56 protein-coding genes (1 of these 56 only partly in view) are annotated in these 55116 nt (G+C 72.3%); 20 read left to right on the forward strand and 36 right to left on the reverse strand.

The annotated features are described in order from the left end of the window. Positions 1-92 precede the first annotated feature (92 nt). Positions 93-1181 (reverse strand): ROK family transcriptional regulator, encoded by a 1089-nt coding sequence (locus ABT084_RS13045; protein WP_351042207.1) that lies wholly within the window; start codon positions 1179-1181, stop codon positions 93-95. Between the two features lie 124 nt (positions 1182-1305). Between ABT084_RS13045 and ABT084_RS13050 the strand changes: the two genes are divergently transcribed. The 4 genes from ABT084_RS13050 to ABT084_RS13065 all read left to right on the forward strand — a co-directional run bounded on the left by ABT084_RS13050 (position 1306) and on the right by ABT084_RS13065 (position 5541). Beyond that, on the forward strand, positions 1306-2583 hold the full coding sequence (locus ABT084_RS13050) for an MFS transporter (RefSeq protein WP_351041905.1): 1278 nt from the start codon (positions 1306-1308) through the stop codon (positions 2581-2583). A gap of 155 nt (positions 2584-2738) precedes the next feature. Further along, on the forward strand, positions 2739-4169 hold the full coding sequence (locus ABT084_RS13055) for a uracil-xanthine permease family protein (RefSeq protein WP_351041908.1): 1431 nt from the start codon (positions 2739-2741) through the stop codon (positions 4167-4169). Between the two features lie 88 nt (positions 4170-4257). Next, entirely contained in the window at positions 4258-4944 is a 687-nt protein-coding gene (locus tag ABT084_RS13060; protein WP_351041911.1) for a DUF5995 family protein, read from the forward strand. A 9-nt stretch (positions 4945-4953) separates the two neighbouring features. Continuing rightward, the gene (locus tag ABT084_RS13065; protein ID WP_351041913.1) at positions 4954-5541 is read left to right on the forward strand and encodes a hypothetical protein; all 588 of its coding nucleotides are present in this window, start codon (positions 4954-4956) and stop codon (positions 5539-5541) included. A gap of 81 nt (positions 5542-5622) precedes the next feature. Here ABT084_RS13065 and ABT084_RS13070 read toward each other — a convergent pair whose 3' ends face one another. The 4 genes from ABT084_RS13070 to ABT084_RS13085 form a co-directional block, all read right to left on the reverse strand. Further along, positions 5623-7320 carry a flavin monoamine oxidase family protein gene (locus ABT084_RS13070; protein WP_351041916.1) on the reverse strand — a complete coding sequence of 566 codons (1698 nt, stop codon included), beginning with the start codon at positions 7318-7320 and terminating at the stop codon, positions 5623-5625. Between the two features lie 39 nt (positions 7321-7359). Further along, a complete protein-coding gene (locus ABT084_RS13075; protein WP_351041919.1) occupies positions 7360-8160 on the reverse strand; it encodes a carbon-nitrogen hydrolase family protein in 801 nt (266 codons plus the stop codon). A 203-nt stretch (positions 8161-8363) separates the two neighbouring features. After that, a complete protein-coding gene (locus ABT084_RS13080; protein ID WP_030027017.1) occupies positions 8364-8819 on the reverse strand; it encodes an Lrp/AsnC family transcriptional regulator in 456 nt (151 codons plus the stop codon). Between the two features lie 10 nt (positions 8820-8829). Next, positions 8830-10287 carry an amino acid transporter gene (locus ABT084_RS13085; RefSeq protein ID WP_351041922.1) on the reverse strand — a complete coding sequence of 486 codons (1458 nt, stop codon included), beginning with the start codon at positions 10285-10287 and terminating at the stop codon, positions 8830-8832. A 318-nt stretch (positions 10288-10605) separates the two neighbouring features. Here ABT084_RS13085 and ABT084_RS13090 point away from each other — a divergent pair, with 318 nt between their 5' ends. The 7 genes from ABT084_RS13090 to ABT084_RS13120 all read left to right on the forward strand — a co-directional run bounded on the left by ABT084_RS13090 (position 10606) and on the right by ABT084_RS13120 (position 18106). Beyond that, positions 10606-11739 carry an LLM class flavin-dependent oxidoreductase gene (locus ABT084_RS13090; RefSeq protein ID WP_351041925.1) on the forward strand — a complete coding sequence of 378 codons (1134 nt, stop codon included), beginning with the start codon at positions 10606-10608 and terminating at the stop codon, positions 11737-11739. Further along, on the forward strand, positions 11736-12578 hold the full coding sequence (locus tag ABT084_RS13095) for an SDR family NAD(P)-dependent oxidoreductase (RefSeq protein WP_351041928.1): 843 nt from the start codon (positions 11736-11738) through the stop codon (positions 12576-12578). Before ABT084_RS13090 ends, ABT084_RS13095 begins: the two co-directional genes overlap by 4 nt. Further along, positions 12575-13603 (forward strand): GDSL-type esterase/lipase family protein, encoded by a 1029-nt coding sequence (locus ABT084_RS13100; protein ID WP_351041932.1) that lies wholly within the window; start codon positions 12575-12577, stop codon positions 13601-13603. Before ABT084_RS13095 ends, ABT084_RS13100 begins: the two co-directional genes overlap by 4 nt. 48 nt (positions 13604-13651) lie before the next feature. Beyond that, positions 13652-14485 carry a LytR/AlgR family response regulator transcription factor gene (locus ABT084_RS13105; protein WP_351041935.1) on the forward strand — a complete coding sequence of 278 codons (834 nt, stop codon included), beginning with the start codon at positions 13652-13654 and terminating at the stop codon, positions 14483-14485. 155 nt (positions 14486-14640) lie between these two features. Continuing rightward, positions 14641-14940: a hypothetical protein gene (locus ABT084_RS13110; protein WP_351041937.1), complete on the forward strand. Its 300-nt coding sequence runs from the start codon at positions 14641-14643 to the stop codon at positions 14938-14940. 185 nt (positions 14941-15125) lie between these two features. Beyond that, complete coding sequence (locus ABT084_RS13115; protein WP_351041940.1) at positions 15126-16865, forward strand: sodium/solute symporter; 1740 nt, start codon at positions 15126-15128, stop codon at positions 16863-16865. A 38-nt stretch (positions 16866-16903) separates the two neighbouring features. Continuing rightward, the gene (locus ABT084_RS13120) at positions 16904-18106 is read left to right on the forward strand and encodes a histidine kinase (RefSeq protein ID WP_351042210.1); all 1203 of its coding nucleotides are present in this window, start codon (positions 16904-16906) and stop codon (positions 18104-18106) included. Positions 18107-18118: 12 nt separating this feature from the next. On the opposite strand, the gene ABT084_RS13125 is transcribed toward ABT084_RS13120, so the two are convergent. The 26 genes from ABT084_RS13125 to ABT084_RS13250 all read right to left on the reverse strand — a co-directional run bounded on the left by ABT084_RS13125 (position 18119) and on the right by ABT084_RS13250 (position 45094). Continuing rightward, on the reverse strand, positions 18119-19582 hold the full coding sequence (locus ABT084_RS13125; RefSeq protein ID WP_351042213.1) for a GuaB1 family IMP dehydrogenase-related protein: 1464 nt from the start codon (positions 19580-19582) through the stop codon (positions 18119-18121). A 203-nt stretch (positions 19583-19785) separates the two neighbouring features. Continuing rightward, a complete protein-coding gene (locus ABT084_RS13130) occupies positions 19786-21099 on the reverse strand; it encodes an IS701 family transposase (protein WP_351041943.1) in 1314 nt (437 codons plus the stop codon). A gap of 72 nt (positions 21100-21171) precedes the next feature. Beyond that, positions 21172-21816 (reverse strand): TMEM175 family protein, encoded by a 645-nt coding sequence (locus ABT084_RS13135; RefSeq protein ID WP_351041946.1) that lies wholly within the window; start codon positions 21814-21816, stop codon positions 21172-21174. 83 nt (positions 21817-21899) lie between these two features. Then, positions 21900-22241, reverse strand: a complete 342-nt coding sequence (locus tag ABT084_RS13140; RefSeq protein WP_351041949.1) for a nuclear transport factor 2 family protein — start codon at positions 22239-22241, stop codon at positions 21900-21902. 12 nt (positions 22242-22253) lie between these two features. Further along, complete coding sequence (locus ABT084_RS13145) at positions 22254-23750, reverse strand: ATP-binding protein (RefSeq protein ID WP_351041952.1); 1497 nt, start codon at positions 23748-23750, stop codon at positions 22254-22256. Next, entirely contained in the window at positions 23747-25012 is a 1266-nt protein-coding gene (locus tag ABT084_RS13150; protein ID WP_351041956.1) for an MFS transporter, read from the reverse strand. Before ABT084_RS13150 ends, ABT084_RS13145 begins: the two co-directional genes overlap by 4 nt. A gap of 40 nt (positions 25013-25052) precedes the next feature. Continuing rightward, entirely contained in the window at positions 25053-25904 is an 852-nt protein-coding gene (locus ABT084_RS13155; RefSeq protein WP_351041958.1) for an FAD binding domain-containing protein, read from the reverse strand. Next, positions 25901-28312: a xanthine dehydrogenase family protein molybdopterin-binding subunit gene (locus ABT084_RS13160; protein ID WP_351041961.1), complete on the reverse strand. Its 2412-nt coding sequence runs from the start codon at positions 28310-28312 to the stop codon at positions 25901-25903. The genes ABT084_RS13155 and ABT084_RS13160 overlap by 4 nt, the downstream gene beginning before the upstream one ends. Positions 28313-28317: 5 nt before the next feature. Next, positions 28318-28782, reverse strand: a complete 465-nt coding sequence (locus tag ABT084_RS13165) for a (2Fe-2S)-binding protein (RefSeq protein ID WP_351041963.1) — start codon at positions 28780-28782, stop codon at positions 28318-28320. Positions 28783-28908: 126 nt separating this feature from the next. Then, the gene (locus tag ABT084_RS13170; protein WP_351041965.1) at positions 28909-30393 is read right to left on the reverse strand and encodes an aldehyde dehydrogenase family protein; all 1485 of its coding nucleotides are present in this window, start codon (positions 30391-30393) and stop codon (positions 28909-28911) included. Positions 30394-30427: 34 nt separating this feature from the next. Then, on the reverse strand, positions 30428-31168 hold the full coding sequence (locus ABT084_RS13175; RefSeq protein ID WP_351041968.1) for a type 1 glutamine amidotransferase domain-containing protein: 741 nt from the start codon (positions 31166-31168) through the stop codon (positions 30428-30430). 70 nt (positions 31169-31238) lie between these two features. After that, positions 31239-31982, reverse strand: a complete 744-nt coding sequence (locus ABT084_RS13180; RefSeq protein ID WP_351041971.1) for a P-loop NTPase — start codon at positions 31980-31982, stop codon at positions 31239-31241. Beyond that, the gene (locus tag ABT084_RS13185; protein WP_351041973.1) at positions 31982-33256 is read right to left on the reverse strand and encodes a PP2C family protein-serine/threonine phosphatase; all 1275 of its coding nucleotides are present in this window, start codon (positions 33254-33256) and stop codon (positions 31982-31984) included. The genes ABT084_RS13180 and ABT084_RS13185 overlap by 1 nt, the downstream gene beginning before the upstream one ends. Before the next feature lie 28 nt (positions 33257-33284). Beyond that, positions 33285-33779, reverse strand: coding sequence for an ATP-binding protein (locus tag ABT084_RS13190; RefSeq protein ID WP_351041976.1), 495 nt, complete (start codon positions 33777-33779; stop codon positions 33285-33287). Between the two features lie 8 nt (positions 33780-33787). Continuing rightward, positions 33788-34099, reverse strand: a complete 312-nt coding sequence (locus ABT084_RS13195; protein ID WP_351041978.1) for an STAS domain-containing protein — start codon at positions 34097-34099, stop codon at positions 33788-33790. 24 nt (positions 34100-34123) lie between these two features. Next, positions 34124-36262, reverse strand: coding sequence for a glycogen debranching protein GlgX (gene glgX / locus ABT084_RS13200; RefSeq protein ID WP_351041981.1), 2139 nt, complete (start codon positions 36260-36262; stop codon positions 34124-34126). After that, the gene (locus tag ABT084_RS13205; protein ID WP_351041984.1) at positions 36259-36648 is read right to left on the reverse strand and encodes an STAS domain-containing protein; all 390 of its coding nucleotides are present in this window, start codon (positions 36646-36648) and stop codon (positions 36259-36261) included. Before ABT084_RS13205 ends, glgX begins: the two co-directional genes overlap by 4 nt. Positions 36649-36685: 37 nt before the next feature. After that, on the reverse strand, positions 36686-38506 hold the full coding sequence (locus tag ABT084_RS13210; protein WP_351041986.1) for an AGE family epimerase/isomerase: 1821 nt from the start codon (positions 38504-38506) through the stop codon (positions 36686-36688). 1 nt (position 38507) lies between these two features. Beyond that, the gene (locus tag ABT084_RS13215) at positions 38508-38963 is read right to left on the reverse strand and encodes a VOC family protein (protein WP_351041989.1); all 456 of its coding nucleotides are present in this window, start codon (positions 38961-38963) and stop codon (positions 38508-38510) included. Continuing rightward, positions 38963-39601 (reverse strand): DJ-1/PfpI family protein, encoded by a 639-nt coding sequence (locus ABT084_RS13220; RefSeq protein ID WP_351041992.1) that lies wholly within the window; start codon positions 39599-39601, stop codon positions 38963-38965. Before ABT084_RS13220 ends, ABT084_RS13215 begins: the two co-directional genes overlap by 1 nt. Next, on the reverse strand, positions 39594-41210 hold the full coding sequence (locus ABT084_RS13225) for a GMC family oxidoreductase (RefSeq protein WP_351041995.1): 1617 nt from the start codon (positions 41208-41210) through the stop codon (positions 39594-39596). Before ABT084_RS13225 ends, ABT084_RS13220 begins: the two co-directional genes overlap by 8 nt. After that, on the reverse strand, positions 41207-41596 hold the full coding sequence (locus tag ABT084_RS13230) for a nuclear transport factor 2 family protein (protein WP_351041998.1): 390 nt from the start codon (positions 41594-41596) through the stop codon (positions 41207-41209). The genes ABT084_RS13225 and ABT084_RS13230 overlap by 4 nt, the downstream gene beginning before the upstream one ends. Further along, the gene (locus tag ABT084_RS13235) at positions 41593-42063 is read right to left on the reverse strand and encodes a nuclear transport factor 2 family protein (RefSeq protein WP_351042001.1); all 471 of its coding nucleotides are present in this window, start codon (positions 42061-42063) and stop codon (positions 41593-41595) included. The genes ABT084_RS13230 and ABT084_RS13235 overlap by 4 nt, the downstream gene beginning before the upstream one ends. A gap of 33 nt (positions 42064-42096) precedes the next feature. Next, positions 42097-42528: a nuclear transport factor 2 family protein gene (locus ABT084_RS13240; RefSeq protein ID WP_351042004.1), complete on the reverse strand. Its 432-nt coding sequence runs from the start codon at positions 42526-42528 to the stop codon at positions 42097-42099. A 39-nt stretch (positions 42529-42567) separates the two neighbouring features. After that, positions 42568-44226, reverse strand: coding sequence for a thiamine pyrophosphate-binding protein (locus tag ABT084_RS13245; protein ID WP_351042007.1), 1659 nt, complete (start codon positions 44224-44226; stop codon positions 42568-42570). 43 nt (positions 44227-44269) lie between these two features. Further along, positions 44270-45094, reverse strand: a complete 825-nt coding sequence (locus tag ABT084_RS13250; protein WP_351042010.1) for a type 1 glutamine amidotransferase domain-containing protein — start codon at positions 45092-45094, stop codon at positions 44270-44272. 256 nt (positions 45095-45350) lie between these two features. Here ABT084_RS13250 and ABT084_RS13255 point away from each other — a divergent pair, with 256 nt between their 5' ends. The 5 genes from ABT084_RS13255 (at position 45351) to ABT084_RS13275 (ending at position 48840) form a co-directional block, all read left to right on the forward strand. Next, positions 45351-45617 (forward strand): UBP-type zinc finger domain-containing protein, encoded by a 267-nt coding sequence (locus ABT084_RS13255; RefSeq protein ID WP_351042013.1) that lies wholly within the window; start codon positions 45351-45353, stop codon positions 45615-45617. A gap of 71 nt (positions 45618-45688) precedes the next feature. Then, entirely contained in the window at positions 45689-47353 is a 1665-nt protein-coding gene (locus ABT084_RS13260) for an FAD-dependent oxidoreductase (protein WP_351042215.1), read from the forward strand. A 70-nt stretch (positions 47354-47423) separates the two neighbouring features. Further along, positions 47424-47948, forward strand: a complete 525-nt coding sequence (abmR, locus tag ABT084_RS13265) for an ATP-binding transcription factor AbmR (protein WP_351042016.1) — start codon at positions 47424-47426, stop codon at positions 47946-47948. A gap of 77 nt (positions 47949-48025) precedes the next feature. Further along, complete coding sequence (locus ABT084_RS13270) at positions 48026-48346, forward strand: putative quinol monooxygenase (RefSeq protein ID WP_351042019.1); 321 nt, start codon at positions 48026-48028, stop codon at positions 48344-48346. A 5-nt stretch (positions 48347-48351) separates the two neighbouring features. Continuing rightward, the gene (locus tag ABT084_RS13275; RefSeq protein ID WP_351042021.1) at positions 48352-48840 is read left to right on the forward strand and encodes a group II truncated hemoglobin; all 489 of its coding nucleotides are present in this window, start codon (positions 48352-48354) and stop codon (positions 48838-48840) included. A gap of 4 nt (positions 48841-48844) precedes the next feature. Here the strand turns inward: ABT084_RS13275 and ABT084_RS13280 are convergent, their stop codons facing one another. From ABT084_RS13280 to rpe, 4 genes are all read right to left on the reverse strand, one after another. Continuing rightward, complete coding sequence (locus ABT084_RS13280) at positions 48845-49252, reverse strand: barstar family protein (protein ID WP_351042024.1); 408 nt, start codon at positions 49250-49252, stop codon at positions 48845-48847. Continuing rightward, complete coding sequence (locus ABT084_RS13285) at positions 49249-49701, reverse strand: guanyl-specific ribonuclease (protein ID WP_351042027.1); 453 nt, start codon at positions 49699-49701, stop codon at positions 49249-49251. The genes ABT084_RS13280 and ABT084_RS13285 overlap by 4 nt, the downstream gene beginning before the upstream one ends. A gap of 121 nt (positions 49702-49822) precedes the next feature. Then, positions 49823-50845 carry a sugar-binding transcriptional regulator gene (locus ABT084_RS13290; protein ID WP_502968927.1) on the reverse strand — a complete coding sequence of 341 codons (1023 nt, stop codon included), beginning with the start codon at positions 50843-50845 and terminating at the stop codon, positions 49823-49825. Between the two features lie 124 nt (positions 50846-50969). After that, a complete protein-coding gene (gene rpe, locus ABT084_RS13295; RefSeq protein ID WP_351042032.1) occupies positions 50970-51656 on the reverse strand; it encodes a ribulose-phosphate 3-epimerase in 687 nt (228 codons plus the stop codon). Positions 51657-51798: 142 nt separating this feature from the next. Between rpe and ABT084_RS13300 the strand changes: the two genes are divergently transcribed. The 4 genes from ABT084_RS13300 to ABT084_RS13315 all read left to right on the forward strand — a co-directional run bounded on the left by ABT084_RS13300 (position 51799) and on the right by ABT084_RS13315 (position 54676). After that, positions 51799-52740 (forward strand): DMT family transporter, encoded by a 942-nt coding sequence (locus ABT084_RS13300; protein ID WP_351042035.1) that lies wholly within the window; start codon positions 51799-51801, stop codon positions 52738-52740. Between the two features lie 54 nt (positions 52741-52794). Further along, positions 52795-53586 (forward strand): alpha/beta fold hydrolase, encoded by a 792-nt coding sequence (locus ABT084_RS13305; RefSeq protein WP_351042037.1) that lies wholly within the window; start codon positions 52795-52797, stop codon positions 53584-53586. 158 nt (positions 53587-53744) lie between these two features. Continuing rightward, the gene (locus ABT084_RS13310) at positions 53745-54338 is read left to right on the forward strand and encodes a DUF6232 family protein (protein WP_351042040.1); all 594 of its coding nucleotides are present in this window, start codon (positions 53745-53747) and stop codon (positions 54336-54338) included. Further along, positions 54335-54676: a YdbT family protein gene (locus ABT084_RS13315; RefSeq protein WP_351042043.1), complete on the forward strand. Its 342-nt coding sequence runs from the start codon at positions 54335-54337 to the stop codon at positions 54674-54676. The genes ABT084_RS13310 and ABT084_RS13315 overlap by 4 nt, the downstream gene beginning before the upstream one ends. Before the next feature lie 44 nt (positions 54677-54720). Here the strand turns inward: ABT084_RS13315 and ABT084_RS13320 are convergent, their stop codons facing one another. Next, positions 54721-55116, reverse strand: the final stretch of a protein-coding gene (locus ABT084_RS13320) for an RsmB/NOP family class I SAM-dependent RNA methyltransferase (protein WP_351042046.1). It continues 1062 nt past the right edge of the window; the window shows 396 of its 1458 coding nt (coding positions 1063-1458); the start codon falls outside the window, past its right edge; the stop codon is at positions 54721-54723.

Raw genomic sequence — 55116 nt, forward strand, 5'->3', positions numbered from 1 at the left:
GCGGCCGGGCTACGACGGGCACGGTCGGTCGGGCGGCGCGTGCGGCCGGTCGGGCGGCGGGCACGGCCGGTCGGGCGGCGCGTGCGGCCGGGCTACGACGGGCCGAACAGGGCGTCCTGAGCCGCGTCCCGGGCGGCCAGCCGGGCGCCCTGCAGGACCGCCGGGTCACCGAGGGTGGTGGCCCGGACCTCGGTCGGCACCGGGGTGAGCGAGGCCAGCCGGGCCGCGACCCTCGCCGCGAGGGCGGGGCCGCCCGCGCGGCCCAGCTCGCCGCCGAGGACCACGCAGCCGGGGTCCAGTACGGCCGTCACCGCGGCCACCCCCAGGGCGAGGCGCTCCGCGTAGGCGTCGAGGAAGGCCTCCCCGGCGGCCCCCGCCGCGGCGTCCTCCACCGGCCCGGTGAATCCGTGCGCGGCGGCCAGCGCGGCCACCGCCTCCCGCCCGACCAGCCCGTGGAAACCGCCGCCGCAGTCCGTCGCGGAGGGCAGCCCCACCGTGCCCGGCACCGGCAGGAAGCCGATCTCGCCCGCGCCCCCGGACGCGCCGCGGCGCAGCCGCCCGTCCAGCACCACGGCGGCGCCGACCCCGGCGCCCAGCCACAGCAGGACGAAGGAGTCCACGTCCCGGGCCGCGCCCAGGCGCTGCTCGGCCAGGGCAGCGAGATTGGTCTCGTTCTCCACGACGACCGCGGCGGGCAGCCGCCGCTGGAGCGCGGCCACCAGGTCCCGGTGCCAGGAGGGCAGCCCGCTCAGGCCGCGGAGCTCGCCGCTGGCCGGGGCGACCAGGCCGGGGGCGCCGATGACGACGGTGTGCAGCGGCGTCGCGCCCGCTTCCCGGGCGAGTTCCTCCAGCCGGGTCACCGCTTCCTCGACGGCATCGGCCGGGAGCGGCGCGCGGGCCAGCGGGTGGCCGAGCAGGTCGGTGATCACCGCGGTCACGCCGTCGGTCCGTACGTCCAGCGCGGCGAGGTGGGCGAGGCGGGCGACGATCCCGTAGAGCCGGGCGTTCGGTCCGCGCCGCTGCTCGCCGGATTCGCCGACGACCTCGATGAGTCCGGCGCCGGTGAGGCGTTCGACGAGGTCGGCGACCGACGGGCGGGAGAGGCCGGTCAGCTGCTTGAGCTGGGTCGCGGTCAGCGGCCCTTCCTCCTGGAGGAGCCGGAGCGCGAGCCGGTCGTTCATCGCCCGGGCCGTACTCGGCGAGGCGGGCGAGGGAGCGGCGGGTGCGGGGGCGGAAGTCACCCGGCCATCCTAGGAGGGACCGGACACTTATTTATCAGGCAGGGTCCCTGATAGTTTGGCTGCCATGACCGGGGAAACGGATCTCGCACCGCGCCGCCTGCGCCGCGCACGCATCGCCATAGCCGCCGTCTTCTGCGCCCACGGCGCGGTCACGGGCAGCTTCGCCACCCGGATCCCCTGGATCCAGGACCACGCCCAGCTCAGCGCGGGCACCCTGGGGATGGCCCTCGCCTTCCCCGCCGTCGGCGCGGCCCTCGCCATGCCCCTGGCCGGGCGGATCAACCACCGCTTCGGCGCCCGCAACGCGCTGCGCGGGCTGATCGCGATGTGGACCCTCTCCCTCATCCTGCCGAGCCTCGCCCCGAACCTCCTGACCCTGTGCCTGCTGCTCCTCGTCTACGGCGCGAGCGCGGGCATGTCGGACGTGGCGATGAACGCGCTCGGCGTCGAGACCGAGAACCGGCTCGGCCGCTCGATCATGTCCTCCCTGCACGGCATGTGGAGCGTGGGCGCCCTGATCGGCTCGGCCGCCGGTACGGTCGCCGCGCACGCCGGAGCCGATGCCCGGGCGCACCACCTGGTCGCCGCGCTCGCGCTGACCGTCGTCGGGCTGGTCGCCGTGCGCGGCGTGCTCGACCTGCGGGGCGGCCACGAGGAGGAGGCGCCCCCGCACTTCGCGCTGCCGCCGAAATCGGCGCTGGTCATCGGCGCGATCGGCTTCTGCGCGGTCTTCGCGGAGGGCGCGAGCATGGACTGGTCGGCGGTCTACTTCCGGGACGTGCTGCACACCGACGCCGGTCTGGCCGCCGCCTCCACCACGATGTTCGCGCTCACCATGGCCGCGGCCCGGCTCGCGGGGGACAAGGTGGTGGACCGCTTCGGCGCGGTGCGCACCGTACGGGCGAGCGGGCTGCTGGCCACGGCGGGCGGCCTGCTGGTGGTCCTCGTCCGGCACCCGGCCGGCGCGCTCGCGGGCTTCGGCCTGATCGGGCTCGGCATCGCGGTGGTGGTCCCGCTGGCCTTCGCGGCCGCCGCGCGCAGCGGTCCGGCTCCGGCCCAGGCCATCGCCGGGGTGGCGACGATCACCTACACCTCGGGGCTGATCGCGCCCTCGGCCATCGGCGCGGTGGCCGACGCGACCTCGCTGGTCGTGTCCTTCGGCCTGGTGACGCTGCTGGCGCTGGCGCTGGTCGCGGGGGCGACCGTACTGCGCGCGAAGCCGGGCGCGGGGCCCGGTACGGGCCGGGCGGCGCCCGGCGCGGACCCGGCGGCGGGCCGGGCCGGCGACCCCGCGGGCCCCGCGGCGGCCAATCAGGACGAACCTGCCGCTATCCAGCCGTAATATGACCTCGGCCGTCCTCGGCCCGGTCATCGATCCCCCCACCCGCGGCACCACCCGCGGCGCAGTCGGCATACTCGGCACGTTCGACCCACCGGTCGGCACCCACCCGGTCGGCGCCCGCGGCTGCCTGCCGCATCGCGAAACGGAGTTTCACCATGGGCCTCGGCGTGCGCTGGACCCTGCACGGCGACGGGCGGACACCCGCCCCCGGCGCGGTCGTCCGGCCGGACGAGCGGCTCTCGTGGCCGCGCACCGCGGGGCTCGGCGCCCAGCACGTCGTCGCCATGTTCGGCGCGAGCTTCGTCGCGCCGGTCCTCATGGGCCTGGATCCGAACCTGGCCATCATGATGTCCGGCGTCGCGACGGTGATCTTCCTCCTCGCGACCCGCGGCCGGATCCCGTCCTACCTGGGCTGCTCGCTCTCCTTCGTCGGCGTCGCCGCCGCGATCCGGGCGGGCGGCGGCGGCAGCGCGACCGTCACCGGCGCCGTCCTCGTCGTCGGCGCGGCCCTCTTCCTCTCCGGCCTGGCCGTCCGGTACTTCGGCGCGCGGATCATCCACGCGGCGATGCCCCCGGTGGTCACGGGCGCCGTCGTGATGCTCATCGGCTTCAACCTCGCTCCGGTGACCGCCTCGACGTACTGGCCCCAGGACCAGTGGACGGCCCTGCTGGTGATGGCGTTCACCGGCCTCGCGGTGGTGTGCCTGCGCGGGTTCTGGTCGCGGATCGCGATCTTCCTCGGACTGCTCTTCGGGTACGGCGTCTCCGCCCTCTTCGACCTGCTCTTCGGCAAGATCCACTCGACGGTGGGCGGCCCCGACGCCGTGGACCACTGGCGCCTGGACCTCTCCGGCGTGGGCAAGGCCGACTGGATCGGCCTGCCGTCCTTCCACGCCCCGCAGTTCGAGTGGTCGGCGATCCTGATCGCGCTGCCCGTGGTCATCGCCCTCATCGCCGAGAACGCCGGACACATCAAGGCCGTCGGCGAGATGACCGGGGACGCGCTCGACGACCAGCTCGGCACCGCGATCGCCGCCGACGGCGCCGCCTCGATGCTCTCCACCGCGCTCGGCGGTCCGCCGAACACCACGTACTCCGAGAACATCGGCGTCATGGCCGCCACCCGCGTCTACTCCACCGCCGCGTACTGGGCCGCCGCCGGGTTCGCGCTGCTCTTCGGCCTGTGCCCCAAGTTCGGCGCGGTCGTCGCGGCCATCCCGGGCGGGGTGCTCGGCGGGATCACCGTCATCCTGTACGGCATGATCGGCCTGCTCGGCGCCCAGATCTGGATCAACGGCCGGGTGGACCTGCGCAATCCGCTGAACCTCGTGCCCGCCGCGGCGGGCATCATCATCGGCGTCGGCGGGGTCGGCCTGAAGATCAGCGACAACTTCCAGCTGGGCGGCATCGCGCTGGGCACGATCGTGGTCGTCACGGGCTACCACGTCCTGCGCTACTTCGCCCCGGCGCACATGAAGGAGCGGGAGCCGCTGCTCGACGCGGGCACGTCCACCTACGACGACCGCGGCGGCGAGGGCCCCGAGGGGGCGCCCCGCGCCCCGGGCGCCCCCGCCGGGTCCTCCTGACCCTCCCGGCACGGGCAGGTTCGCCCGAACCGGCGAAGTACCGGGCCAACCCTCCCGGGAACCGCCGCCACCTGCGAACCTGCCTCCCATGGAAGCGGTGCTCGCGCGGATGCGCGCCCTGGAAGAGCGACTGCCCGAACACGACGGCGTCGCCGTCTTCAACCGGGTGTACCTGACGGTGACCGAGACCCTGCACCGCCGCATCGAGCACGGCGGGTTCCCCGGGCCGCGCCGGGCGGCGGTGCTGAGCGTGCGGTTCGCCGAGCGGTACCTCATGGCCGTCGACGCCGCCGCCGAGGGCGACCGTACGCCCGCGTGCTGGCGGCCGCTCTTCCAGTACCGGCGCCACCCCGGCGTACGGCCGCTCCAGTACGCCCTCGCCGGGATCAACGCGCACATCGGGCACGACCTGGCCCTCGCCGTGGTCGCCACCTGCCGCACCCTGGGCTGCGAACCGGCGGCCCTGGAGGCCGACTTCGACCGGGTCGGCGACACCCTGGTCGCCCTGGAGGAACGCATCCGGGAGGACCTGATGCCCGGACCGGACCTGCTCCAGATCGCCGACCCGCTGACCCACCTGATCGGCTCCTGGAGCCTGCAGCGCGCCCGGGACGGCGCCTGGGCCTCGGCCCGGCTGCTGTGGACCCTGCGCCGTTCCCCCGAGCTGGCCGAGGAGTTCGAGGAATCCCTGGACGCGGGCGTCGGCCTGGTCGGCCGCTGCCTGCTGACGCCCGTCCGGCAGACATCCGGAGCGACCTGGCCGGTGCGGTTCTAACCTCGGTCCGTGACCAGCTTCGCCACCCACCGCCTCCGGGTCCACGACCGGGCCCGCCCGCCGCACCGCCGCCTGAGCGCCCTGCGCACCTGCCTCACCCAATTCGCCCCGTACGGACTCCGGGCGACCTACCACCACCTGTGCGCGAGCGCCCGCGTCCCGGCGGACCTGGGACAGGACCCCGAGGCGCTGGTGCGGGCCGTGGAGGAGCTGCACGCGGCGCGGGAGGTCTGGACGGCGGAGTTCGCCCGCTGGCGGGAACGGCGCACGGCCCAGAAGCACGCCGGGGTGCGGGTCCCCGATCCCGCGGAGCCGCCGCGGCGGCTGTGGTGCCCCGACATCGGCTTCCATCCCACGCGTCCGCTGCCCGAGGTGATGGAGCGCGTCCTGCGCGCCGGCCGGGGCCCCGGGTGCCCGGTGTGCGGGGAAGGCCCGGGCACCACCGAGTGGCACGACGGGTGGAGCGTGCACCGGCTGTGCGCCCGGTGCGGGGTGAGCCTGGGCGCGCGCGACGCCGAGCCGCCGGACCCCGGCCTGAGCGGGACGCATGAGGAGCGCTGGAAGGCGGTGTGGCGGCGGGAGGCGCGGGGTGCGTAGCGGCGCCCCCCATGGAAACGGGCCGCCGCCGCGCTCGTGGCGCGGGGGCGGCCCGTGGTCGGGGGGAGCGGCCGGGGACGGTCAGTCCTCGGGCAGCTCGACCGGGGCGATGGCGTCGTAGAGGTCGCCGGGGCCCGGGTTGGTGGCGTCGGTCTCGCCGCCGAGGTGGCGCATGACGCCCCACACCGCGTTCAGCGCGGTCTGTACGGCGCCTTCGGCCCAGCCCGCCGTCCAGGAGATGTCGTCGCCCGCGAGGAAGATGCCGCGCTTGTCCTCGGGGAGGCGGTCCTGCATGAAGTGGGTGAACAGGCGCCGCTGGTAGCGGTAGTGGCCCGGCAGGTTCGCCTTGAACGCGCCCATGAAGTAGGGCTCGTTCTCCCACGAGACGGTGACGGGGTTGCCGATGATGTGACGGCGGATGTCGACCTTGGGGTAGATCTCGCCGAGGGACTTCAGCATGACCTCCATCCGCTCGTTCGCGGACAGCGGCAGCCACTTGAGGCTGTCGTCGCACCAGGTGTAGGAGAGGCAGATGGTGGCGGGCTTGTCCGGGCCGTTGTCCAGCAGGTACGTGCCGCGCGTCATCCGGTCGGTCAGCGTCATCGACATGACGTCGCGGCCCGTGTCCTCGTCCTTGTCCAGCCAGAACGGCCGGTCGACGGGGATGAACAGCTTCGAGCTCTCCATGTAGTGGGTGCGCTCGATCGCCGTCCAGTGGTCGATCGGGAAGAGCGTGTCATCGCACTCGATCTTGGACAGCAGCATCCACGACTGGGCCGTGAAGATCGCGGCGCGGTACGTGCGGATGTCGCCGGACGCGTCGGTGACGGTGATCCGGTTGCCCGCCGTGCGGTGCAGCCGGGTCACGGCCGGGCGCGGGGTGCCCTCGTGCAGGGTGGACAGCGAGGTGCCCTGGGCCCAGTGGACGATCTTCTCGGGAGCGCGGTCCCACATCCGCAGCGGCAGCTGCTGCGAGCCGCCGACGATGCCCCGGTGGTGGTCGTCCGCCTCGGTGTAGACGACGCGGAGGATCTCCAGGATGGAGTTCGGGAAGTCGGTGTCCCAGCCGCCCGTGCCGAAGCCGACCTGGCCGAAGATCTCCCGCTTGCGGAAGGACTGGAAGGCTTCGGACTTGCAGAGGAACCCGTAGAAGGTCTCGTCGTCGAGCTTCTCGACCAGCTTCGCCCAGATCTCGCGGATGCGCGGGACGTCCCGCTCGCGCATCGCGGTGTTCATGTCGGAGAAGTCGGCGCCCTCGTCGAGGCAGTCGTTCCACGCGGCGGCGACGTCGCGGTAGACCTGCGGGAGGTCGGCGATGGTCTCGGCGTAGTGGGTCTCGCCCTTGAGGTCCACGACCGTCGAGGGGGTGGCCTCGGCGAGCGGGTTCGGGAAGGGCTCCGTGACCAGGCCGACGAGGTCGATGTAGTGCTGGAGCGCGGTGGAGGACGGCGGGAAGCGCATGGCGCCCATCTCCGCGGTCAGACCCTCCGTACCGGCGCCCTCGAAGCCCACGGTGCGCAGCCGGCCGCCGATCTGGTCGGCCTCGTAGACGACGGGCTTCAGGCCCATCTTCATCAGCTCGTACGCGGCGATGATGCCGGAGAGCCCGCCGCCGATGACGGCGACCTCCGTACCGTGCTCGGTCGCCGGTATCTGGCCCAGGCCCGCCGGGTGGGCGAGGAAGTCGTCATAGGCGTACGGAAAGTCCGGGCCGAACATGGTGATCGGCGGCTGTCCGTCGCTGTGCGGGACGGCGGTGGTGGGCACCGTGGACGTCATGGGGCACGTCTCCTTGCGGCAGAGCTGGGGGGGAGGTGGTCAGATCAGGGAGGCGTAGAGCCCGGGGCGGCGGTCGCGCAGGTACGGATTGTTCACGCGCGACGCCTCGAGCAGCTCGGGGTCGACCTCGCCGAACACCAGCTCCTCGCCACGGCCCGCGCGGGCGCGGGTCGCTCCGTCCGGGGCCGCCAGGGAGCTGAGGCCGACGAACTCGAACTCGCCCTCGGGGCCCGTGCGGTTGACGTACGCGATGTACATCTGGTTCTCGAAGGCCCGTACCGGCACCAGCTGCTCGGCGACGAACTGGAACGGGTGCATCTGCGCCGTCGGCACGAGGAGGAGGTCGGTGCCGGCCAGCGCGTGGGCGCGGACGTTCTCCGGGAACTCGACGTCGTAGCAGATCATGATGCCGATGCGGAGGCCGTTCAGTTCCGCCTGGACGACGGGGGTGTCGCCGGGGGTGAAGGCGTCCTGCTCGAAGCAGCCGAAGAGGTGGGTCTTGCGGTAGTTCGCGAGCCGGGCGCCGTCGGGGCCGACGAGCTGGGCGGAGTTGTAGACCGCCGCGCCGTCCCGCTCGGGGTAGGCGTACAGCACGGCCACCCCGTGGCGGCGGGCGATCTCGCCGACGGCGACGGCGGACGGGCCGTCGGCGGTCTCGGCGAGCGCGGCGACGTCCTCGACCTCGAGGGCGTACCCGGTCAGGAACATCTCGGAGGAGACGAGGAGCCCGGCCCCGCTGTGTGCGGCGCGCGCGGCGGCCTCGTCGAGGGCCTTCAGGTTCTCGGCGACGTCGCCGAGCCGTCCGGAACTCTGGAGGAGAGCGGTGCGCAGCGGGGGCATGGACGACCTCTGGGGCAGGAGGGGTGGTGTCCTATAGACGGTACGGGCGGGGGTTCGGCGGCGACAAGGCGTGTCTGTTGCGTCCATCCCAACGATTCGTTGCGCATTTCAGGCCCCGCGCAGCGATTCGTTGCGTCATCCCTCGGGTGTGCGCAGCCTCGCGGCGGCGGGCGCCGGAGGTCGTGCGCGGGGGCGCCCGGGCGTTACGCCGGGGCGCCCGAGGTGAAGCGGCGCAGGAGCGGGGAGAGGACCAGGACGGACTTCGTCCGCTCCACGAACGGCTCGCCCGCGATCCGCTCCAGCACCCGCTCGAAGTGGCGCATGTCCGAGGCGAAGATCTGGACCAGGGCGTCCGCGTCGCCCGTCACGGTCGACGCGGACACCACCTCGGGATACCGCTCCAGACCCCGCCGGATGTCGTCCGGCGAGGTGTTGTGGCGGCAGTAGATCTCGATGAAGCCCTCGGTCTCCCAGCCCATGGCGGCCGGATCGACCCGGACCGTGAAGCCGGTGATGGCTCCCTCGGCCCGCAGCCGGTCCACGCGGCGCTTGACGGCGGGGGCGGAGAGCCCGACCTCGGAGCCGATGTCCGCGTAGGAACGGCGGGCGTCCTCGGCGAGGGCGTGCACGATGCGTTCGTCGAGATCGTTCAGTCGCACTGCGGGTGGATCACTTCTCTGCCGTGGCCAGTCGGGAGCGGCGGATGCCGTACAGGAAGTACACCACGAGGCCGACGGCCATCCAGACACCGAAAGCGACCCACGTGGCGGACGGCAGGCTGTACATCATGTAGGCGCAGGCGAAGAAGCCGAGGATCGGCGTCACCGGGAAGAGCGCCACCTTGAACGTGCGGGGCATGTCGGGCTTGGTGCGGCGCAGGATCACGACGGCGATGTTGACCAGGGCGAAGGCGAAGAGCGTGCCGATGCTGGTGGCGTTCGCCAGCTCACCCAGGGGGATGAACGCGGCGAGGGCGCCGCAGAAGAGGGAGACGATCAGCACGTTGGCGCGCGGGGCGCCGGTCTTGGCGTCGACCTTGGCGAAGACCTTGGGGACGAGGCCGTCGCGGGACATCGCGAAGAGGATGCGGGTCTGGCCGTAGAGCACCGCGAAGACCACGGAGGCGATGGCGACGACCGCGCCGGCGGCGAGGACGACGCCCCAGAAGCTGTGCCCGGTGACGTCGGTCATGATCTTCGCCAGCGCGGCCTCGGTGTTGCCGAAGTCCTGCCAGGGCATGGCGCCGACGGCGACGAAGGCGACCAGGATGTAGAGGACGGTCACGATGCCCAGCGAGAGCATGATCGCGCGCGGCAGGTCGCGCTTGGGGTTCTTGGCCTCCTCACCGGCGGTGGAGGCGGCGTCGAAGCCGATGTACGAGAAGAAGAGCGTGGAGGCGGCGGCGCTGATGCCGGTGACGCCGAGCGGGGCGAGCGGCGTGTAGTTGCCGGACTTGATGCCCATGACGCCGATGCCGATGAAGAGGAACAGCGTGACGATCTTCACCACGACCATGATCGTGTTGATGCGGGCGCTCTCCTTGGCGCCGCGCATCAGGAAGACCATGGCGAGCAGGACGACGACCAGCGACGGGAGGTTGATCCAGCCGCCGTCGCCCAGCGGCGCGGTGGAGAACTTCTCGGGGATGGTGACGCCTATCGTCCCGTCGAGCAGCTCGTTGAGGTACTGGCCCCAGCCGACGGCGACGGCCGAGACGGACACCGCGTACTCCAGGACCAGACACCAGCCGCAGATCCAGGCGATGAACTCGCCCATGGTCGCGTAGGAGTACGAGTACGAGGATCCGGAGACCGGGACCGATCCGGCCAGCTCCGCGTAGGAGAGGGCGGAGAAGAGCGCGGTCAGGCCCGCGATGACGAAGGAGATCGTGACGGCGGGTCCGGCCTTCGGCGCGGCTTCGCCGAGGACGACGAAGATGCCGGTGCCCAGGGTGGCGCCGATGCTGATCATGGTCAGCTGCCACATGGTGAGCGAGCGCCGCAGCATGCCGCCCTCGCCCTGGCCGCCCTCGGCGACCAGCTGGTCGACCGGCTTGCGGCGCAGCAGCGGGTGGGCGGGCTTGCGGGGCGGGGACGTGAGCGGTGGCGCCTGGCCGTGATCGAGCACGAGGGGGACTCCTTTGTCACTGCGGGTGGGGTTTCAGGCGTCGACCGCAGCGGTCCGGAGCAGGAACAGGCGGGGCGGAAGCCTGCCTGGGCATGGGGGGACCGCCGAGCAGGCGGTCCGCGCCACTCCACGTACAGCGAGTGAGCCTACGAGCTGAGTGATACCGCCCGTAATGCACCATCCTTGCACATTGCCGCACGATCATTGCGCGGATCTGGCCTGAATGGTCCTTTGTTGCGCGCGGATGATCGATCAGTGCGCGAGCCTCCTTCGGCCCCCTTTCTTGACACTTCGTCAGATCTGCCGCAGCGTGCCGCCATGGATCTGGACGTGCTCTACGAGATCGACGTACCGCGGCCATGGCCCGGAGCCCACCCGCACGGCCAGCGCGCCGCCGAGCAGCGCGCCTACCGGGAGGCCGTCGAGCAGATCCGGCTGGCGGACCGGATGGGGTTCCGCACGGTGTGGGCCGTCGAGCACCACTTCCGCGAGGGCCGCTCGCACTGCCCGGCGCCCGAGGTGCTCCTCGGCCATCTCGCCGGGCTCACCGAGCGCATCCGGCTCGGCTTCGGCGTGACCCTGACCCCCTTCGGCTTCACCCCGCCCCAGCGCATCGCCGAGAAGGTCGCCACGGTGGACGTCCTGTCCGGCGGCCGGGTCGAGTGGGGCACCGGGCGCTCCACGCCCATGGAACAGGCCGCCTTCGGGGTGGACCGGGAGACCTCGCGCGCCGACTGGCGCGAGGCGATCGCGATCGTCACCGGAATGTGGCGGGAGGAGTACTTCGCCTACTCCTCCGACCGCTTCTCCTTCCCCCGCCGGATGGTCACGCCCAAGCCCGTGCAGGACCCGCACCCGCCGGCCTGGATGGCCGCCACCTCCCCCGGCTCCGCCGAGGTGGCCGGGTCGCTCGGCCTGGGGCTGCTCTCCTTCTCGATCATGCAGCCGCTGGACGCGATGGCCCGCCAGGTGGCGGCGTACCGGGCGGCCGCCCGCGACCCCCGGCCGCTCACCGACGTCACGACCGACCGGGTCAGCGCCTACACGCTGGTGCACGCCACCGCACCGCGCGCCGCGGCGGGCGCCCGGGTCTGGGACTCGGTGGCCTGGTGGTACGAGAACCTCGCGCGCTTCACCCTGGACTGGGAGCTGCCGCACCTGAGCCCCGAGGAGCGCGAGCAGACCTTCCCGCTGCTCGCGCCGATCCTCGAGGGGGCCGTGCCGGTACGGGAGTTCGATGAGGGGGACATGATCCTGATCGGGGACGCGGAGACGATCGTCCGCAAGGCCAAGCGCTACGCGGACCTCGGGGTGGACCAGCTGATCTGCTACGTGCAGTGGGGGTACCTGGAGCACCGGGAGATCCTGCGGACCCTCGAGATCCTCGGCAAGGAGGTGCTCCCGGAGCTGGCCCGCTACCGCCCGGCGCCGCCGTCCGGGGGCGCCGCGTGAGCCCCGGCCCGTCCACGGGCCCGGCGCGGCCCGAGCTCCCGGACCGCTCCCCCGTCCCCGACTACACCGCACTCCACCGGCAGGACGGCCGCCGCTTCGTCCTGCTCGGCGCGGGCAACGGCATCGGCCGCCAGAGCGCCCACGCCCTCGCCCAGGCGGGGGCCCGCGTGCTGTGCGTCGACGTGGACGCGGAGCGGGCCGCCGCCGTGGCCGCCGAGACCGGCGCGGTGGCCCACACCGCCGACGCGCGCGACCGCGACAGCGTACGGACGCTCTTCGTGCGGGCCCCGGAGCTGCTGGGCGGGCCCGTCGGCGGGGTGGTCGACATCGTCGGGATGGCCCGGTACGCGAGCCTCGCCGAGCTGACCGACGCCGACTGGGACTGGCACTTCGACCTGGTCCTGCGGCACGCGTGGCTGGCCGTGCAGTACGGCGGCGAGGCCGTCGCGGCGGCCGGCGGCGGCCCGCTGGTCTTCGTGGCCTCCGTCTCCGGTCTGACCGCCGCCCCGCTGCACGCCGCCTACGGCGCCGCCAAGGCCGGGCTGATCTCGCTGGTCCGCTCGGCCGCCGTCGAGCTCGGCCCGCGCGGGGTGCGCGTCAACGCGGTCGCGCCGGGAGTGGTGTGGACCCCGCGCGTCGCCGCGCGGCTCGGGGAGGAGGGGCGGCGCGCGTGCGCGGACAACGCCCCGCTCGGCCGGGTCGCCGAGCCCCGCGACATCGCCGCCGCCCTGGCCTTCCTGGCCTCCCCGCAAGCGGCGTACGTCACCGGGCAGACGTTGGTCGTGGACGGCGGGGTAGGTGTGAAGTTCCCGTACCCGACGATCGGAGACGCCCGGTGACACCCGACGAGCCCTGGCTGGACCCCGGCCCCTTCCTGCGCGGCGTGGCCTGGCTGGAGCAGGGCCGGGCGGTGCGCGCCGATCCCGCCGACACCGCGCGGCTGCCCTGGGACACCGGCGAGCGGGCCACCCTGCCGATAGGGGTGCGGCTGGAGTTCACCGCCGGGGCCGGGGCGCACGCCATGGAGATCCGCTACCGGGCCACCGTGCCCGGACCCACCGACGCGCTGCGCGACCTGGCGCACGGCTTCGCCCTGTGGGACCGCTCCGGGCTGCTGACCGAGGTGTTCACCGACCCGGCCGCGGAGGCCGTCGTACGCATCGGGCTCCCGGCCGGCGGCGGCCCGTTCACCGTCCACCCGCCCGAGGCCCAGGCGCCGCTGGTGCTGGGCCTGCGCGGGGTCGGCGGGCCGCTCGCCCCGGCGCCCCGCGCCCCGCGCTGGGTGGTGCACGGGGACTCCATCACCGAGGGCTGGTGGTCCACCCGCCCCGCGCACGGCTGGCCCGCCGTGACCGGCCGGGCGCTGGGCTGGGACACCGTCAACCTCGGCTACGCGGGCGCCGCCCGCGGTGAACTCGCCACGGCCGAACAGCTCGCCGCGCTCCCCGCCGATGTCCTCACCCTCGCCTTCGGCACCAACTGCTGGTCGCGCGTGCCCTTCTCCGCCCCGCTGCTGTACGAGACCACGCGCGCGTTCCTCGAACTCGTCCGCCAGGGGCACCCGCAGACCCCCCTGCTGCTCCTCTCCCCCGTCCTGCGCCCCGACGCCGAGCGCACCCCCAACCGGCTCGGCGCCACCCTGGGCGCCCTGCGCGACGCGATGGAACGCGCCGTCCTGGAGCGGGTCGTGGCCGGGGACGGCCGGCTCGCGCTGCTCCCCGGCCGCGACCTGCTGGGCCCCGGTCACCTCGCCGACGGGCTGCACCCCAACGACGAGGGGCACCGGGTGCTGGGGCTGGCGGTGGCCGCGGCCCTGCGCCGGGCCGGGTTCGACACGACCGCCCCCGCGGGTCCGGCGGACTGAACCACGCTCCCCGTTCCGCCCCCGGCGGGCCCTCTCTACACTGCCCCCATGCTGCGTGTACTGGCCGTCGACGATGAGAAGCCGCTCCTCGAAGAGCTGCTCTTCCTGCTGCGCTCCGACCCGCGCGTGAGCGCGGCGGCCGGGGCGTCGGACGCCACCGAGGCGCTGCGCCGCATCACTCTGGCCGTGGAGTCGGGCCCGGACGGGCCCGACGGCCTCGACGTGGTGTTCCTCGACATCCACATGGCGGGGCTGACCGGGCTGGACATCGCCCGGCTGCTCGCCGGGTTCAGCTCGCCCCCGCTGATCGTGTTCGTCACCGCCCACGAGGGCTTCGCCGTCCAGGCCTTCGATCTGAAGGCGGTGGACTACGTCCTCAAGCCGGTCCGCCCGGAGCGGCTGGCGGAGGCGGTGCGCCGGGCCTGCGCGATGCTGGGCCGCGACCGGGATCCCGCCGCCGCCCGCCCCGGGCCCGCGGTCCGCCCCTCCCCCGCCGCTGCCCCCGCACCCGCACCCGCGGCCGGTCCGGTCCCCGTCACGGACCGCACCGCCGAGCAGATCGCGGTCGAGCTGGGCGGGGTGACCCGGTTCGTGGCCATCGCGGACATCGCATACGTCGAGGCGCAGGGGGATTACGCCCGCCTGCACACCGGCGAGGGCAGCCACTTGGTGCGGATCCCGCTGTCCACGCTGGAGGAACGCTGGGCCGCGCGGGGCTTCGTACGGATACACCGCCGCCACCTGGTGGCGCTGGACCGGATCGACGAGCTGCGGCTGGACGCGGGCACCACCAGCGTCCGGGTCGGCGCGGCGGAGCTGCAGGTGAGCCGCCGTCACGCCCGTGAGCTGCGCGATCTGCTGATGCGCAAGGCCACCGGCTGACCCGGCGGCGACCGCCGGGCGCTGCGCGGCCGCCGTTCGTCGCGCCGCACGGCGCGTACGGCGATCCGCCGGGCCGTCGGCCGCAGGACCCGCCCTTTCGGCCCGCCGCCGGCCCGCCCGCCCCTATCGTGGATCTTCCGGGCGGGAGGAGCGAGATGTCCGACATCCAGGCGCTGCTCGACGCGCTGCGGGGACTGCCCCCGGCCCGGCCGTCCGGCCTCGCCGAGGCCGAGGACCTGCTGGCCCGGCTCCGCAGCGCGGCCGCGCGCTGGGCCGACGTCCTGTCCGAGGCGGAAGAGGCCTGCCGCCAGCACCTTCCGCCGGGCGCGGAGGCCGCGTTGACGCTGGCCTACCGGCGGGCCGAGGAGTCGTACGTGGAGCTGGAGATCGCCCGCCGCGACTGCGCCGAGCACCTCGGCTGCGCGCAGCCCCACGCGCACGACCGGATCCGCTGACCCGGGACCCCGGCCGCGGCCGTAACGGGCCCCGTGCGCCCCGTGTTCGCCCGGATCATGCCTGTCGTCCGCCGCGCCGCCATGCCTAGAATCCGGTGCCCCCTCCCCGTCCCTGTTCCCGTCCCCCGCCCCGTCCCTGTCCCCGTCCCCCGCCCCGCCCCGCCTCCGACCCCGAGGACCGACCGGTGAACCAGACGTACGCGCTGAGCGCGGTCGCCGTCGTCGTGGTGGCCACGGTGCTGCTCGGCGGCCTCGGGCTGCGGATATCGCGTACCACCTCGGACTTCTACGTCGCCTCGCGGACCGTCGGCCCCCGGCTCAACGCGGCGGCCATCAGCGGGGAGTACCTCTCCGCCGCCTCCTTTCTCGGGGTCGCCGGGCTGGTGCTGCTCCAGGGGCCCGAGATGCTCTGGTACCCGGTCGGGTACACGGCCGGATACCTGGTGCTGCTGGCCCTGGTGGCCGCGCCGCTGCGCCGCTCGGGGGCGTACACCCTGCCCGACTTCGCCGAGGGCCGGCTGGAGTCGAGGGCGGTGCGCCGGGTCGCGGTGGTCTTCGTCCTCGGGGTGGGCTGGCTGTACCTGCTGCCGCAGCTCCAGGGGGCGGGGCTGACGCTGCAGATCCTCACGGGCGCCCCGCACTGGGTGGGCGGCCTGGTGGTGGCCCTGGTGGTGACGGTGGCCGTGGGGGCGGGCGGCATGCGCAGCATCACCTTCGTGCAGGCCTTCCAGTACTGGCTCAAGCTGACCGCGCTGCTGGTCCCGGCCTTCTTCCTGATCGCCGCCTGGGCCGGGGACGGCGCGCCGCGCGCGACCTTCGACGCCCCGGCGGTGCTGCGGGAGCACACCTCGGTGACCCTCGCCCAGGACGTCCGGATATCCCTGGACGCGCCGCTCGCCCCGGCGGTCACCGGCCGGGTGGACGGGCGGACGTACAGCGGCGAGAACGTCCCGCTGGGCGCCGGGGAGCACACCGTGGCCGCCCGCACCCGGCTGGAGTTCGCGGCGGGCAGCGCGCTGCCGAAGGCCCGTCCGGACGCCGGGCCGGGCACCCCGTCCTGGTCCCAGCCGCTCGCCGGGGACCGGGAGGAGTACCGGCTGTACGCGACGTACGGACTCATCCTCGCCACCTTCCTCGGCACGATGGGCCTCCCGCACGTCGCGGTGCGCTTCTACACCAGTCCCGACGGGCGGGCCGCGCGGCGGACCACCCTGGTCGTGCTCGGGCTGGTCGGCGCCTTCTACCTGCTGCCCCCGGTCTACGGGGCGCTCGGGCGGATCTACGCTCCCGAACTCGCCCTCACCGGGGACACCGACGCGGCGGTGCTGGTGCTGCCCGCGCGGCTGGTGGGCGGGACGGCCGGTGACCTGCTGGGCGCGCTGCTCGCCGCGGGCGCCTTCGCCGCGTTCCTGTCCACCGCTTCCGGGCTGACGATGGCCGTGGCCGGGGTGCTGCACCAGGACGTGCTGCCCTCCCGCGGGGTGGGCGCCTTCCGGCTCTCGGTGCTGGTGGCGATGGCGGTGCCGATGGCGGGCGGAATGCTGGCCTCGCACGTGCCGGTCGCGGACGCGGTGGGGCTGGCCTTCGCGGTGTCGGCCTCCTCCTTCTGTCCGCTGCTGGTGCTGGGGATCTGGTGGCCCCGGCTGACCCCGCCCGGCGCCGTGGCCGGGCTGGTCACCGGGGGCGGCGCCGCGCTCGGCGCGGTGCTGGCGACCCGGGCCGGGCTGGCCCCGGCGGGCTGGGCGACGACCCTGCTGGCCTGGCCCGCCGCCTGGTCGGTGCCGCTCGGTTTCCTGACGATGGTGCTGGTGTCGCTGGCCACCCCGGCGCGGATACCGAAGGGGACGGCGGCCACCCTGGCCCGGCTGCACCTGCCCGAGCAGCTGGTGCGCCGGCGCTCCGAGAGCCTCGGGGACGGCCGGTGACGGGGGCCGCGTTCTGCGTACTGCCCGTGGTGGCCGCGATGGTCCTGGTGCTCGGCTACGCGCTGGGGCGGCTGCACTCGGCCCGGGCCGGGCGGACCGCGCCCGGCCTCGGCACCCCGGTGGAGCGGGCCACCTTCCACACCCTGCACACGGCTTCGCTGGCCGCGCCCCCGCTGCGCGCCGGGCTCACCGAGGACACCGCCCGCAAGGCCGCCCGGCGGCTGCGCTCGCTGCTGGGCACCGAGGCGCTGTGCCTGACCGACCGGGAGAAGGTGCTGGCCTGGGACGGTCCCGGGGCCGGGCACCACGGGGGGCGGGCCATGGAGCGGGCGGCCGAGCTGCTGGCCTCGGGGCGCAGCCGGAGCGGGCGCACGGACTGCCGTGAGCCCGGCTGCGCCCTGAAGTGGGAGGTCATCGCCCCGCTCACCGGGGAGGACGGGGTGCTGGGCGCGCTGGTCGCGTACGGCTCGCACGAGTCGGCGGTGCTGGTGCGGGCCGCGACGGAGGTGGCCCGCTGGGTCTCCGTACAGCTGGAGCTCTCGGAGCTGGACCGCTCCCGCACCCGGCTGATGGAGGCCGAGATACGGGCGCTGCGGGCGCAGATCTCGCCGCACTTCATCTTCAACTCGCTGGCCGCGATCGCCTCCTTCGTCCGGACGGATCCGGAGCGGGCGCGGGAACTGCTGCTGGAATTCGCGGACTTCACCCGCTACTCCTTCCGCCGGCACGGCGACTTCACCACCCTCGCGGACGAGTTGCGTTCCATCGAGCAGTACCTGGCCCTGGCCGGGGCCCGGTTCGGGGACCGGCTGAAGGTGACCCTGCGGGTCGCGCCCGAAGTCCTGCCGGTGGCCCTGCCGTTCCTGTGTCTGCAGCCGCTGGTCGAGAACGCGGTCAAGCACGGGCTGGAGGACTCGGCCCGGGAGTGCCGGATCACCATCACGGCCCGGGACGCGGGTCCGGAGGCGGTGCTGACCATCGAGGACAACGGGGTGGGGATGGAGCCCGCGGTGCTGCGCCGGATCCTGGCCGGGGGGCAGGCCGGCTGCGCGGCGGGGATCGGGCTGCCGAACGTGGACCAGCGGATGCGCCAGGTGTTCGGGGACGACTACGGGCTGCTCTTCGAGACGGCGGTCGGCGAGGGCATGAAGATCACCGCACGGATCCCCAAGTACCGGGCCGGGGTACACACCGAAGCCCCCGGCGCGCCCTGGAACGGGCGGCCGGGGGCCACGGGGTGAAGCGGTGAGGTCCTAGCTCCAGCTGGCGTGCAGCGGCTTGCCCTCGGCGTAACCGGCGGCGGACTGGACGCCCACGACGGCCTTCTCCTCGAACTCGGCGAGCGAGCCCGCACCGGCGTAGGTGCACGAGGAGCGGACACCGGCGATGATCGAGTCGATCAGGTCCTCGACGCCCGGGCGGGCCGGGTCGAGGAACATCCGCGAGGTGGAGATGCCCTCCTCGAAGAGACCCTTGCGGGCACGGTCGTACGCCGACTCCTCCGACGTACGGTTCTGCACCGCGCGGGCGGAGGCCATCCCGAAGGACTCCTTGTACAGACGGCCGTCGGCGGCCTGCTGGAGGTCGCCCGGGGACTCGTACGTACCGGCGAACCAGGAACCGATCATCACGTTGGACGCGCCGGCGGCCAGCGCCATGGCCACGTCGCGCGGGTGACGGACGCCGCCGTCGGCCCAGACGTGCTTGCCGTGCTTCTTCGCCTCGGCCGCGCACTCCATGACCGCGGAGAACTGCGGGCGGCCCACGCCGGTCATCATGCGGGTGGTGCACATGGCGCCGGGGCCCACACCGACCTTGATGATGTCCGCGCCGGCCTCGATGAGGTCCTTGACGCCCTCGGCGGCGACGATGTTGCCCGCGACGATCGGGACCTGGGGGTCGAGCGCCCGCACGGCCTTGATCGCGTTGATCATCGACTCCTGGTGCCCGTGGGCCGTGTCGATGACGATGGTGTCCACGCCCGCGTCCAGCAGCTGCTTCGCCTTGATCGCGAAGTCGCCGTTGATGCCGACGGCGGCGGCGATGCGCAGCTTGCCGTCGGCGTCGGTGGCGGGGGTGTAGAGGGTCGCGCGCAGGGCGCCCTTGCGGGTCAGGATGCCGACGAGGCGGCCGTCCTTGTCCACGGCCGGGGCCAGCTTGCGGTGGCCCGCGTCGAGCTTGTTGAAGGCCTCACGGGGGTCGATGTCGGCGTCGAGGAGCAGCAGCTCCTTCGACATGACCTCGGACAGCTGGGTGAAGCGGTCCACGCCGGACAGGTCGTGCTCGGTGACGACACCGACCGGACGGTTGTCGGCGTCGACGACGACACCGGCGCCGTGCGCCCGCTTGGGCAGCAGGGACAGCGCGTCGGCGACGGTCTGCGTGGGGGCCAGCGTGATCGGGGTGTCGAGCACGTGGTGGCGGGTCTTGACCCACGAGATGACGTCGGTGACGACATCGATCGGGATGTCCTGCGGGATGACGACGATGCCGCCGCGGCGGGCGACGGTCTCGGCCATCCGGCGGCCCGCGATCGCGGTCATGTTGGCCACCACGAGGGGAATGGTGGTGCCGGTCCCGTCGGGCGAGGAAAGGTCGACGGCCTGACGGGAGCCCACCGCGGAACGGCTGGGCACCATGAACACATCGTCGTACGTCAGGTCGTACGGCGGCTTCAGGTCATTGAGGAAACGCACGTGCTGAACATCCCAGTCGATCGGAGGGGCCCGCTTGCCCTGGCAGGGCACTCGAGGAAACGCACGTACTTCATTCTCCCATGTCCTGGCGTTGGTGCGGCCCGGGCCGATCGTCCAGGACGGGGCGGGCCGGATGGTCTTTTCCTACGGGACTTTAGTCCTGGCGCCGGTGTACGGAAAGGATGCCGGGGACCCTTTCCCGCGAATTCCCCCAGAGGGCGGATTCACCCCGAAACGGACCACGCTCCCCGCTCCAGGGAGGCGGGATCCCGGCGGGCCGCCTGGCCGGGAACCAGCGGCCGGGGCGGCAGCACCGCCGCCGTGGTGGTGCGGGTCTGGCCGGGCGGCCGGACGAGGCCGGGGTACGGATCGGACGCGGCCCGGCCGCGCGCGCCGAGCAGAGTCGCGGCGTGGGCGACGCTGGCGAGGGTGGCGTGGTGGTGCCAGCCCCGGAAGGAGCGGCCCTCGAAATCGCGGATGCCGACGGGTTCGCAGATCCCGGCGAAGTCGAGGGAGACGCGGTCGGTGAGCTTGGCCAGCAGGAAGAGCTGGGCGAGCGGCCGGTCGCCGATGTTCGTGATCCAGAACTCCGAGGGCAGCAGGGCGGCCTCCGTCCAGGCCCCGACGAGCAGCAGCGGGGTGGGCGGCGCCGGTGCGGCCCGCTCCTCCAGGGGCGTACCGAGGACGGCCGCGGCGGTCAGCAGGGTCACCGCGCCCTCGGTCCGGCCGTGCCGGGTCCACTCGACGACCCGGCGCTGCGAGCGCAGCGAGTCGATGAGCTCCCGGGCGGGCGCGGTGTGCGGTCCGGGTTTGTGGCGGCCCGCGCCCCCGAAGGAGACCGGCAGCGATCCGTCCACCTTCAGAACGAAGGGGATGTCCTGGAGGGAGAAGGACTCGACCGTGTGCGCGAGGTCGGTGTTCGCGACCTCCATCACCACCGGCCTGCGCTGCAACTGCCAGGTGGCGGCCATGCGCTGGACGGCGTGCACGGCGTCCTGCGCGGGGGTGAGCGAGCGGGCGGTGTCGGGTATCCCGGCGCGGCGGCGGTGCAGTTCGCTGGTCCAGGGTCCGGGGAGGGTGAGGGTCCATTCGACGGGGAAGCTGGCCTCGCTGGAGGCGAGCCAGATGCCGCCCGCCTGCTGGCAGTTGGCGGTGCGCCCGAGCTGGGGGACGAACTGCCGGCCGACCCCGACGGAGCGGTCACCGGCCTTCTCGATGACCATGGGCTGCACCACCCAGGCCAGCGGGCGCTGGGCGGTGCGTTCCAGGTGCTGGGCGAGGGAGCGGCGTACCGGGGTCCAGTCCCAGGGGGACTTGCTGATGAATTGCTGAAGGCTCTGCTCGACCGAACTCGCACCGGTTCCGGCGATATTCCGAATGGTCTTCTTGCCGCTGGTCCGCACGAGTCCGTTCAGATATACGCGGGCCCAGTTCCGCTGGTCCCGCCGGGGTAATGACTCGAAGAAGAGCGAGATCAGGACGTCGATCAATTCGGAGATATCCTTGGCGGATTCCTCCGGCAGGACTACGCGAGCCATCCGGGCCTCCCCCGCGACCAGCTAGATCCAATACCCTACTTGACCGGCGAGACGGGCCGTAGGCCGCTCCGACTACTTCCTGAAGTCGCTGGCGCTTTCTGGCCGCTCTTCTTCTACCACGAGCGGGATGGGGATCTGGTTCGCCGCGTAGTAGAGGGCGATCAGGAAGTGTGCGACCAGAGTGAGCGGTGCGGAGAAGAAGGACAGGATGACAGTGCAGGGGTAGGCGATGGCGCCCAGACCGAACCGCATCCGGGTGGCGCGGGCGCCTTCGCGGTCGACGGTTTCGTGGAACAGGTGCCCTACGCGCGTCACGTACCACCAGAAGCCGAGATAGGCGAGGGCGTATACGACGGTCCACGCGCTGTAGAGGATGGCGGCCGCGTTGGCCGAATCCCCGTCGTCGAGGTGCTCGGCGAGGACGGAGGTGGTCCAGGGGATCACCGAAACCACCATCAGAACCAGGAGATTGAGGAACAGCAGGGGCCGGTCCACCTTCTTCAGGTGAATGAATATGGTGTGGTGGTTCACCCACATGACACCGATGATGAGGAAACTCACCACATAAGCCGCGTAGTGCGGCCACTGTTCCCACAATCCGTGCCAGAGCGCTGATCCCGTTTCTTCCGGGACCTTGATCTCCAGTACGAGAATCGTGATGACAATGGCGAACACGCCGTCGCTGAACGCTTCGACGCGGCCGGTTTCCGATTCCATGACCTCCCCTTCACCCCACTGCCGCACGTGCCGGGGAGGGCACTGCCCCACCCTCCCCGCACACGCTACCCAGATATCGGGGCTCAGCCGCCGAATCCGGCGGTCTGACGCCAGATCCGGCCATCGCGGACGACCAGTGTCCCGAACGCGTGCTCCGGTTCACCGTTGAGGTTCATGATCGCCCGGTAGAAGATCGTGTCCTGCGTCTCGATGTACTCCTGGAGTTCGACCAGGGTGGGCTTCATCGTGAGATAGCCGGTGAAGGTCTCCCGCACCGCGTCGATCCCCACCGAGACGCCTTCGAATCGAAGGAGCACGGCGTCGTCGGTGTAGTTCTTCATCACCTCTTCGATGTCCAGTGCGGCCAGCGCGTCCATCTGGCGGACGAAGACCGGGTGCAGGGTGGAGATGTCGTAGGTGGCCATGTCGACTCCGTTTCAACGGGAACGGGTGGGTGTGCCGATCGGCTGGACGGTGGCGGGACCGGCGAGGGGCGCCGGGGCCAGCGGGAGCCGGACGACCATGCGGGTCTCGCCGGGGCGGGACCGGGCGGTGATCGATCCCTGGTGGCGCTGGGTGACGATCCGGTAGCTCAGGTGCAGCCCCAGACCGGTGCCCTTCCCCACGTCCTTGGTCGTATAGAACGGCTCGAAGATGCGGGGCAGGGAGCTTTCGGGGATGCCGCGGCCGGTGTCGGAGATCTCCACGACCATGCACACCCCCTCGGCGCGGACACGCAGCGTGAGGACTCCGGAGCCCTCCATCGCCTCCGCCGCGTTGTCGACCAGGTTGGTCCACACCTGGTTCAGCTCGCTCGGGTAGCCCGTCAGTTCGGGCAGACCGGGGTCGTACGCACGCACGATGCTGATCCCGGAGAGCTTGGACCGCAGCACGACCAGCGTGTTCTCCAGCCCGTCGGTCACGGCGAAGCGCTGCTCGGGCGCGCGGTCCAGATTGGCGTAATCCCGGGTGGCCGAGACGAGTTGGGAGATCCGGGGTCCGGCGGCCCGCAGCTCGGCGGCCAGCGAGCGGATCTCCAGCAGGGCCGCCAGGTGGTCGAGGGCGGCGGGCAGCGCCGGTTCGCCGATCCCCTCCACCCGCTCCAGCAGCCAGCCCAGCTCCAGTCCGAGGTCCGCCACCCCGGCGCCGAGCAGCCCGGGCCGCTCCACGCCCGTCTCCGCGGCCCAGTCGCCGATCTCCTCCTCCGCGTCCGCCTGGGCCAGCGGATCGGTGGTGGCCGGCGGCGGGAGCTCGTCCAGCTCCCGGGCCATCCGGTCCAGGACGGCGCGCTCGGCGCCCGTGGCGGCCGCGCCCCAGGCCTGCGCGGTCCGGGTGAGCCGCTCCAGGGCGGGGGCCAGCTCCTGCGCGGCCCGGGCCACGGCCGCCGCCGGGTTGTTCAGCTCGTGCGCCAGCCCCGCGGCCAGGGTGCCCAGCGCCTCCACGGTGGCCCGTTTGCGGGCCTGGATCTCGGAGGACTTGATCCGCCAGGCCAGCACCGGCAGCAGCACCGCGGCCACCCCGTGGCAGCGGGTCAGCATGGCGAAGAAGACCGGCCTGGGGTAGGCGACGACGGTGGTCGCGGGGCCGCTGGCGGCCGCGGTGGCCACGTACGCCCCGTCCGTGAGCAGCGGCAGTTCGCCGGTGAACCGGTGCGCGGCGGCGGGCTTGCCGTCGTGCTCCTCGGCGGCGCCCGCCTCCTCGGTGGAGTGCCGGGTGAGCACCTCCTCGCGGCCGTCGACGACCTTGGTGACGACCAGCCCGCCGGAGAGCAGCACGTGGAAGCCGGTGGCCTCCTCGCCGTCGCGGAAGAGCACCTCCCCGTCGGCGAGCACCCGGGGCTCGGACACCGAGACCAGCCAGTCGAGCTGCTCCCCCGTGAGCGCGGCGAAGATCTCCAGCTCGGCCAGGGCGGTGCGCAGCGCGGACGGGTTCATGTCGTGCTCCCCTCGGCCCGGGTGCGGGCGGCCAGTCGCAGGGTCACCAGCAGGGCCACCGCGCACACGGCGGCGACGGCGGCCATGAAGCCGACCGAGGTGCGGTGCAGCCCGTGGATGGTGGTGAGCAGCCCGGCGAGGACGGCCGGGACGCTCATGGCGAGGTACGCGAACACGTAGACGGCGGCGGTCAGTTCCCCGCGGTGCGCCGGGTCCGCGAGGGCGGCGAGGGCCCGGAAGGAGCCGAGGAAGGCAGCGCCCCAGCCGGCCCCCAGGACGGCGGTGCCGATCAGGAAGACGACGGCGGAGGGCAGCCCGAGGGCGAGCAGGACCAACGCGAGTCCGGCGAGCAGCCCGCACAGTCCGGTCACGGCGGTCCGCAGCGCCTCGGTCCGGCCGAGGAGCAGCTGGGCGGTGGTGGCGGCGCCGGCGAGGAGGGCCACGGTGGCTCCGCCGACCAGGTAGTTGGTGCTCCGCAGGAGCGAGAGCGCCAGGTGCGGGCCCAACGACAGGTAGAAGCCGCCGACGGACCAGACGGCGACGATGGTCAGGACGAGGACGGCGAAGCGGCGCCGGACGGGGGCCGGGACGCCGATCCGGTGCGGGCTGAGGGCGAAGCCGCGCCGGGGCCGTGCGGCGCCGGGGGCGCTCTCGGCCATCCGCACCACCCCGATCAGGGTGAGTGCGAAGGCGCCGATGAGCAGCAGATAGCTGAGCGCGGTGGGCGCGGGTCCGTACTGCACGAGCAGTCCCGCCCCGAGCCCGCCGAGCCCGATGCCGACGGTCGGCCCGGCGCTGTTGACCTGGGCCCCGAGCGCGGGGCGGGAGCGGGGGGCGAGCTCGAGGAGTCCGGCGCCCATGGCTCCGGTGGCCAGCCCGACGGCGAGCCCCTGCACGGCGCGGGCGGCCAGCAGCCAGCCGAGTCCGCGGGCCCCGGCGAAGAGGCCCATGGAGACGATCGCGAGGACCAGTGCGGCGCCGAGGACCGGGCGCCGCCCGAGGGTGTCGGAGAGGGAGCCGAAGAGCAGCAGCCCGCCGAGCACGGTGACGGCGTACAGGGCGAAGACCACGGTGATCGTGGCGGAGGAAAGGTCCCACTTCTCCTGGTAGAGCACGTAGAGGGCGGAGGGCACGGAGGAGGAGAGCATCAGGAGGACGAGCACCGCGCCGATCACCCAGAAGCCGGAGCCTCTGGGCGGCGCGGCCGCCCCGTCGGCAGGGTGCACCGTCGCTCCCGTGGTCGTCTTGGGCAGGTGGGCCACTGCTCTCACTCCCCCGTGGTCCGTGGTTCCCGGGTCGCGCTCAGCCGAGCGCGGTCCATGCGGCCCGGGCCCTGGCCAGGGCCCGGGCGGTCAGTACGCCCGCGAGGTGGCCGAGGTACTCGGCCGAGGTGCCGCGCCCGGGGACGAACAGCTCCCGTGGTTCGGCGCGGAAGGCCGCCAGGACCTCCGGTGCCGGGTACGCGGCGCGGCCGCGCAGCCGCTCCTCGACCCCGTGCAGCCGGCGCGCCGTGGGGGTGGCTCCGGTGACCGCGATCCGCGGCCCGTCGGAGGTGATCCGTACGGCGACGGCGCAGACCGGGTAGCGGGTGGCCCGGTCGGCGGTCTTCTCGAAGGCGGCGGCCGCCCCGGCGGCGGGTACCAGCAGGGCGGTGATCAGGGTGCCGGGCGGTGCCCCGCCGGCCGTGAACTCCTCGGCGGTGAGGGTGGACCGGCCGCCGGGACCGGCGAGTTCGACCAGGGCGCCCGCGGCCAGGGCGGCCACCGGCAGGTCGGTGGCTCGGCCGGGGGCGGCGAGGTTGCCGCCGACGGTGCCGAGGTTGCGCACCTGCGGATCGCCGTTGGCGCGGGCGGCGGCGGCCAGTTCGGGGGCCTCGGCCAGCACGAGCGGGTCGGCGGCGAGCCCGGCGAGCGTGGTGAGCGCACCGACGCGCAGGCCCCGCGGCGTGCGGGCGGTCCCGCGCAGCGCGTCGAGCCCGCGTACGTCGACCAGCAGGCGCACCGCGTCCGCCCCGGGGGCGGCCTCCCCGGTGCGCAGGTCCGGCAGGAGGCTCTGGCCGCCGGCCAGGATCCGGGCGCCCGGGGTGCCCGCGAGGAGGGCCAGGGCCTCGTCGACGCCGGTGGGCCGGGCGTAGTCGAATGCGGTGAGGATCACTGCTCCGCTCCTTCTCCGCGCAGGCGGCGCCAGACCTTCTCGGGGGTGAGGGGCATGTCGATGTGCCGGACGCCCAGGTCGGACAGGGCGTCGACGACCGCGTTGACCACGGCGGCCGCGGGCGGCACGGTGGCGATCTCCCCGGCTCCCTTGGCGCCCAGCGGGTTGTGCGGGCTGGGGGTGCAGGTCTTGTCGAGGGCGAAGAAGGGCGCGTCGGCGGCCCGGGGCAGGGCGTAGTCGCGCAGGTCGGCTGAGACCAGCAGGCCTTGGTCGTCGTAGACGGCGGCTTCCATCAGGGCCTGGCCGAGGCCGTGCACGATGCTGCCCTCGATCTGGCCGAGAACCACCTTCGGGTTGCCGATGTTGCCCGCGTCGTCGACCGCCGTGTAGGCCACCACCTCGGTCTCGCCGGTCAGTTCGTCCACCTCGACGACGGCGACGTGGCTGCCGAAGGGGTAGTTGAAGTCCGGCGGGTCGAAGTGGGTGGTCTCGTCCAGGGCGGGTTCGATCTCGGGGGGCAGCCCCCAGCCGTACCAGAGGGCCATGGCGAGTTCGGCGAAGGTCTTCGCGTTCTCCTCGTTGCCCGCCTCGAAGACCTTGCCGTCGGCGTAGACGGCCCTGTCCTGCGGGATGTTCAGGAAGACCGCGCCGGCCCGGACCAGCTTGGCCTTGATCTTGCGGGCGGTGAGGGCGATGGCGGGGGCGGCCATGCTGTAGGAGCGGCTGCCGTACGTGCCCTGCCCGTAGGGGGCCTTGAGGGTGTCGCCCTCGTAGACGTTGACGTTGGCCACGTCGATGCCCAGTTCGTCGGCGGCGACCTGGGCGAAGACCGTGCCGTGGCTCTGTCCGGTGGAGGCGGAGCCGACGGTGACGCTGACCTCGCCGGTCGGGTGGACCCGGATGTTGGCGCTCTCCCAGGTCCCGCCGAGCATGCCTTCCTTGGACATCCGGGTGGAGGGGCCGACCCCGCAGACCGCCACGTAGGTGGCCAGGCCCACGCCGAGGCGCTTGCCGCGGGTGCGGGCCTCGGCCTTGCGGGCGGGCATGTCGGCGTATCCGGCGAGTTCCAGGGACCGTTCGAAGTTCTCCCGGTAGTTCCCGGAGTCGTAGGTCCAGCCGAGGCCGTTGTCGTACGGGAACTTCTCGGCCGGGACCAGGTTCTTGCGCCGGACCGCGGCCGGGTCCATGCCGATCTCCCCGGCGTACCGGTCCACCAGCCGCTCCATCAGGAAGGCGGCCTCGGCGCGGCCGCTGCCGCGCTGGGCGCCGAGCGGGACGGTGTTGGTGAAGGCGGCGTAGACCTCGCAGAACGCGGCGTCGATCGCGTACATCCCGGTGATGGAACGCCCCATCAGCGCGGTGGCCACGCCGGGGCCGATGGTCGAGGGGTACGCGCCGAGGTTGGCGTAGCTGGTGCAGCGCACCGCCGTGATCCGGCCGTCGCGGGTGCCGGCCAGCGTGACGTGCTGGCGGTGGTCGCGGCCCTGCACGGTGGAGTTCATCAGGCCGGTGCGGGTGTCGACCCACTTCACGGGCCGGCCGAGCGCCTTGGCGAGCACCAGGACCAGCGCCATGTCCGGGTAGAGGTATCCCTTGGTGCCGAAGCTGCCGCCGACGGTCGGGGCGATCACCCGGAGCTTGTTGAAGGGGATGCCGAGGACCAGCGCGGAGAGCAGGAAGCGGTGGTTGTGCGGCCCCTGGGTGGAGGCGTAGAGGGTGTACTCGCCGGTGGCCCGGTTGTAGTCACCGACGGCGCCGCGCGGTTCGATGGGGCTGTTGATGGTGCGCTGGTTGACCAGGTCCAGCTCCACGGTGACCTCGGCCCCGGCGATGGCCGCGTCGGTGCGGTCCTTGTCGCCGCAGGTCCAGTACGCGTTGAGGTTGCCGGGGACGGCCTCGTGGAGCTGCGGGGCGCCCTCGGCGAGCGCGTCGTCGGCACGGGTGACCACGGGCAGCGGCTCGTACTCCACGCTGATCGCGGCGAGCGCGGCGACGGCCTGGCGCTCGGTCTCGGCGACGACCACGGCGATCGGGTCGCCGACGTGGCGCACCGCGTCGCCGGTGAGCACCGGGCGGGCTCCGGGCAGTCCGTACGGGTGGGGCGGGAAGTGGCTCTCCACCCCGCCGGGTATCCAGATGCAGGGCAGCGGCATCAGGTCGGCGAAGTCGGCGGCCGTGGCGACCTTCAGGACGCCGGGCAGCTGCTCGGCCGCCTTCGTGTCGATGGCGAGGAGCCTCGCGTGCGCCACCGCGCTGCCGAGGATCGCCATGTGGGCGGTGCCGGGCAGGTCGAGGTCGGCGACGTACACGGCCTCGCCGCGCAGCAGCTGCGGGTCCTCGCGGCTGTCGAGCGGCTGCCCCAGCGGCCCCGGTGCGTGGAGCGCGGTCTCCCCCGTCACTGTGGTCATGGCGTTCACCCCTCCTGTCTCGACGTCGCGCAGGCGCGCTGTACGCCCCGGACGACGCTGTGGTAGCCGGTGCAGCGGCAGAGGTTGCCCGTGAGCCACTCGCGGATCTCGGGCTCGGTGGGGGCGGGGCCGCCGGAGGTGGCGTCGACGAGCTCGCCGAGCGCCATGACCATGCCGGGGGTGCAGAAGCCGCACTGGGTGCCGTGCTCCTCGCGCAGCGCCTCCTGGAGGCCGCTCAGTTCACCGCCGGGGCCGGCCACCCCCTCGATCGTGGACACCTCCGATCCCGCGGCGGCGACGGTGAGGACGAGACAGCTCTTGGCGGACTTCCCGTCGAGCCGGACCACGCAGGAGCCGCACTGGCCGGTGTCGCAGCCGACCTTGGTGCCGGTGAGGCCCAGCCCGTCGCGGAGCCGCTCGACGAGCAGTTCGTTGGGCTCGGCCGCGAAATTCTCGGCGACTCCGTTCACTTTCAACGTGATGTCCATGCAAAGGCCTGCGCTTTCCGTGATCGCCGATGAGGGGAGCGGCATGCCGAGGAGGGGAACCCCGGGCGCCGCCGGGAATTCCTCGGGAATGCGGGGGGGAATCTGCGGTCAGTCCATTCCGATCCAGACCGATTTGGTCTGCGTGTAGCTCTCCAGGGATTCGGGGCCGCATTCCCGGCCGAAACCGGAGGCCTTGTACCCGCCGTAGGGCACCGAGGGGTCGTACTGGTTGTAGCAATTGACCCAGACGGTCCCGGCCTTGATCTGCGAGGCGACCCGGTGGGCCCGGCGCAGGTCCTTGGTGTGCACCCCGGCGGCGAGGCCGTACGCGCTGTCGTTGGCGATGCGCACGGCGTCCTCCTCCGTGTCGAAGGGGATGATCGACAGGACCGGCCCGAAGATCTCCTCCTGGGCGATCCGCATCCCGTTGTCCACGCCGGTGAAGACGGTCGGCAGGAAGTACAGGCCGTCGGCCGAGGCCCCCTCGGGCGTCCAGCCGGCGCCGCCGGTCCGCAGGACGGCGCCCTCCTTCTGGCCGATCCCGATGTACGAACTGACCTTGTCGTACTGGCCCTGGTGGGCCAGCGGCCCGAAGAGGGTGGCCGGGTCGCGCGGATCCCCGGGCCGCAGCGCCGCGGCCCGGCGGACCAGGCGCTCGACCATCTCGTCGTGGACCGGGCGCTGGAGCAGCAGCCGCGAGCCGGCGGTGCAGATCTCGCCCTTGTTGTAGTAGATGCCGAAGAAGGCGAGCTCCTCGGCGGCGTCGAGGTCGGCGTCGGCGAAGACGATGTTGGCGGACTTGCCGCCGAGTTCCATCGTGACCTTCTTCAGGGTGTCGGCGGCCCGGCGGATGATGGACTGGCCGACGACGGTGGAGCCGGTGAAGGCGATCTTGTCGATGCCCGGATGGCCGGTCAGGGTCTCGCCCAGCTCCACGCCGGGCCCGGTGATCACGTTCAGTACCCCGTCCGGGATCTCCGCCTCCTGGAAGAGTTCGGCGATCTTCAGGGCGGTGAGCGGGGTGGCCGGGGAGGGCTTGTGCACCACCACGTTGCCCGCCGCGAGGGCCGGCGCGATCTTCGTCATCGACAGCAGCAGCGGGAAGTTGAACGGGGTGATGGCGCACACCACCCCGACCGGCTCGCGCAGCGTGTAGGCCAGCTGCCCGCCCGCCGGAGCCCGGGAGGAGCCCTCCACCCGGGTCACCGCCCCGGCGTAGTAGTGCATGAGCTGGGCGGCCATGGGCGCGTCCACGGTGCTGGAGAACGCGAACGGCTTGCCCATGTCCACGGTCTCCAGCAGCGCGATCTCCTCCAGGTCCCGCTCGATCAGCTCCCCGACCCGGTTCAGCCTGAGCGCGCGCTCCTGTGCGGAGAGCCTGCTCCAGGGGCCTTCCTCGTACGCCGTGCGGGCGGCGGCCACGGCCGCGTCCGCGTCGGCGGCGGCCGCCTGGGCCACCGGCACGATCTCCTGGCCGTCCACGGGGCTGACGTCCGGTTCGGTCCGGCCGTCCCGGGCCTCGACCCAGGTGCCGCCGATGAACAGTTTCCCGGGGTTGGCGAGGGGCCGGCCCTTGAGCTGACGCTTGGTCATGGCTGCCTTCCGGTGTCGGGTGCGGGAGGTCGTGCTACCCCTGCTCGAGCTGGCGCAGGAACGTCTCGGCCATCGCCCTGGAGGAGTAGGGGTTCTGGCCCGTGGTGAGCCTGCGGTCCACCACCACGTGCGAGTCCCAGATCGCCTCCGCCTTCTCGTAGCGCGCGCCGAGCCGGGTGAGTTCGGCTTCGAGGATCAGCGGGAGGCGTCCCGCCATGTTGGTGACCAGCTCCTCGCTGTGCGAGAAGGCCGTCATCCGGTAGCCCTCGAAGGGCCAGCGCCCCTCGCCGTCGCGCAGCGCGAGCAGCGAGGTGTGGCCGTGGCAGACCGTCGCGAGCGGCTTGTCCTGGGCGAGGGCCCAGCGCAGGATCTGCGCCAGCTCGTCGGACTTGGGCAGGTCGCCGATGGCTCCGTGGCCGCCGCTGACATAGATCCCGTCGTAGTCGGCGACGTCCTTCTCGCCCAGCGACTCCAGGGCGATCGGAGCGCGCAGCTGCGGGGCGTCCGCGATGACCCGCAGGTACTCCGCGGCGTTGGCCGCGTCGTTGTCCTCGGATCCCTGCGGCCGGACCCACTGCAGGAACGCGGCGTCGACGCTGGTCTGGTCGACCGTGGGAACCGCTCCCCCGATCGTCGCCACGTCCACGGTGTGGCCCGCGCCCGTGAACAGCTGGTACGGCACGACGAATTCCTCGGCCCAGAATCCCGAGGGGTGCTGTTCGCCGTCGAGCAGATGGAGCGTGGCCTTGGCCGTCATGACGACGAGAATCTTCATGACTGTTCTCCTTGTTTCCGATTCGATGCCGATTCAACACGCCCCCCGCAGGGGGCGTAAGGGGGGCGCCTCAGGCACGTGATACTTCGTCACGTGCGTCGAGCACCGCGATGATGCTGCGGAATTCATCGACCATGGGGTGGTCAGGATGGGCTTCTGCGAATATGCGTTCGCCGTACAGGGCGGCCAATTCCGGTGCGTACGGCAGGATTCCGGCGAGTGGAGCACCGTAGACCTCCTCCGCGCAGCGCCGGAACCGGGCCGGGTCCTCGCCCTGCGGGGCCATGCTCATCACCAGGGCGCGCCGGCAGGAGAGCCGCCCGGCCAGGGCGGTCGTCTCCTCGACCCCGGAGAGGTCGATCCGGTCGGCCCGCGCGAGGATCAGCAGCACGTCGGCGCTCGCCATGGCGGTCACCGACTCGTTGCTGAGTCCGGCGTGGGTGTCGAGCAGCAGCACGTCGAGGGCGAAGTAGGAGACCAGCCGGTCGAAGCCCTCCGGGAGCAGCCCGACGTCGTAGCCCGTGGTCATGATCTCCCGCAGGGACCCGCCGCCGGTCCTGGCGGGCACGACGTACAGCCCGGGCACGCCGGTCCGCCGGGCCGCGGCCTCGATCTCGCAGCGGCCGAGCAGGTAGTCGGCCAGCGACGGGCCGGGACCGAGCCGGAAGAGCAGGTCGAGGGCGGGTGACTGGAGGTCGGTGTCCACCACTCCGACCCGGCGTCCGGCGGCCGCCAGGAGCAGCGCCAGGTTGGCCAGGACGGTGGACTTGCCGGTGCCGCCCCGGTGCGAGTGCACCACGACGGTCTTGGCCATCAGGCCACCGCCCGGCCGGCCGGACCGGGTGCCCCGCCGTCGTCCACGTGCGGCCCCCGCGCCGCAGGTGGCCGGTGCAGGGCCAGCATGGTGACGTCGTCGTGCTGTTCGGCGGTCCCGGTGTGCTCCCGTACCGCCGCGTCCATCCGGTCGAGGACGTCCCGGCCGCGCAGCGGGCTACGGGCGAGCAGGTCGAGCATCCGCTCGTCGCCGAGGAAGGTGCCGTCCGGGCACCGGGCCTCGGGCACCCCGTCGGTGAAGATGAAGAGCGTGTCCCCGGGGTCGAGCTGGGCGTACCCGAGGGTGTAGACGCAGTCGGGCAGGACCCCGACGGCGGGGCCGGTGACCTCCAGCGCCCGGGGGCCGGAGCCGTCGGCGCTGAGCAGCAGGGGCGGGTTGTGGCCGCCGTTGATGTAGACGAGGCTGCCGGTGAGCGGGTCGAGGACGCAGAAGAAGAGGGTGGCGAAGTAGCCCTGCCGCAGGTGGTTGCGGGTGAGGTAGCCGTTCGTCGCGGTGACCGCGTTGAGCAGCGGGGTGGCGCCGACGACCGGGATGCGTCTGCTGCTTCCCGCGCGCCCGGCGGCCACCAGGTTCTGCAGCCCGCTGTTCTCGGCGGTGTGCCGCAGCAGGGAGCGGATCAGGGCCATGAAGAGGGCCGAGCCGACGCCCTTGTCGCAGACGTCGGCGACGACCAGCGCGAGCCGGCGGCGGTGGGAGATCTCGAAGACGTCGTAGAAGTCCCCGGCGACCTGGCGGGCCGGCCGGAAGCGGACGTCGATCTCCCAGCCGTCGGGCACGGGCAGGGAATCGGGCAGGAATCCGGCCTGGATCTCACGGCCGATCTCCAGCTCTTTCTCGTAGCTCATGAGTTCGGCGCGGGCGTCGGCCTCGCGCAGGGTGCGGCCGAGTTCGGCGCGCTCGGAGCAGGTGTGCAGGCGGGCTCCGACCAGGGCGGGCAGGAAGGGGGGAACGAGGTAGTCGTGGCCGATGCGGACGTGTTCCTCCAGGGCGGCGAATCCGTCCACGGTCCAGACGACCACGATCGGCGCTCCGGCCCAGCGGCGCAGCCTGCGCACGACGGTGCGCACGGACTCGCCCGGCACCTCGGCGGGGGCGAGCAGCACGTCGGCGACGGGCAGCACGTCCAGGGGGCCGGTGAGCAGCTCCGCCGGCGTACGGGCGACCACCGCGGCGTCCATCGCCTCCAGGGCGGCGAGCAGCGCCGGGGGCGGGGGCGGGTACGTGTCCAGGATGATCACGGTTGTGGACGGCATGGGCCGTTCCCCTCTGCCTGCATGGGTGTCATCGCCGCGGCCGCGGGCCCGCGAGGACGGTCAGCGTGCTGATGTTGCGGCCCTCCCTGCGTACGTAGCGGAACTCGTCCACGCTGGTGAGGGCGAGGTGGATGCCGAGGCCCCCGATCCGCCGCCGCTCGGGCGGCAGGTCGGTGGCGGGTGGCAGGCGGCCGGCCACCGGGTCGAACTCCGGTGCGCCGTCCTCCAGGACGATCCTCGCCCGCCCGGCCCCGGCGCGGCCGCGGACCGTGATCCGGCCCTCGCCGCCCCGGTAGCCGTGCGTCACGATGTTCGTCGCCAGCTCGTCCACCGCGAGCCGGAGCCGGTAGGCGGCCCCCCGGTCGAGTCCGGCCGCCACCGCCACCCCCCGCACGAAGTGGGCGATGGCGGTCAGCGAGCCGAGGTCGGCCGGGACGTGCAGCTCGGTGGGGGCGGGCCCGGCGCCGGACGGTCCGGCGGCCGGTCCGGAAAGGCGGGCGCCGCGGTGCGGGCTAGCGCCCATGGGCGCGCTCACTCATCGGACAGGACGATGCTGCGGTCCAGACCCGCCGTCCGGATGGTCCGGGAGACCGGCTCGATCGCGCCGACGACCTTGATGGTGACGTGGTCGGCGATCTTCTGCTGGGCGAAGACCAGGGAGCGCAGGCCGGCGCTGGCCATGTAGCCGACGCCGCCCATGCGGATCTCGACGGTGCTCGTGCCGTGCCCGGCGGCCTTCTCGATGGTCTGGTGGAAGTCGGGCGCGGTGTTGGCGTCCAGTTCGCCCGCCAGCTCGATCACGGTGGTGTCGCCCTCGATGCTCAGGGACACGGAAAGCGGCATGTCAGGTCTCCTTCGGCCGTGCGGTCAGGACGTCTCGGGATCCGGTGCGCGGCCGACGAGGATGACGACCGAGCGCGGACCGATCAGGTACTTGCCTGCGTTCTCCAGTTCGGACTCGCCCCCGGGCGAGCGGATGTCGTGCGGGGCGGTGGCGCTCGTGTCGGCGAAGAGGTGCCAGCTGCGTCCCCCGGGGAGGGCGGGCAGCTCCAGGTCGTGGTGCTCCCAGTGGGCGTTCATGGCGACGTACACGACGTCGTCGTCGGCGGGCCCGCACCGGGCGACCGCCAGCAGGCGGCTCTCGGGCGACCAGTCGGGCTGCCAGGCCCGCTCCCCGTGCCAGCTGATGTCCGGGAGGCCGACGTGGTCGCGGACGAGGCCGGTGGGGTGGGCGGTGGAGCGCAGTTCGCGGTGGTGCTTGCGGAACGCGATCAGCGATCTCGCGAAGCGCAGCAGTTCGGCGTTGTCGTCGACCTGGTCCCAGTCGAACCAGGAGAGTTCGTTGTCCTGGCAGTAGGTGTTGTTGTTGCCCTGCTGGGTGCGGCCGACCTCGTCGCCCGACAGCAGCATGGGGATGCCCTGGCTGGTGAGGAGGATGGCGAGGGCGTTCTTCATCTGGCGCAGCCGGAGCCGTCCCACCTCGGGGTCGTCGGTGGGTCCCTCGGCCCCGCAGTTCCAGCTCTGGTTGTCGTTGGCGCCGTCGTTGTTGTATTCGCCGTTGGCCTCGTTGTGCTTCTCGTTGTACGAGACCAGGTCGGCCAGGGTGAAACCGTCGTGCGCCGTCAGGAAGTTGACGGAGGCGGCGGTACCGCGGCCGGTGTACAGGTCGGGCGAGCCGGCGATGCGGGTGGCGAGCTCGCCGGTGACGCCCGGGTCGCCCTTGAGGAAGCTGCGGACGGTGTCGCGGTACTTGCCGTTCCACTCGGCCCAGCGGCCGTAGGCCGGGAAGTTGCCGACCTCGTAGAGGCCGCCCGCGTCCCAGGCCTCGGCGATGAGCTTGGTGTGCCGAAGGACGGGGTCGTAGGCGAGCATTTCCAGCAGCGGCGGGTTGGGCAGCGGGGTGCCGTCCAGGTCGCGGCCGAGGATGGCGGCGAGGTCGAAGCGGAATCCGTCGACGTGGTAGTCGGCGACCCAGTGGCGCAGGCAGTCGAGCACGTAGTTGCGCACGACCGGGTGGTTGCAGTTGACCGTGTTGCCGGTGCCGCTGAAGTTGAAGTAGTACCCCTCGGGCGTGAGCATGTAGTACGTGGCGTTGTCGAGGCCCTTGAAGGAGATGGTCGGGCCCTGCTCGTTGCCTTCGGCAGTGTGGTTGAAGACGACGTCGAGGATGACCTCGATGCCGGCCGCGTGCAGGTCCTTGATGAGGGTGCGGAACTCGTCGCCCTGCATGCCGTAGCGTCCGGTGGCCGCGTACCCGGCCTTCGGGGCGAAGAACGAGACGGTGTTGTAGCCCCAGTAGTCGAAGAGATGCTCGCCGGTCTCCGGGTTGGAGCGCGGGTTGTCGCTCTCGTCGAACTCGAACACGGGCAGCAGCTCTATGCAGTTGACGCCGAGTTCCTTGAGGTACGGGATCTTCTCGCGCAGGCCCGCGAAGGTGCCGGGGGCCGTCACCCCCGAGGAGGGGTGCCGGGTGAATCCGCGCACGTGGGTCTCGTACACGACGAGGTCGGTGGCGGGGATCCCCAGCGGGGTGTCGTCGCCCCAGTCGAAGTCCTGGAGGCAGACGCGGGAGCGGTACTGGTAGGCCCGGTCCCGGTCCGGTTCGACGCCCCACACGTCGCGGCCGCTGATCAGCCGGGCGTAGGGGTCGGACAGGATCTGGCGGGCGTCGAAGCGGTGGCCGGTGACCGGGTCGTAGGGTCCGTCGGCCCGGTAGCCGTATTCGATGTTCTCGTGGTCGAGGCCGAAGACGGTCATGGCGAAGACGCTGCCGGTGCGGAACTCCTGGGGGAAGTCCAGCTCGGCCATCGGCTCGGGCTCTCCGCGCTTGAAGAGGACCAGCGACATCGAGGTCGCCTGGTCGGAGAAGACGGAGAAGTTGACCCCGCCGGGGACCACGTTGGCCCCGAAGGGGAAGGGCTTGCCCGCGCGGACGCCGTACCCGCTCACCTCGTGGGTCGGGTAGGCGTCGACGCGCAGCACCTGCTCCGAACGGCTCGCGCTCATCGCGCGGCCGGTTTCGCGAGGGCGGCGGCGCCGGCCCGGGCCTTGGCCCTCGCCTCGGCCCGGGCCTCGGCCGCGGCGGCTTCCCCGGTCTCGAAGAAGTCGAGGAAGCCGGTGGCCGACATGACGAACCGGACTTCCTCGCTCACCCCGTGGAGGGTGACGGCGACCCCGGCGTGCTGGGCCTCGCGGTAGACGACGAGCAGGGTCCGCAGTCCCGCGCTGGAGACGTAGGTGACGGCGGTCAGGTCGATGCGCAGCGGGCGGCCCTCGCGGACCAGCGGCAGCAGCGACTGGAGCAGGGACCCGGAGGTCTCGCTGTTGATCTCGCCGGTGGCGACGAGCACGGTGCCCGTCTTGTTCCGGCGTTCCTTCATGCTGAGTGTCATGGTCTTCCCCTCGTGTCGGGGCGCCCCCCGTTGAGCGCTATCGGTTCACCGGCCGCAGCCGGACCTTGACCTTCACCCGCCCCTGGACGTCGGGCAGCCGCACGGTGAGGCCGTCCGCGTCGAAGTCCGTCCACGGCTTCTCGTCGATCTCGACGGACGCGACCTGGACCGAGCCGGCGGGGAGCAGGTCGGGCGAGACGCGCAGCACGCGGTCGGGCAGGCCCGCCGGATCCGGCTGGAAGTGGAAGTCCATCTCCCGGCCGTTGATCAGCAGGTTGTTGTAGACGGCGGAGAGGTAGCACAGCTCCGCCGAGTGGTACATGGACATCGAGTGGCTGCCCTTGAGCCGCTCGGTGCCGAGCAGGTACGGCGTGCCGCTGGCCAGCACGTTGAAGTAGACCGCTCCCTCGTCGTGGTCGAGGAAGAAGGTGTTGTAGAAGGCCTCGGCCTGGCGGCCCTCCCGGAGGAAGTCCTCGTCGCCGAGGGTGCCGTGCAGGATGAGGTAGGCCAGGATGGCCTGCTCCTGCTGCCACCACGCCTTGCGGTCGTGCCAGGCGAAACGATACGTCTGGGCGTCCCCGCTCTTGAGGCGCTCCACGACGTCGTACCAGCCGCCGCGCTGGAGGTCGCTCCCGGCCTCCGGCATGATCTCGCCGATCCGGCGGGCGAGCTCCTCATAGGCGGGCTTCGCCTTCAGGGAGTTCATCCGCATCAGGTTCCAGGCGATCTTGAGGTTGTGTCCGACGACCGCGCGGTTCTGCTGCCAGCTGTGCGTGGTGTCGTGGGACCAGTCGCGGTGGAAGCGTTCCTGGACGAACGGACTGTTCTTGTAGTCCGGGAAGCGCTCCGCGATGGTGTCGAAGGTGTACTCCAGGAAGTCGGCGTACTTCTGCTCGCCGGTCGCCAGGTAGAGGTTGATCAGGTAGGCGGGCGCGTGGTCCCCGACGGAGTTCCAGTTCTTGCGCTCGCGGTTCTCGCCCAGCGACTCGTGGTCGGCGCTGAACAGGATCGGGTCGATGTGCGAGTAGTAGCCGCCGAGTTCGCCGTCGTGGAAGAACTTGTCGAACAGCCGGATGGTGGCGTCCGCGTCGTTCTTGATCCGTACGTCGCCGGTCACCCGGTAGGTCTGGACCGGCCCGGCGAGCGCGTAGATCTGCTCGTACATCGGGATCGCGTCGTAGTCGTCGGAGAACTCCGAGGTGAACAGCTTGCGTTCGCTGTCCCCGTCGACGCTGATGCCGTGGTACCAGAAGACCACGTCCTCCTCGCCGTCCACGACCCGCATGTGCTTGCGCAGGTACTCGGTGCCGCGCTCGGCGACCTCCAGGTACTCGTCCTTGCCGGTCAGCAGGTAGGCCGACGCCATCCCGTAGACCAGGCGGGAGATGGTGTCCGTCTCCTGGACGTGGCTCGCGGTCTTGTCGCCGCCGAGGCGGACCTCCGTGCGGTACTGCGCGAAGTCGACCGGGCCGTCGCCGAACTGGGCGCGCCGGTAGAAGGAGGCCAGCGACTCGATCTGCTTGACCCACCAGCTCGGCTCCTCGAAGCGGTAGTCCTCGGCGCCGCGGCCCAGGAACACCAGCCGCTTGGCCTCGAACCGGCCCCCGTTCTCGGGGTAGTGCACGCCGTAGGCGTAGAGGAAACGGCCGGCCGAGAGCATCTCGTCGATGTGCCCGGAGGCGTCGACGTACGGCTCGTCCAGGTTGCGGACCAGCTCGGCGCTGGGGTCCCCGGCGAGCGAGACGTCGAACTCGCGCCCGTCGGCGGTCCTCAGCAGCAGCGCGCGGGTGGTGGAGTCGAAGCGGCCGACGTAGCCCGCGATGGTGTCGGAGAAGGAGAAGCTCACGGCATCCGCCATGTCATGCACCGTCCTTGTCGGAAGAGCGGTCGGTCACGGAACGGTCTTCGTCCTCGAACCCCTGGCTGACCTCGACGATCACGCCGTCCGGGTCGCGGAGCCACACGGTCCGCCAGCCGCAGATGAAGTCGTCGAAGTCCAGTGGTCCCAGGGTCACTTCGGCCGCGTCCCCCAGCTCCGCGAGGAACGCGTCGACGCTGTCGGTCTGGAAGGCCAGGTGCCGCATCCGGCCCGGGGCCTGCGGGCCGTCCTCGTGCGCCGGGCGGGCCGGGGACGCGGTCGAGCCGAAGAGCTCCAGGTACGCGTCCCCCTTGCGCAGGAACACGATCCGGGCGTCCCCGAGGTCGACCACCCGGGCCCGCGCGAAGCCGAAGTACCGGGTGTAGAACTCCTCGGTGGTCTTCTGGTCGGCGCAGTTCAGGCCCACGTGCGAGAAGCGCATCGCGGCGCCGTCCATCAGGGGGCACCTCCCAGCGGTGGCTGGGGGGCGGTCCCCCGGCCCCGCCCGGCGGCGATCAGGTCGATGATCCGGCGGGCGAAGAGGTGGTGGTGGGCGCCGGTGCGCCCGGTGACCAGGTCGCCGTCGACGACCACGTCCTCGTCGACGTACTCCGCTCCCATGTTGCGGATGTCACCGATGAGGTTGTTGTGGCACACCACCTTGCGGCCGCGGACCGTGCCGGGGATCGACGAGGCCAGCCACATGCCGTGGCAGATGATCCCCTTGAGGACCGTCGGCTCCTCGAAGGCCCGGCGCAGCAGTTCGGTCGCGGGCGCCGGCCGGTCGACGTCCTCGGTGTAGCGCAGCCGGTCGGCGACCATGCCCGAGGGCACGATCAGCGCGGAGTAGCGGCGCAGCTGCTCGTCGCTGAGGCCTTCCAGGCTCTGGTCGGCGGTGAACGGCGCCCGGTACTCGTGGCCGGTGAAGGTCAGCGAGTCGTTGCCCCACAGCCGGGTCAGGAAGTCGACCTCGGCGCCCTCCTCGGCGAATCGGCGGCCGTAGTAGAAGATCTCCGGCTCGTAGAAGTCGCTCTCGATCAGGACCGCGATCCGGGTCCCGGACAGTGCTCCCTCGCGCAGGACGGTGTCAGACACGGGAGGCCCCCTTCAGGAAGTCCGCCGCGCGCTCGGCGATCATCGCGATGGCGGTGTGGCAGTTGCCCGAGGGCACGGCGGGCATCACGCTCGCGTCGACGACGCGCAGGCCCCGTACGCCGTGCACCCGCAGCTCGGGGTCGACCACGGAGAGGTCGTCGACGCCCATCCGGCAGGAGCCGGCCTGGTGGTGGTAGCTCTCCGCCTTCTGCCGTACGAAGCCCCGCAGGTCCTCGTCGGTGACGGCGCCCGGGCCGGGCTGGAGCTCCTGCTTGTACCAGGGCGAGAAGGCGGAGGTCGCGAAGATCTCGCGGGCCAGCTTCACACCCTGGACCATCCGCTCCAGGTCCCAGCGGTCGCCCAGGTAGTTCGGGTGGATCAGCGGGTGGGCCAGCGGGTCGGCGCTCGCCAGCCTGATCCAGCCGCGCGAGACCGGCCGGACCACCCCGGGCAGGATGGACACGGTGTGGGGGTGGTCCTGGCCCACGATCACGTCGAACGGGACGTGGACGAAGGCGATCTGGAGGTCCGGCGCGGGCAGCCCCGGCCGGGAGGACAGGAACAGCGCGCTCTCGGAGAGGTTCTGCGCGGGCGCGGGCAGCTCCTGGGTGACCTCGGCCATCAGGCCCGTCAGGACGTGGTTGTGGAAGTTCTCGCCCACCCCGGGCAGCGCGGCGGTCACCGCGATGCCGTGCGGGCGCAGCCGGTCCGGATGCCCGATCCCGGAGAGCAGCAGCAGCTTCGGGGATTCGATCGCCCCGGCCGCCACGATCACCTCGCGCCGGGCCCGGACGGTGTACGTGCCGGGCTCGCCGCTGCTGCGGTGCGCGTCCGCGACGACCCGGCCCGGGAAGCCGGCCGCCGGGGCGCTCTGGACGTACTCGGCGCCGGTGCAGGTGTCCCCGTCGAAGAGCAGCCGGGTGGCCTGGGCGCCGGTGCGCAGGGTGAGGTTGGGGCGGTCGAGGGCGGGCTCCAGGTAGGCGGCGAGCACGCCCTGGCGGCGGCCGTCGGCGACGTCGATGTGGTGCCAGGCCGTACCGAAGAGCCCGCGCCGGGGCCCGTCGGTGTTGAAGTCCGCGATCTCCTGGTGGCCGAGTTCCACGGCAGCGTCGATGAAGGCGCGGGAGACCGGGTTGGGGTCGTGCCGTCCGGCGTGGGTGACGCGCTGGGGGCCGCTGGTGCCGGTGGTGGCGGCGGTCGGGTCCTCCTGGGCCTCCAGGAGCGAGAAGTAGGGCAGCACGTCCTCGTACGCCCAGCCCGCGGCGCCCTGGTAGGCCCAGTTGTCGAAGTCCGAGGCGTGGCCGCGGATGTGCATCATGATGTAGAGGTTGCTGCTGCCGCCGGGGGCCTTGCCGCGCGGTTCGTAGGTGCGGCGGCCGTCCAGACCGGGCTGCGGGACGCTGGTGTAGCCCCAGTCGACGGGCCCGCCGAGCAGTTTGTACCAGGAGGACGGGTCGTCCACCTCCGGCGGGATGCGGGGGCCGCCCGCCTCCAGGACGAGGACGCTGACGTCCGGGTCCTCGGAGAGCCGGTGGGCCAGGACGCCGCCCGCGGTGCCCGATCCGATGACGATGTAGTCGTATTCCGTCCCGGTCCCGGCGCTGGTCACGGGGCACCCGGCACCTGGAAGGGGACGGTGTCGTGGTAGTTCGCCATGTAGGCGATCTTTCCGTCCACGATCCGGAAGAAGTTCATGACCTCGGCCTCGATGTCCTCGCCGGAGGCGCTCACGGCGGTGAGGTGGGAGACGGCCGCGGCCTTCTCCCCGTCCCCGTCGATGACGAAGTGCACGGGCTCGTTGCGGAAGACGCGGTACATGTCCCCCATGCCCTTCATCATCGAGCGCAGGGTGTCCAGGCCCTCGATGTGTCCGGCGAGCTGCTCGTCCATCACCTGGTCGTCGGCGAAGAGGTCGCACCAGCGGTCCCAGTCACCGGCGTTGGCGTACTGGTAGTACGCGGTCAGGATCCGGCGTACGTCGTCCATCGAGCTCATCCCCATTCCCCCTGTCGGTCCCTGCGGGTGCCGTCCGGCGCGAAGGGCGCCCAGAACTGGCTGAACGCGCTCGCCGAGTCGCCGAAGAGGCCGTCGCGGCCCTCGACGATCCGGCCGTCGCGCCAGCGCATGAAGTGGAAGACCGGATAGTCCATCCGCTCGTACGGGGACCGGCTGCCCTGGTCCGCGCCCTCGCGCAGGGCGACGTTGCGGCACAGGTCGGCGCTGCAGTCCTCGCCGACGAGCACGGCCTCGATGTCCATCCGGAAGGTGCCGCCGGTGAGCTTGTGGGTCTGTCCCATCAGCTCCAGGAAGGCGTCCAGGCTCTCGTACCAGCCGGCCAGCGGGTGGTTGCCCGGCACCAGCCAGCGCAGGTCCTCGGCGTAGTAGTCCAGGATCCGGGCGCGGTCTCCGGAGCCGAGGGCCCGGTAGGCCGACTCGACCCGCTCGCGTGTCACTTCGGTCATCGCTCGTGTCCTTCCCCGGGTCCGGACCCGGTCTCAGAGCGCGCCCGAACCGGGCATCGGCGCCAGCTCGTTGACGGTGTACGCCTTGATGCGCGGCCCCTGGGGACCGGCGACGACCGTCCAGGTCTGGTCGGCGTCGAAACCGAGCCACTGGCTGCGGGCGCCCGGCGGGTCCCAGATCTTGGCCTGCCAGTTGACGAGGACGCGCACCACCGCGCGGTCGCCCTCGATGACGGGCTCCACCTTGGTGACGGTGTGCACCTCGTCGAAGAAGCGGTGGGTGACGGCCGCGTACCAGCGGCCGAAGCCCTCGTGGCCGAGGAAGGTGTCCTCGGGGACCTTGAACTCCAGGTCCGCGGTGATGAATCCGAGCACCTGGTCCAGCGGAAGGTGCTGGTCCAGCGCCCCGTACCACGCGTCGGTGAAGGCGCGGATCGCGTCCTCGGTCAGCCGCTCGACGGGCATGCCGGTCTCCTCCTTGTCAGGGTGTGCACGGTCGGTCGCTCAGATCTGGATGTCGACGAGGAACGGGCCCGGGTGCTCGAGCATCCGGCCGACGGCCGCGGCCGCCTCGTCCGGCTTCTCCACCCGCATCCCGCCCGCGCCCAGCGCCCGGGCCAGCCCGGCGAAGTCGATCTCGGGGCGGGAGAGGTCGAAGGAGCCGGGGAACCCGTGCGCGGGGATGTCCCGCTCGCGCCAGTACTGGGCGATGTTGTCGTCCAGCAGGCGGTACTTGCGGTTGTTGCACACGACGAACTTGGCGTCGATGCCGTGCCGGGCGGCGGTCCACAGCGCCTGGTAGGTGTACATCGACCCGCCGTCGCCCGCGAAGCCGACCACCGTCCGGTCGGGGCGGGCGAGTTTGGCGCCGACCGCGCCCGGGAAGCCGACGCCGAGGGAACCGCCCCGGGTGAGGTGGTAGTCCCCGGGCCGCTCGGGCGGCAGATACCGGGTGACCAGCGGGGAGGTGGTCAGCGCCTCGTCGAAGACGATCAGGTCGCCCCCGGTCCGCTCGGCCAGGGTCCGCAGGAAGACGGCCATCGGCGTACCGTCCTCCGCCTCCCCCGCGCCGCCGGGACCGGCGTCGCGGCCCGCCAGGGCCCGCTCCCGGGTACGGGCGTCCAGCCGGGCGGCCGCCGCGGCCCGCCGCTGCGGGGTCAGCAGGCGCTCCAGTACGCCCGCCAGCGCGCGCAGCGCCCGTTTCGGATCCGCGGCGAGCCCGAGGTCCACGGGGTGGTTCTTGGCGATCTCGTAGGCGTCGAGGTCGATGTGGACGACCTTGGCGCCCGGCCGGAAGGGGCTCTCCAGCTCCGGGAAGACCTCCGGGAAGACATAGGTGCCCACGATCAGCACCCCGTCCGCCCCGGCGACCAGCTCCTTGCTGTGCGGGCCGAACATGTGGCCGCTCTGCCCGCGCCGCAAGGGGTGCGAGGCCGCGATGTTGACCTCCGAGGAGTCGACCTCGTACACGTCCGCGCCCAGCAGCTCGGCGACGGCGGCGAGTTCGGCCTGGGCCCCGGAGAGCGCGACCCCGTCCCCGATGAGGACGACGGGCCGCTCGGCGGCGGCGAGCAGCTGGGCCGCCCGTCCGACCGAGGCCGGCGAGGGCTCCACATCGGTCAGCGGCACGGTGGCGGGCAGGACGGGCTCGGCGTTCGGCTCGTCCAGCACGTCCATCGGCAGCGCCACGAACACCGGCCCGCGCGGCGGGGTCATGGCGATCTTCACGGCCCGCCTGACCGTGCGCAGGACGGAGCGCGGATCGGTGACGCGGGTCGCGTACTTGGTGACCGGACGGGCCATGGCGACCAGGTCGGCGGCCATCTGCGCGTCCATCGCGTCGTAGCGGACCCCGGCGTCGCCGGCGATCACCACGAGCGGGGTGTGGCCGCGCAGGGACTGGTACAGCATGCCGATCCCGTTGCCCAGACCCACACCGGAGTGCAGCTGGAGCAGCGCCGGACCGCCGGTGGCGCGGGCATAGCCGTCGGCGATGCCCGCGGCCACGGTTTCCTGGAGGGCGAGGACGTAACGGAAGTCCGCCGCCGCGTCGGCGGCGTCGAGGAATCCCTGTTCCACCGTCCCGGGATTTCCGAACATCACCGTCAGGCCGTCGGCCTTGAACTGCTCGATCAGCCTTTCCCGTCCGGGAGTGGCTTCCATGAATTCCCCCTCGGTTCACGCGGGTTGCGCAATCGTCGTCCCACTACCATCCGTATCGGGTGAGACCGTCCTCCAGGACTTCCACGATCTTCTGCCCGGTGAGATACGAATCCGGCGTCGAACGGCCGGTGACGAAGGGGAAGTCGACGACGACCGAGAGCGGCTTGCCGAAATTCCCGTGGTACGCCCCGCGCGGGCCGGTGGCATCGCGCAGGATGTATTCCAGCGGATACGGCGGGGGGCCCATGTTGAAGTCGGTACCGAGGAATCCGGTGCCGTCCTTGTAGTCGTATTCCTTGCAGTGTCCGGTGACGTGCTTGCCCCAGATGATGCTGCGGCGGTCGCCCCAGTCGCGGGCGAAGGCCAGGCAGGCCACGCCGTAGCACTCGGCGGCCACGACCTTGCCCGCGTCACGGAAGGCCAGGATCAGGGCGTGGACGCGCTCGTTGTTGGCGAGGTCGGCGATCGGTCCGCTGCCGCCCACGATGAGCAGGGCGTCGTAGCCGTCGATGTCGGCCCGCAGTTGGTCCAGGTCGCGGTGGTACTGCTCCAGCTTGCGCAGATAGCCCTCGTCGCTCGTGTACGGGCGCTCGGGTGCCCATGCCTCGATGTCGAGCGGGGAGTCCAGCCGGCTCGACTGCTCGAACTCCCGCCCCAGCCGGGCGTTCTCCTCGGTGGTGACCGAGCGCCCCAGCGGAGGGTCGATGTAGTGCGCGTCGAGGCTCGGCGGAAGGGCGTGCGGGCGCTTCCCGGTCGGGGTGGCGAATACGACGTCGTAGCCCCGCTCGTCGAACTTCGATACAGGACCTATGAGTTCCTCGGCCCAGTAACCGTGTTCGGAGACAATGACCAGAATCTTTCTGCTCACGGATTCCTCCAGGCGCCGCCTGTTGTCGTTGGCGTCCCCCACCCTGCTTCCGTCCCGGGCCTGCGTCAAAGCGCCGGTGTGCGACTACGTGAGGTAGATGCCCAGGTCATGCGGGCACCTCACGAAGTCGTGCGGCGAGTTCAGGAAGTAGCCGCCGGACTACCTGACTTCGGCCGAATCCGTGAACCGCGCACCGGCGCCCGTCCTATGGTCTGGACGCCGAGGTGACGGCAGGCCGAAGAGAGGGACGGGGCCGATGGAAAGTCAGTGCGCGCACATCGATCACATACGTCCGGTGAAGCCCTCCGCGGAGGGCTGTGAGGAATGCCTGGCCCTGGGCGAGGGCTGGGTCCACTTGCGGATGTGTCTGGGCTGCGGCCACGTGGGGTGCTGCGACTCCTCGAGGAACCGCCACGCCACCCGCCACTTCCGGGCCTCCGGCCACCCGATCGCGGCCTCGCACGAGCCCGGCGAGTACTGGGCGTGGTGCTACGCCGACCAGCTCATGCTGGACCCGGCGTGAACGCCGCCCCCGGCCGGCCCTCCCCCGGCCCCACGTCCACCCCCGCCGCGGCCGCGGCGACCGCCGCCCGGGTGGAGAGCCGCAAGCCCGTCATCCTGGCCGTCGACGACGACCCGCAGGTGCTGCGCGCGGTGCGCCGGGACCTGCGCAGCGCCTACGGGGACCGCTACCGGGTGCTGGGCGCGTCCTCCGCGGCCGACGCCCTGAAGATCCTCGACTCCCTCGACGAGCGCGGCCACGACCCGGCGCTGTTCCTGGTGGACCAGCGCATGCCGGACGTCACCGGCGTGGAGTTCCTCCTCGAGGCGGTCTCCCGCTTCCCGGACGCCCGCCGCGTGCTGCTGACCGCCTACGCCGAGACGGACGCGGCGATCACCGCGATCAACCGGGTCCGGCTGGACTACTACCTGCTCAAGCCCTGGGACCCGCCGCACGAGCGGCTCTTCCCGGTCCTGGACGACCTGCTGTCGGACTGGCTCGCCACCTACCGCCCCGCCTACGACGGGATCATCGTCGCCGGTCATCTCGTGGCCCCCGGCACGCACGCCGTGCGGGACTTCTTCACCCGCAACGGCCAGCCGTTCCGCTTCCTGAACGTCGAGCGGGACCCGGAGGCGCTGACCCTGCTCACCGCGCAGCCCGGCGCCGCGCTGCCGCTGGTCCGCTTCCCCGACGGCGCGGTGCTCTCCGCGCCCTCGGACACCGAACTGGCCGGGCGCCTGGGCCTCGCCACGACCGCCTCGCGCCCGCACTACGAGTGCGTGATCGTCGGCGCGGGCCCGGCGGGGCTGGCCGCTGGGGTGTACTCCGCTTCCGAGGGCCTGACCACGCTGATGCTGGACTCCCGGGCGCCGGGCGGCCAGGCGGGCACCTCCAGCCTGATCGAGAACTACCTCGGCTTCCCCTCGGGCCTCTCCGGCGGGGACCTGACCCGCCGGGCCACCATCCAGGCCTCCCGGTTCGGCGCCGAGATCCTCCACCCGGTGGAGGTGGTCTCGCTGACCCGCGACGATCCGGCGAAGATCCTGACCCTGGCGGACGGTACGGAGATCAGCGCGGAGACGGTCCTGCTGGCGACGGGGGTGGCGTACAACCGGCTGGAGGCCCCGGGCGCGGACCGCTTCGAGGGCGCCGGGCTGTACTACGGCGCGGCCACGACCGAGAGTTCGGCCTGCATCTCGCAGCACGTCTTCATCGTGGGCGGGGCGAACTCCGCCGGGCAGGCGGCGGTCCACTTCGCCAAGTACGCGGCCCGGGTGACGGTCCTGGTCCGGGCGGCCTCGCTCGACGACAGCATGTCCCGGTACCTGATCGACGAGATCGGACGGACCCCCAACATCGAGGTCAGGGTCCGCACGACGGTGGTCTCGCTCGACGGCGACGAGCACCTGGAGCGGATCGTGCTGCACCACGCGGACACCGGGCAGGACACCGAGGTCCCGGCGCGCTTCATGTTCACGTTCATCGGCGCCCGCCCGCACACCGGCTGGCTGGCCGGGGTGGTCGAGCGGGATCCGTACGGCTTCGTCCTGACCGGCTCGGACCTGATCTCCAACGGCGGTGAAATGCCCGCCGAGTGGAGCCTGGAGCGGGCTCCGTACCCCTTGGAGACGAGCGTTCCCGGGGTCTTCGCGGCGGGCGACGTCCGGGCCCATTCGGTCAAGCGGGTCGCCTCGGGGGTGGGCGAGGGTGCGATGGCGGTGTCCCTGATCCACCGCTACCGCTCGATGGGCTGAGAGCGAACAGGGGCCGGAACCCCCGCGAGCCGCTTGCGATCAAGAAGGTATCGGATGCAACGTTAATTACATGATTACAGCCGAGCAGAACGAACAGCTCCGCGCCTGGTTCGCGGAACGCCTTCCGGTGGACGTCTACGAGTCCCTGGCCGAGGTCACGGTGGACCGCGAGGAGATCACGGTCGTCGGCACCCTCCCGGCCAACGAGTCGGTCAAGGAGTTCCGCGAGCGCACCCGCGAGCAGCGCATCGAGGTGGCCCGGGCCGCCGAGGAGCTCTACCGCCGCAAGGTGGCCTGGGGGGTGCGGTCCGGAGAGGACACGACCCTCTTCACGCACCTCGCCGTCCCCGTGATGACCCGGCTGCGCCAGTCCGAGCGCGCCGTGCTCGACACGCTGGTCGCGGGCGGCGTCGCCCGCAGCCGGGCCGACGCGCTGGCCTGGTGCGTCCGGCTCGTCGAGAAGAACACGGACACCTGGCTCGCCGACCTGCGGGGCTCGCTGGAGAAGGTCCAGCAGGTCCGCGCGCAGGGCCCCGACCAGGCGGAGGCCGCGAAGCCGGACTCCGGCGACTCCAGGAAGTCCGGGTCCGAATGACGGAAAGCGCGGCCGGGCACAGATGATCGCGGAAGGGTAGCCGCGAACACCCGAACCCAGGGAGAGGCACGCACACCATGACCACGACGGTCGAATACATCCGCTACCGGATCGCACTGGACGACCAGCCGGCCTTCGAGGACGCCTACCGGCGTGCGGCCGAGGCCCTGGCCGCCTCGCCCGAGTGCGTCGACTACGAACTGGCGCACTGCGAGGAGGAGCGCGAGCGCTACATCCTCCGGATCCGCTGGACCTCGGTCGACGCCCATCTGAACGGCTTCCGCAAGGGCGAGCACTTCCCGGCGTTCTTCACCGCGATCCGCCCGTTCGTGACCGCCATCGAGGAGATGCAGCACTACCTCGTGACCGATGTCGTGGGCACGGGAAAGGCTTCCTGAACGTCATGAGCACGCCGACGATCTACGAGTGGATGGGCGGGGCCGAGGCGATGAACCGCCTCACCGACGTCTTCTACTCGTACGCACTGCAGGACGGGATCCTCGCCCCCGTCTTCGCGGGCATGGACGCCGAGCACCCCCGGCACGTCGCGGTCTGGCTGTCCGAGGTCTTCGGCGGCCCGGCCGAGTACTCGGCCCACCACGGCGGCCACCAGCACATGGCCACCAAGCACCTGGGCCGTGCGATCACCGAGAAGCAGCGCCGCCGCTGGGTGGACCTGCTGCTCGACACGGCCGACGAGGTCGGCCTGCCGACCGACCCCGAGTTCCGGGCGGTGTTCGTCTACTACATCGAGTGGGGCACCCGGATGGCGCTCATCTACTCCGGGCCCAACCCGCCCCCGGTGGACGCGGCCAAGATCCCGGTGTGGTCCTGGGGCCAGACCCCGCCGTGGGTGCCGAAGGCCGCGCGGGAAACGGCCAAGGAGGACTGACCGGTCAGCTCCGGCGCGGAGGCGGCCCCGGCTTCGGCCGGGGCCTGTCGCCGGGGTCCGCCAGCAGGACGGTCAGCGCGCCCTCGGTGGAGTTCCGCCAGAAGTCCACGGCCTGCTCCAGGACGTCCTGGAAGGTTTCCCAGTCCCCCGGCCGGGCCTGCGCGTAGCCGCCCCAGGACGTCACGGCCAGCAGCCGCCCCGACGCCGCGGGCAGCCAGGACAGATCGATCAGGCAGTCCGCCAGCGCGTCCCAGTTCGCGCCGAAGTGCTCCGGGAGCCGCAGCGCCTCCCCGCACCGCCGCATCAGCTCGGCCTTGCTGCGCACGCCGTCCAGATCGAGCCGTACGACCATCCAGCCGGCCTCCTCGGCGGCCGCCAGGGCCGGGGCGAGGGCGCGGGGGTCCAGGGTCATCGGAGAACCGCCTTGAAGGTCGAGTAGTGGTCGTCCGTGTAGAAGAACTCGCTGCCCTGACCGGTGATGATCCGCCGCGCGCCGCGGTCCCGGGAGCCGGGGGTCTTCACCGTGAACTCGTGGTAATAGCCGCGCTTCTGCTGCGGCAGGACCTTCTCGAAGTTCCCGAAGACGGTGTTGTCCTGCCGGTAGGGGTACGGGCCGCCCTTGTCGATGAGCGCGAGCGTGTCCCGCGCCTGCTCGGGCAGCTCCGCGGCCCGGACGGTCTTCATCCCCTTCGCCCAGCCGGGGGTGGCGCTCGTACGCGGCGAGGCCGAGCCGCTCGGTGAGCCGCCGGCCGGCGCGGGGTCCTTCTTCCCGGCGCAGCCCGCGGCGCCCACCAGGGCGACGCAGAGGAACACGGCCCCGAGCAGGCGCAGCAACTGGCGGGGCACGCTCCGGAAGATCATGCGCTGATGGTGTCAAATATCCGTTTCGCCCGCGAATCGCGGACGGCATGTGGGCCAGTGCCGGCGGTGAGCACGGCGATCACGGCGAGGCCGGGGCCGGGGCCGGGGCCGGGGCCGGGGCCTACGACACCAGGTCGTCCGGGTCCGCGCGCTCCAGCGCGGGCCGCAGCCCCGGCTCGGACTCGGTCAGCAGGAAGTCCGCGACCGCCGTGTCCGTCACCAGGCTGGTGACCAGCCCGGAGCGCAGGACCGCCCCGATCGCCGAGGCCTTGCGCAGCCCGCCCGCGATCGCCACGACCTCCGGGATCCGCCGCAGCCGGTCCGCCTCGACGGTGATGCAGCGTTCGCCGAGGTCCCGGCCGACCCGGCGGCCCTCGGAGTCGAAGAGGTGCGCGGACATCTCGGCGGCCACGCCGAGGGAGGCGTAGTGCGCGCGCTCCTCGTCGGTCAGCATGTCGTGGACGGTCGAGATGCCCGGCTCCCACGACCCGATGGACACCGCGGCGACGGTCACCTTGTCGAAGTACTCGAAGGCGCGCGCGATCCCGGTCTGGCCGCGCAGCGCGGCGGCCGTCGCCGGATCGGGCAGCAGCATCGGCGCGTAGATCGGGTGCGCGTCCCCGCCCGAGACCTGGGCGGCGCGGCGCACCGCCTCGACGGATCCGCGCTCGGCCGTCCCCGCGTCGTACACACCGGTCAGCTGCACCACGGTGCACGGCGGCAGCCGGTGCAGCGAGGCGGCCATGTGGATGGTGGAGCGGCCCCACGCCAGGCCCAGCACATCGCCCTCGTTGACCAGCTCGCCGAGCAGGTCCGCCGCGACCGCGCCCAGGTTCTCCGGGTCGGGAGCGTCCTCGGTCGCGTCGGCCGGGGATTCCACGACGACCGCGTGCCGCAGGCCGTACCGGGCGCGCAGCGCGTCGGAGCGCTCCGCGTCCAGTTCGGCCGGCACCCGGATCTCGATGCGCACGAGGTCGCGTTCGAGCGCGGTCTCCAGGACCCGGGCCACCTTGAAGCGGCTCACGCCGAACTCCTCGGCGATCTGGATCTTGGACTTGCCCTCCAAGTAGAAGCGCCGGGCCATCGCCGCCGCCTGTACCAGCTCCGCGGGTCCCATCCGCAGGGCTGACCGTCCCGCCGACATTGCAGACACCGCGTTCTCCTCACTGCTGTTCACACTCTCGACTCGCCGTTCATCCTGTCAGATCCGGCGGCCGTTGATCAGCCTGGACAGCCAGCGTTCACCGAGCTGTTCACCAAGCCTTGGCTCAATGGCCGCAAGCCCAGGGCGCCGCGGAGATCGCCCGGTCGGCCTGCTCGCGCAAGGTGCGGACCGCGGCGGCCGGATCGACCGCTCCGTAGACCGCGCTGCCCGCCACGAACACGTCGGCGCCGGCCTCGGCGCAGCGCTCGATGGTCGAGGCCGACACCCCGCCGTCCACCTGCAGCCACAGCTCCAGGCCGTGCTTGGCGATCAGCTCCCGCGTGCGGCGGATCTTGGGCAGCATGATGTCCAGGAACGGCTGTCCGCCGAAGCCCGGTTCGACCGTCATGATCAAGAGCATGTCGAGCTCGGGGAGCAGGTCCTCGTACGGCTCGATGGGCGTCGCGGGCTTGAGCGCCATGGACGCGCGCGCCCCCTTGGCGCGGATCTCCCGGGCCAGACGTACGGGCGCCGCGGCCGCCTCCGCGTGGAACGTGACCGATCCCGCACCCGCCTCCACGTACTGGGGGGCCCAGCGGTCCGGGTCCTCGATCATGAGGTGGAGGTCCAGCGGGATGTCCGTGGCGCGGCTGAGCGACTCCACGACCGGGACACCGAGGGTGAGGTTCGGGACGAAATGGTTGTCCATGACGTCGACGTGCAGCCAGTCGGCGCCCTCGACGGCCTTCGCCTCTTCGGCGAGACGCGAGAAGTCCGCGGACAGGATGCTGGGATTGATCTGAACGGCCATGCCCCAAGCGTGCCATGCCCGCCGCCGCTTCCCGACCGGACCCCGGAAGTCGCCGCACACTCTTCAATGACGTAGCAACTCTTAAGTGATCATGGAGTACATTTCACTTGTGCTGAGAGATTGACGGCAGCAACCTTCTTCCATGACAGCGATACGCAGCCCGTGGGCCCGGATCGGCCTCCTCGCCCTCCTCTGGGGCTCCGCCTTCCTCTGGGTCCGCCTCTCCCTGGACCACGGCCTCACCCCGGCACAGATCACCGTCGTACGGTCCGCGCTCGGCGCGGCCGTCCTCCTCGGCCTGGCCCGGCTGACCGGTCGGCGGCTGCCGCGCGACCCCGGCACCTGGGCACGGCTGCTCGTCGCCGCCCTCTTCTGCAACACGCTGCCGTTCCTGCTCTTCGCCCTGGGCCAGCGGACCGTGGACTCCGGCATCGCGGGCGCGCTCAACGCCACCACACCGCTCTGGTCCCTCCTCATCGGCACCGCCCTCGGCAGCGACCGGCCGCTGCCCCGGACCCGGATCGCCGGACTGCTCCTCGGCTTCGCGGGCGTGACCCTGATCTTCGCGCCGTGGCGGGCCTCGGACGGGCTGCTCGGCTGGGACGCCCTCGCCCTGCTGGGCGCGGCCGCCAGCTACGCCGTCGCCTTCGCCTACATGGCCCGCACGCTCACCGGCCGGGGCACCGACCCGCTCGCCCTGTCGGCGGCCCAGCTCCTGACGGCGTCCGTACTGAGCCTCCTCGCGGTCCCGCTCACGGGTGGGTGGAGCGCCGCGCTGACCACCTCCGGCACCTCGCTCCCGGGCTGGGCGGCCGTGGCCGCCCTGGGCGTCCTGAGCACCGGCTTCACCTTCTACCTCAGCTACCGCCTCGTCGCCGACGAGGGCGCCACCAGCGCCGCCACCGTGGGCTACCTGCTCCCGGTCGTCTCGGTGGCCCTGGGCGCGGCCGTCCTCGGCGAACACGTCGGGCCGCGCGTCCTGGGCGGCATGGCGGTGGTACTGGCGGGGGTGGCGCTGACGCGGGTGGCGACGCGGCATAGTCGCACCGACCCGGCGGAAAACCGGCTCGCCGTGAAGCGATGAGTTTCGCCGGGCCCGGCGGTCTACAGGGGTACTGACCACGAGAAGGGTGCCGCAATGAGCTACGCAGAGGTCAACGGACAGTCGCTGTACTACGAAGAGCAGGGCTCCGGGGCGGGTGAGGCGTTGGTCCTGCTGCACGGAGGGCTCGGGTCCGGGGACATGTTCGCCCCGCTGCTCCCCTCCCTCACCCAGGACCGCACGGTCATCACGGTCGACCTGCAGGGGCACGGGCGGACGGCCGACGCGGACCGGCCGCTGCGGCCGGAGCTGCTCGCGGACGACGTCGTCGCGCTGATCAAGCACCTCGGTCTGGACCGTGCGGACGTCATGGGCTATTCCCTGGGCGCGGAAGTCGCGCTGTGGACCGCGATCCGCCACCCCGACGCCGTCCGTCGACTGGTGCTGGTCTCCGTCCCGTTCAGGCGGGACGGCTGGTTCCCCGAGGTGCTCGCGAGCATGGACCAGATGAGTGCGGCCGCCGCCGAGATGCTGAAGGGCTCCCCGCCCCACACCCACTACGCCGAGGTCGCTCCGCGCCCCGAGGACTGGCCGGTACTCGTCGGCAAGACGGCCGAACTGCTCCATGAGGACTTCGACTGGAGCGAGGAGGTGGCCGCCCTGACCCTGCCGGTCCTCCTCGTCTACGGCGACGCCGACTCCATCCGCCCCGCGCACGCCGCCGAGTTCTACGCCCTCCTCGGCGGCGGCCAGAAGGACGCCGGATGGGACAACGCCCACCGCCCGGCCTCCCGCCTCGCCGTTCTGGCGGGCGCCTCGCACTACGACATCCTGCAGTCCCCCGCCCTGCCCCCGACCGTCCTCCCCTTCCTCACCTCCACCCTCTGACGGCGGAGCGGGCCGGGGGCGGCGGTGCGGCCGCCGCTTCCGGCCACCCTGGCGAAAATGGCGGTTTCCCGTCTGCCCCGCGGCGGGTCACCGGCGCTTAATGGACGCTTAATGGTGCTCCGCACCGTGTGGACCGGGCGACCGTCACGGGGGAACAGATGGATTCCGCAGGGAACGTCGGGGCCCCGCCGCCCCCACCGGCCCCACCGGCCCCACCACATGCCCCGCCGCCCCAGGAGTCGACGACGTCCGGGGGGCGGCGCAGGCTGGTCCTGCGGGTCAGCGGCCGCATGCTGTGGGTGGGCTCGGCGGCCCTTCCGCTGCACAACATCACCCTCGTCGACGCCTTCAGGTTCAGGCCGTCGCGGTGGGATGCCTTCGTCAGCTCGCTCAAGTGGCTGTTCGGCGCCGTCCTCCTCCTCGCCGCGCTCGCCTACGTGCGCCAGGGCGACCTGATCACCGGAAGGAACAGTGCCACCCTGCTCCCGCTGGCCCTGATCAGCGTGGTCGTCCTCGCCCTCGCGGCCCTGTTCAGGGCATCGAAGCCGGTACTGGCCATCGAGACGGCCGGCGGCTCCATGATCATCGTGACCCTGCCGAACATGGACGAACTGCGGCACATCGCGGCGCAGATCGTCTACGCGATCGACCACCCGGAGGCCGAATTCACCGCGATCGTGCACCAGACGAACCACTACGCGCCCGTCGTCAACATGAACGGCGGCAGGGGAAACACGGGGATCCGGCTGTGAGCGAAGCGTCGAACTACTACGGCCCCGTGGTCAACATGAACGACGGCCACGACAACATCGGCATCAACTACGGCACCGTGGGCGGCGCCGCCCAGGAGGCCGAACTCCGGGCCGCCGTCGAGGAGCTCACCCGCCTCCTCGGAGAGCTGCGCCGCCACCTCACCCCGGAGCAGGACAGGACCGTCGAACAGGCCCTGCCCGAACTCACCCCGGACCGCGGAGCCCTGCGCGGGCGCGGCCTCGTCCTCGCACAGGTCGCCCAGATCGCGGCCACCGTCGGCACCCTGGGCCAACCCGTCGTGGACGCGGTGGGCCGACTCCTCGCGCTCCTCGGCTAACTCCTCGCGCTCCTCGGCTAGACGCGGCCAGACGGCCCAGGCCGCTACGCGGTGCGCCGCAGCAGCGCCAGGTACATCGCGTCCGTGCCGTGCAGGTGCGGCCACAGCTGGACGTCCGGGCCCTCGCCGAGGGCCGGGACGCCCTCCATGTACGGCCTGGCGTCGATCAGTTCGGCCGAGATCGGCGTGTGGCCCGCGCCCCGGCCCTTGAGGACGTCCTCCACCACGACCCGCGTCTCCGCGAGGTGCGGCGAGCAGGTCGCGTAGCCGACCACGCCGCCCACCCGCACCGCGGACAGCGCCTCGCGCAGCAGGCCGCGCTGGAGCGGGGCGAAGCCCTCCAGGTCTTCCGGACGGCGGCGCCAGCGCGCCTCCGGGCGGCGGCGCAGCGCGCCGAGGCCCGTGCACGGCACGTCCATCAGGACCCGGTCGAAAGAGCC

The sequence above is a fragment of the Streptomyces sp. NPDC002138 genome, from assembly GCF_040296485.1.
In the GTDB taxonomy this organism is placed as follows: domain Bacteria; phylum Actinomycetota; class Actinomycetes; order Streptomycetales; family Streptomycetaceae; genus Streptomyces.

Excerpts from the sequence above, each read along its gene's own strand:
- ABT084_RS13050 (WP_351041905.1), top strand. The coding sequence starts at position 1,306 with ATGACCGGGGAAACGGATCTCGCACCGCGCCGCCTGCGCCGCGCACGC.
- ABT084_RS13245 (WP_351042007.1), bottom strand. The coding sequence starts at position 44,226 with ATGGAAGCCACTCCCGGACGGGAAAGGCTGATCGAGCAGTTCAAGGCC.
- ABT084_RS13070 (WP_351041916.1), bottom strand. The coding sequence starts at position 7,320 with ATGACGTCCACGGTGCCCACCACCGCCGTCCCGCACAGCGACGGACAG.
- ABT084_RS13230 (WP_351041998.1), bottom strand. The coding sequence starts at position 41,596 with ATGAGCTCGATGGACGACGTACGCCGGATCCTGACCGCGTACTACCAG.
- ABT084_RS13180 (WP_351041971.1), bottom strand. The coding sequence starts at position 31,982 with ATGGCCAAGACCGTCGTGGTGCACTCGCACCGGGGCGGCACCGGCAAG.
- ABT084_RS13240 (WP_351042004.1), bottom strand. The coding sequence starts at position 42,528 with ATGCCCGTCGAGCGGCTGACCGAGGACGCGATCCGCGCCTTCACCGAC.
- ABT084_RS13305 (WP_351042037.1), top strand. The coding sequence starts at position 52,795 with ATGAGCTACGCAGAGGTCAACGGACAGTCGCTGTACTACGAAGAGCAG.
- ABT084_RS13215 (WP_351041989.1), bottom strand. The coding sequence starts at position 38,963 with ATGGACGGCGCCGCGATGCGCTTCTCGCACGTGGGCCTGAACTGCGCC.
- ABT084_RS13090 (WP_351041925.1), top strand. The coding sequence starts at position 10,606 with ATGGATCTGGACGTGCTCTACGAGATCGACGTACCGCGGCCATGGCCC.
- ABT084_RS13290 (WP_502968927.1), bottom strand. The coding sequence starts at position 50,845 with ATGTCGGCGGGACGGTCAGCCCTGCGGATGGGACCCGCGGAGCTGGTA.
- abmR (WP_351042016.1), top strand. The coding sequence starts at position 47,424 with ATGATTACAGCCGAGCAGAACGAACAGCTCCGCGCCTGGTTCGCGGAA.
- ABT084_RS13190 (WP_351041976.1), bottom strand. The coding sequence starts at position 33,779 with ATGGGCGCTAGCCCGCACCGCGGCGCCCGCCTTTCCGGACCGGCCGCC.
- ABT084_RS13185 (WP_351041973.1), bottom strand. The coding sequence starts at position 33,256 with ATGCCGTCCACAACCGTGATCATCCTGGACACGTACCCGCCCCCGCCC.
- ABT084_RS13285 (WP_351042027.1), bottom strand. The coding sequence starts at position 49,701 with ATGATCTTCCGGAGCGTGCCCCGCCAGTTGCTGCGCCTGCTCGGGGCC.
- ABT084_RS13105 (WP_351041935.1), top strand. The coding sequence starts at position 13,652 with ATGCTGCGTGTACTGGCCGTCGACGATGAGAAGCCGCTCCTCGAAGAG.
- ABT084_RS13270 (WP_351042019.1), top strand. The coding sequence starts at position 48,026 with ATGACCACGACGGTCGAATACATCCGCTACCGGATCGCACTGGACGAC.
- ABT084_RS13310 (WP_351042040.1), top strand. The coding sequence starts at position 53,745 with ATGGATTCCGCAGGGAACGTCGGGGCCCCGCCGCCCCCACCGGCCCCA.
- rpe (WP_351042032.1), bottom strand. The coding sequence starts at position 51,656 with ATGGCCGTTCAGATCAATCCCAGCATCCTGTCCGCGGACTTCTCGCGT.
- ABT084_RS13145 (WP_351041952.1), bottom strand. The coding sequence starts at position 23,750 with ATGAACCCGTCCGCGCTGCGCACCGCCCTGGCCGAGCTGGAGATCTTC.
- ABT084_RS13130 (WP_351041943.1), bottom strand. The coding sequence starts at position 21,099 with ATGGCTCGCGTAGTCCTGCCGGAGGAATCCGCCAAGGATATCTCCGAA.
- ABT084_RS13120 (WP_351042210.1), top strand. The coding sequence starts at position 16,904 with ATGGTCCTGGTGCTCGGCTACGCGCTGGGGCGGCTGCACTCGGCCCGG.
- ABT084_RS13205 (WP_351041984.1), bottom strand. The coding sequence starts at position 36,648 with ATGACACTCAGCATGAAGGAACGCCGGAACAAGACGGGCACCGTGCTC.
- ABT084_RS13195 (WP_351041978.1), bottom strand. The coding sequence starts at position 34,099 with ATGCCGCTTTCCGTGTCCCTGAGCATCGAGGGCGACACCACCGTGATC.
- ABT084_RS13140 (WP_351041949.1), bottom strand. The coding sequence starts at position 22,241 with ATGGCCACCTACGACATCTCCACCCTGCACCCGGTCTTCGTCCGCCAG.
- ABT084_RS13110 (WP_351041937.1), top strand. The coding sequence starts at position 14,641 with ATGTCCGACATCCAGGCGCTGCTCGACGCGCTGCGGGGACTGCCCCCG.
- ABT084_RS13075 (WP_351041919.1), bottom strand. The coding sequence starts at position 8,160 with ATGCCCCCGCTGCGCACCGCTCTCCTCCAGAGTTCCGGACGGCTCGGC.
- ABT084_RS13045 (WP_351042207.1), bottom strand. The coding sequence starts at position 1,181 with ATGAACGACCGGCTCGCGCTCCGGCTCCTCCAGGAGGAAGGGCCGCTG.
- ABT084_RS13255 (WP_351042013.1), top strand. The coding sequence starts at position 45,351 with ATGGAAAGTCAGTGCGCGCACATCGATCACATACGTCCGGTGAAGCCC.
- ABT084_RS13170 (WP_351041965.1), bottom strand. The coding sequence starts at position 30,393 with ATGACCAAGCGTCAGCTCAAGGGCCGGCCCCTCGCCAACCCCGGGAAA.
- ABT084_RS13135 (WP_351041946.1), bottom strand. The coding sequence starts at position 21,816 with ATGGAATCGGAAACCGGCCGCGTCGAAGCGTTCAGCGACGGCGTGTTC.
- ABT084_RS13055 (WP_351041908.1), top strand. The coding sequence starts at position 2,739 with ATGGGCCTCGGCGTGCGCTGGACCCTGCACGGCGACGGGCGGACACCC.
- ABT084_RS13275 (WP_351042021.1), top strand. The coding sequence starts at position 48,352 with ATGAGCACGCCGACGATCTACGAGTGGATGGGCGGGGCCGAGGCGATG.
- ABT084_RS13160 (WP_351041961.1), bottom strand. The coding sequence starts at position 28,312 with ATGACCACAGTGACGGGGGAGACCGCGCTCCACGCACCGGGGCCGCTG.
- ABT084_RS13175 (WP_351041968.1), bottom strand. The coding sequence starts at position 31,168 with ATGAAGATTCTCGTCGTCATGACGGCCAAGGCCACGCTCCATCTGCTC.
- ABT084_RS13210 (WP_351041986.1), bottom strand. The coding sequence starts at position 38,506 with ATGGCGGATGCCGTGAGCTTCTCCTTCTCCGACACCATCGCGGGCTAC.
- ABT084_RS13300 (WP_351042035.1), top strand. The coding sequence starts at position 51,799 with ATGACAGCGATACGCAGCCCGTGGGCCCGGATCGGCCTCCTCGCCCTC.
- ABT084_RS13280 (WP_351042024.1), bottom strand. The coding sequence starts at position 49,252 with ATGACCCTGGACCCCCGCGCCCTCGCCCCGGCCCTGGCGGCCGCCGAG.
- glgX (WP_351041981.1), bottom strand. The coding sequence starts at position 36,262 with ATGAGCGCGAGCCGTTCGGAGCAGGTGCTGCGCGTCGACGCCTACCCG.
- ABT084_RS13060 (WP_351041911.1), top strand. The coding sequence starts at position 4,258 with ATGGAAGCGGTGCTCGCGCGGATGCGCGCCCTGGAAGAGCGACTGCCC.
- ABT084_RS13235 (WP_351042001.1), bottom strand. The coding sequence starts at position 42,063 with ATGACCGAAGTGACACGCGAGCGGGTCGAGTCGGCCTACCGGGCCCTC.